The 56,781-nt window shown below is 65.2% G+C and carries 53 protein-coding genes and 5 pseudogenes (1 of these 58 cut by a window edge); 20 read left to right on the top strand and 38 right to left on the bottom strand.

What is annotated here, in order from left to right:
* Positions 1–88 precede the first annotated feature (88 nt).
* Positions 89–814 (top strand): TetR/AcrR family transcriptional regulator, encoded by a 726-nt coding sequence (locus tag ACW2Q0_RS20620; RefSeq protein WP_457192509.1) that lies wholly within the window; start codon positions 89–91, stop codon positions 812–814.
* A gap of 12 nt (positions 815–826) precedes the next feature.
* Here ACW2Q0_RS20620 and ACW2Q0_RS20615 read toward each other — a convergent pair whose 3' ends face one another.
* Positions 827–1,018: a ferredoxin gene (locus ACW2Q0_RS20615; protein WP_457192508.1), complete on the bottom strand. Its 192-nt coding sequence runs from the start codon at positions 1,016–1,018 to the stop codon at positions 827–829.
* Between the two features lie 75 nt (positions 1,019–1,093).
* Between ACW2Q0_RS20615 and ACW2Q0_RS20610 the strand changes: the two genes are divergently transcribed.
* The 3 genes from ACW2Q0_RS20610 to ACW2Q0_RS20600 are packed head-to-tail and all read left to right on the top strand — an operon-like array spanning position 1,094 to position 4,096.
* On the top strand, positions 1,094–1,753 hold the full coding sequence (locus tag ACW2Q0_RS20610) for a TetR/AcrR family transcriptional regulator (protein WP_457192507.1): 660 nt from the start codon (positions 1,094–1,096) through the stop codon (positions 1,751–1,753).
* Positions 1,754–1,794: 41 nt separating this feature from the next.
* Positions 1,795–2,946, top strand: coding sequence for an acetyl-CoA C-acetyltransferase (locus tag ACW2Q0_RS20605; RefSeq protein ID WP_457192506.1), 1,152 nt, complete (start codon positions 1,795–1,797; stop codon positions 2,944–2,946).
* 1 nt (position 2,947) lies between these two features.
* On the top strand, positions 2,948–4,096 hold the full coding sequence (locus ACW2Q0_RS20600) for an acyl-CoA dehydrogenase family protein (RefSeq protein WP_457192505.1): 1,149 nt from the start codon (positions 2,948–2,950) through the stop codon (positions 4,094–4,096).
* Positions 4,097–4,547: 451 nt separating this feature from the next.
* Here ACW2Q0_RS20600 and ACW2Q0_RS20595 read toward each other — a convergent pair.
* The 4 genes and pseudogenes from ACW2Q0_RS20595 to ACW2Q0_RS20580 all read right to left on the bottom strand — a co-directional run bounded on the left by ACW2Q0_RS20595 (position 4,548) and on the right by ACW2Q0_RS20580 (position 9,225).
* Positions 4,548–5,937, bottom strand: a pseudogene (locus ACW2Q0_RS20595) (aldehyde dehydrogenase family protein).
* The gene (locus ACW2Q0_RS20590) at positions 5,934–7,199 is read right to left on the bottom strand and encodes a cytochrome P450 (protein ID WP_457192504.1); all 1,266 of its coding nucleotides are present in this window, start codon (positions 7,197–7,199) and stop codon (positions 5,934–5,936) included. Before ACW2Q0_RS20590 ends, ACW2Q0_RS20595 begins: the two are co-directional and overlap by 4 nt.
* Before the next feature lie 31 nt (positions 7,200–7,230).
* Positions 7,231–8,780, bottom strand: a pseudogene (locus ACW2Q0_RS20585) (acyl-CoA synthetase).
* A 40-nt stretch (positions 8,781–8,820) separates the two neighbouring features.
* Positions 8,821–9,225 (bottom strand): SCP2 sterol-binding domain-containing protein, encoded by a 405-nt coding sequence (locus ACW2Q0_RS20580; protein ID WP_457192503.1) that lies wholly within the window; start codon positions 9,223–9,225, stop codon positions 8,821–8,823.
* Positions 9,226–9,473: 248 nt separating this feature from the next.
* Here ACW2Q0_RS20580 and ACW2Q0_RS20575 point away from each other — a divergent pair, with 248 nt between their 5' ends.
* A complete protein-coding gene (locus ACW2Q0_RS20575) occupies positions 9,474–10,034 on the top strand; it encodes a TetR/AcrR family transcriptional regulator (protein WP_457192502.1) in 561 nt (186 codons plus the stop codon).
* Here the strand turns inward: ACW2Q0_RS20575 and ACW2Q0_RS20570 are convergent.
* A complete protein-coding gene (locus tag ACW2Q0_RS20570) occupies positions 10,002–10,979 on the bottom strand; it encodes a MaoC family dehydratase (RefSeq protein WP_457192501.1) in 978 nt (325 codons plus the stop codon). The two genes, ACW2Q0_RS20575 and ACW2Q0_RS20570, sit on opposite strands and share 33 nt — an antisense overlap.
* Positions 10,976–11,857: an HpcH/HpaI aldolase/citrate lyase family protein gene (locus ACW2Q0_RS20565; protein ID WP_457192500.1), complete on the bottom strand. Its 882-nt coding sequence runs from the start codon at positions 11,855–11,857 to the stop codon at positions 10,976–10,978. The genes ACW2Q0_RS20570 and ACW2Q0_RS20565 overlap by 4 nt, the downstream gene beginning before the upstream one ends.
* A 77-nt stretch (positions 11,858–11,934) precedes the next feature.
* Here ACW2Q0_RS20565 and ACW2Q0_RS20560 point away from each other — a divergent pair, with 77 nt between their 5' ends.
* The gene (locus tag ACW2Q0_RS20560) at positions 11,935–13,092 is read left to right on the top strand and encodes an acyl-CoA dehydrogenase family protein (RefSeq protein WP_457192499.1); all 1,158 of its coding nucleotides are present in this window, start codon (positions 11,935–11,937) and stop codon (positions 13,090–13,092) included.
* An 82-nt stretch (positions 13,093–13,174) separates the two neighbouring features.
* Here ACW2Q0_RS20560 and ACW2Q0_RS20555 read toward each other — a convergent pair.
* The 3 genes and pseudogenes from ACW2Q0_RS20555 to ACW2Q0_RS20545 all read right to left on the bottom strand — a co-directional run bounded on the left by ACW2Q0_RS20555 (position 13,175) and on the right by ACW2Q0_RS20545 (position 15,987).
* Positions 13,175–13,443: pseudogene (locus ACW2Q0_RS20555) on the bottom strand (WS/DGAT domain-containing protein).
* Positions 13,444–13,672: 229 nt separating this feature from the next.
* Positions 13,673–14,557 (bottom strand): SDR family oxidoreductase, encoded by an 885-nt coding sequence (locus ACW2Q0_RS20550; protein WP_457192498.1) that lies wholly within the window; start codon positions 14,555–14,557, stop codon positions 13,673–13,675.
* A 191-nt stretch (positions 14,558–14,748) separates the two neighbouring features.
* Complete coding sequence (locus ACW2Q0_RS20545) at positions 14,749–15,987, bottom strand: NAD(P)/FAD-dependent oxidoreductase (protein ID WP_457192497.1); 1,239 nt, start codon at positions 15,985–15,987, stop codon at positions 14,749–14,751.
* A gap of 164 nt (positions 15,988–16,151) precedes the next feature.
* On the opposite strand from ACW2Q0_RS20545, the pseudogene ACW2Q0_RS20540 reads away from it, so the two are divergent.
* The 3 genes and pseudogenes from ACW2Q0_RS20540 to ACW2Q0_RS20530 form a co-directional block, all read left to right on the top strand.
* Positions 16,152–16,666 (top strand): annotated as a pseudogene (locus tag ACW2Q0_RS20540) (serine/threonine-protein kinase); the annotation flags it as partial.
* A 57-nt stretch (positions 16,667–16,723) separates the two neighbouring features.
* Positions 16,724–17,596, top strand: a complete 873-nt coding sequence (locus ACW2Q0_RS20535) for an aminoglycoside phosphotransferase family protein (protein WP_457192496.1) — start codon at positions 16,724–16,726, stop codon at positions 17,594–17,596.
* A gap of 34 nt (positions 17,597–17,630) precedes the next feature.
* Positions 17,631–18,329: a hypothetical protein gene (locus tag ACW2Q0_RS20530; RefSeq protein WP_457192495.1), complete on the top strand. Its 699-nt coding sequence runs from the start codon at positions 17,631–17,633 to the stop codon at positions 18,327–18,329.
* Positions 18,330–18,493: 164 nt separating this feature from the next.
* Here ACW2Q0_RS20530 and ACW2Q0_RS20525 read toward each other — a convergent pair whose 3' ends face one another.
* Positions 18,494–18,748: a hypothetical protein gene (locus ACW2Q0_RS20525; protein WP_457192494.1), complete on the bottom strand. Its 255-nt coding sequence runs from the start codon at positions 18,746–18,748 to the stop codon at positions 18,494–18,496.
* A gap of 83 nt (positions 18,749–18,831) precedes the next feature.
* On the opposite strand from ACW2Q0_RS20525, the gene ACW2Q0_RS20520 reads away from it, so the two are divergent.
* The 4 genes from ACW2Q0_RS20520 (at position 18,832) to ACW2Q0_RS20505 (ending at position 22,250) form a co-directional block, all read left to right on the top strand.
* The gene (locus ACW2Q0_RS20520) at positions 18,832–19,488 is read left to right on the top strand and encodes a TetR/AcrR family transcriptional regulator (protein WP_457192493.1); all 657 of its coding nucleotides are present in this window, start codon (positions 18,832–18,834) and stop codon (positions 19,486–19,488) included.
* A gap of 71 nt (positions 19,489–19,559) precedes the next feature.
* Complete coding sequence (locus ACW2Q0_RS20515) at positions 19,560–20,024, top strand: hypothetical protein (RefSeq protein ID WP_457192492.1); 465 nt, start codon at positions 19,560–19,562, stop codon at positions 20,022–20,024.
* A gap of 91 nt (positions 20,025–20,115) precedes the next feature.
* Positions 20,116–20,847, top strand: coding sequence for a hypothetical protein (locus tag ACW2Q0_RS20510; protein WP_457192491.1), 732 nt, complete (start codon positions 20,116–20,118; stop codon positions 20,845–20,847).
* Positions 20,844–22,250 (top strand): phosphotransferase, encoded by a 1,407-nt coding sequence (locus tag ACW2Q0_RS20505; protein ID WP_457192490.1) that lies wholly within the window; start codon positions 20,844–20,846, stop codon positions 22,248–22,250. The genes ACW2Q0_RS20510 and ACW2Q0_RS20505 overlap by 4 nt, the downstream gene beginning before the upstream one ends.
* 261 nt (positions 22,251–22,511) lie before the next feature.
* On the opposite strand, the gene ACW2Q0_RS20500 is transcribed toward ACW2Q0_RS20505, so the two are convergent.
* The 20 genes from ACW2Q0_RS20500 to ACW2Q0_RS20405 form a co-directional block, all read right to left on the bottom strand.
* Positions 22,512–23,252, bottom strand: coding sequence for a maleylpyruvate isomerase N-terminal domain-containing protein (locus ACW2Q0_RS20500; protein ID WP_457192489.1), 741 nt, complete (start codon positions 23,250–23,252; stop codon positions 22,512–22,514).
* Positions 23,246–23,611, bottom strand: a complete 366-nt coding sequence (locus ACW2Q0_RS20495) for a hypothetical protein (protein ID WP_457192488.1) — start codon at positions 23,609–23,611, stop codon at positions 23,246–23,248. Before ACW2Q0_RS20495 ends, ACW2Q0_RS20500 begins: the two co-directional genes overlap by 7 nt.
* A gap of 186 nt (positions 23,612–23,797) precedes the next feature.
* Positions 23,798–25,102 (bottom strand): phytoene desaturase family protein, encoded by a 1,305-nt coding sequence (locus ACW2Q0_RS20490; protein ID WP_457192487.1) that lies wholly within the window; start codon positions 25,100–25,102, stop codon positions 23,798–23,800.
* 14 nt (positions 25,103–25,116) lie between these two features.
* The gene (locus ACW2Q0_RS20485) at positions 25,117–25,980 is read right to left on the bottom strand and encodes an SDR family oxidoreductase (protein ID WP_457192486.1); all 864 of its coding nucleotides are present in this window, start codon (positions 25,978–25,980) and stop codon (positions 25,117–25,119) included.
* Positions 25,981–26,014: 34 nt separating this feature from the next.
* Positions 26,015–27,175: an acyl-CoA dehydrogenase family protein gene (locus tag ACW2Q0_RS20480; protein WP_457192485.1), complete on the bottom strand. Its 1,161-nt coding sequence runs from the start codon at positions 27,173–27,175 to the stop codon at positions 26,015–26,017.
* Between the two features lie 9 nt (positions 27,176–27,184).
* The gene (locus ACW2Q0_RS20475; protein WP_457192484.1) at positions 27,185–27,964 is read right to left on the bottom strand and encodes an enoyl-CoA hydratase/isomerase family protein; all 780 of its coding nucleotides are present in this window, start codon (positions 27,962–27,964) and stop codon (positions 27,185–27,187) included.
* An 87-nt stretch (positions 27,965–28,051) separates the two neighbouring features.
* Positions 28,052–29,245: an acetyl-CoA acetyltransferase gene (locus ACW2Q0_RS20470; protein WP_457192482.1), complete on the bottom strand. Its 1,194-nt coding sequence runs from the start codon at positions 29,243–29,245 to the stop codon at positions 28,052–28,054.
* Entirely contained in the window at positions 29,242–30,627 is a 1,386-nt protein-coding gene (locus tag ACW2Q0_RS20465) for an OB-fold domain-containing protein (protein ID WP_457192480.1), read from the bottom strand. The genes ACW2Q0_RS20470 and ACW2Q0_RS20465 overlap by 4 nt, the downstream gene beginning before the upstream one ends.
* Positions 30,627–31,823 carry an acetyl-CoA C-acetyltransferase gene (locus ACW2Q0_RS20460; RefSeq protein WP_457192478.1) on the bottom strand — a complete coding sequence of 399 codons (1,197 nt, stop codon included), beginning with the start codon at positions 31,821–31,823 and terminating at the stop codon, positions 30,627–30,629. The genes ACW2Q0_RS20465 and ACW2Q0_RS20460 overlap by 1 nt, the downstream gene beginning before the upstream one ends.
* A 69-nt stretch (positions 31,824–31,892) precedes the next feature.
* Positions 31,893–33,149 carry an acetyl-CoA hydrolase/transferase family protein gene (locus ACW2Q0_RS20455; RefSeq protein ID WP_457192476.1) on the bottom strand — a complete coding sequence of 419 codons (1,257 nt, stop codon included), beginning with the start codon at positions 33,147–33,149 and terminating at the stop codon, positions 31,893–31,895.
* Position 33,150: 1 nt separating this feature from the next.
* Positions 33,151–33,393 carry a hypothetical protein gene (locus ACW2Q0_RS20450; protein WP_457192474.1) on the bottom strand — a complete coding sequence of 81 codons (243 nt, stop codon included), beginning with the start codon at positions 33,391–33,393 and terminating at the stop codon, positions 33,151–33,153.
* Between the two features lie 11 nt (positions 33,394–33,404).
* A complete protein-coding gene (locus ACW2Q0_RS20445) occupies positions 33,405–33,890 on the bottom strand; it encodes an aromatic-ring-hydroxylating dioxygenase subunit beta (protein WP_457192472.1) in 486 nt (161 codons plus the stop codon).
* Entirely contained in the window at positions 33,890–35,122 is a 1,233-nt protein-coding gene (locus ACW2Q0_RS20440; RefSeq protein ID WP_457192531.1) for an aromatic ring-hydroxylating oxygenase subunit alpha, read from the bottom strand. The genes ACW2Q0_RS20445 and ACW2Q0_RS20440 overlap by 1 nt, the downstream gene beginning before the upstream one ends.
* A 104-nt stretch (positions 35,123–35,226) precedes the next feature.
* Positions 35,227–36,933, bottom strand: a complete 1,707-nt coding sequence (locus tag ACW2Q0_RS20435) for a class I adenylate-forming enzyme family protein (protein WP_457192470.1) — start codon at positions 36,931–36,933, stop codon at positions 35,227–35,229.
* A gap of 6 nt (positions 36,934–36,939) precedes the next feature.
* Positions 36,940–38,565, bottom strand: a complete 1,626-nt coding sequence (locus ACW2Q0_RS20430) for a class I adenylate-forming enzyme family protein (RefSeq protein ID WP_457192468.1) — start codon at positions 38,563–38,565, stop codon at positions 36,940–36,942.
* A 15-nt stretch (positions 38,566–38,580) separates the two neighbouring features.
* On the bottom strand, positions 38,581–39,369 hold the full coding sequence (locus ACW2Q0_RS20425) for an enoyl-CoA hydratase/isomerase family protein (protein ID WP_457192530.1): 789 nt from the start codon (positions 39,367–39,369) through the stop codon (positions 38,581–38,583).
* Positions 39,366–40,157, bottom strand: coding sequence for an enoyl-CoA hydratase/isomerase family protein (locus ACW2Q0_RS20420; RefSeq protein WP_457192466.1), 792 nt, complete (start codon positions 40,155–40,157; stop codon positions 39,366–39,368). The genes ACW2Q0_RS20425 and ACW2Q0_RS20420 overlap by 4 nt, the downstream gene beginning before the upstream one ends.
* Positions 40,154–40,924, bottom strand: a complete 771-nt coding sequence (locus ACW2Q0_RS20415; protein WP_457192464.1) for an enoyl-CoA hydratase/isomerase family protein — start codon at positions 40,922–40,924, stop codon at positions 40,154–40,156. The genes ACW2Q0_RS20420 and ACW2Q0_RS20415 overlap by 4 nt, the downstream gene beginning before the upstream one ends.
* Complete coding sequence (fabG, locus tag ACW2Q0_RS20410) at positions 40,921–41,661, bottom strand: 3-oxoacyl-ACP reductase FabG (protein WP_457192462.1); 741 nt, start codon at positions 41,659–41,661, stop codon at positions 40,921–40,923. Before fabG ends, ACW2Q0_RS20415 begins: the two co-directional genes overlap by 4 nt.
* Entirely contained in the window at positions 41,658–42,110 is a 453-nt protein-coding gene (locus ACW2Q0_RS20405; RefSeq protein ID WP_457192460.1) for a MaoC family dehydratase, read from the bottom strand. Before ACW2Q0_RS20405 ends, fabG begins: the two co-directional genes overlap by 4 nt.
* 122 nt (positions 42,111–42,232) lie before the next feature.
* On the opposite strand from ACW2Q0_RS20405, the gene ACW2Q0_RS20400 reads away from it, so the two are divergent.
* Genes ACW2Q0_RS20400 through ACW2Q0_RS20390 form a run of 3 tightly spaced genes read left to right on the top strand, consistent with a single transcriptional unit; the run spans position 42,233 to position 43,997 of the window.
* A complete protein-coding gene (locus ACW2Q0_RS20400; RefSeq protein ID WP_457192458.1) occupies positions 42,233–42,874 on the top strand; it encodes a TetR/AcrR family transcriptional regulator in 642 nt (213 codons plus the stop codon).
* A 51-nt stretch (positions 42,875–42,925) separates the two neighbouring features.
* Positions 42,926–43,723, top strand: a complete 798-nt coding sequence (locus ACW2Q0_RS20395; protein WP_457192456.1) for an SDR family NAD(P)-dependent oxidoreductase — start codon at positions 42,926–42,928, stop codon at positions 43,721–43,723.
* A gap of 46 nt (positions 43,724–43,769) precedes the next feature.
* On the top strand, positions 43,770–43,997 hold the full coding sequence (locus tag ACW2Q0_RS20390) for a hypothetical protein (RefSeq protein WP_457192454.1): 228 nt from the start codon (positions 43,770–43,772) through the stop codon (positions 43,995–43,997).
* Positions 43,998–44,651: 654 nt separating this feature from the next.
* On the opposite strand, the gene ACW2Q0_RS20385 is transcribed toward ACW2Q0_RS20390, so the two are convergent.
* The 5 genes from ACW2Q0_RS20385 to ACW2Q0_RS20365 form a co-directional block, all read right to left on the bottom strand.
* Positions 44,652–45,449 carry a class I SAM-dependent methyltransferase gene (locus tag ACW2Q0_RS20385; RefSeq protein ID WP_457192452.1) on the bottom strand — a complete coding sequence of 266 codons (798 nt, stop codon included), beginning with the start codon at positions 45,447–45,449 and terminating at the stop codon, positions 44,652–44,654.
* A gap of 271 nt (positions 45,450–45,720) precedes the next feature.
* Positions 45,721–46,089 carry a hypothetical protein gene (locus tag ACW2Q0_RS20380; RefSeq protein WP_457192450.1) on the bottom strand — a complete coding sequence of 123 codons (369 nt, stop codon included), beginning with the start codon at positions 46,087–46,089 and terminating at the stop codon, positions 45,721–45,723.
* Positions 46,090–46,115: 26 nt separating this feature from the next.
* Positions 46,116–46,463: an oxidoreductase gene (locus ACW2Q0_RS20375; RefSeq protein WP_457192448.1), complete on the bottom strand. Its 348-nt coding sequence runs from the start codon at positions 46,461–46,463 to the stop codon at positions 46,116–46,118.
* A 49-nt stretch (positions 46,464–46,512) separates the two neighbouring features.
* Positions 46,513–46,884, bottom strand: a complete 372-nt coding sequence (locus tag ACW2Q0_RS20370) for a cupredoxin domain-containing protein (RefSeq protein WP_457192446.1) — start codon at positions 46,882–46,884, stop codon at positions 46,513–46,515.
* 10 nt (positions 46,885–46,894) lie between these two features.
* Positions 46,895–47,881 (bottom strand): DUF1259 domain-containing protein, encoded by a 987-nt coding sequence (locus ACW2Q0_RS20365; protein WP_457192444.1) that lies wholly within the window; start codon positions 47,879–47,881, stop codon positions 46,895–46,897.
* 108 nt (positions 47,882–47,989) lie between these two features.
* Between ACW2Q0_RS20365 and ACW2Q0_RS20360 the strand changes: the two genes are divergently transcribed.
* Positions 47,990–48,688: a response regulator transcription factor gene (locus ACW2Q0_RS20360; RefSeq protein WP_457192442.1), complete on the top strand. Its 699-nt coding sequence runs from the start codon at positions 47,990–47,992 to the stop codon at positions 48,686–48,688.
* Positions 48,685–50,043 carry a sensor histidine kinase gene (locus ACW2Q0_RS20355; RefSeq protein WP_457192440.1) on the top strand — a complete coding sequence of 453 codons (1,359 nt, stop codon included), beginning with the start codon at positions 48,685–48,687 and terminating at the stop codon, positions 50,041–50,043. The genes ACW2Q0_RS20360 and ACW2Q0_RS20355 overlap by 4 nt, the downstream gene beginning before the upstream one ends.
* Positions 50,044–50,183: 140 nt before the next feature.
* Here ACW2Q0_RS20355 and ACW2Q0_RS20350 read toward each other — a convergent pair whose 3' ends face one another.
* Entirely contained in the window at positions 50,184–50,705 is a 522-nt protein-coding gene (locus tag ACW2Q0_RS20350) for a YncE family protein (protein ID WP_457192438.1), read from the bottom strand.
* 50 nt (positions 50,706–50,755) lie between these two features.
* Between ACW2Q0_RS20350 and ACW2Q0_RS20345 the strand changes: the two genes are divergently transcribed.
* Positions 50,756–52,852, top strand: a complete 2,097-nt coding sequence (locus ACW2Q0_RS20345; RefSeq protein ID WP_457192436.1) for a sugar transferase — start codon at positions 50,756–50,758, stop codon at positions 52,850–52,852.
* Between the two features lie 205 nt (positions 52,853–53,057).
* Positions 53,058–53,427, top strand: a pseudogene (locus ACW2Q0_RS20340) (IS1634 family transposase); the annotation flags it as partial.
* Between the two features lie 95 nt (positions 53,428–53,522).
* Here the strand turns inward: ACW2Q0_RS20340 and ACW2Q0_RS20335 are convergent.
* On the bottom strand, positions 53,523–56,781 hold the 3' end of the coding sequence (locus ACW2Q0_RS20335) for an amino acid adenylation domain-containing protein (protein WP_457192434.1). The gene runs 16,004 nt beyond the window's last position; only the last 3,259 of its 19,263 coding nucleotides appear in the window; the start codon falls outside the window, past its right edge — the gene reads right to left on this strand; it ends in the stop codon at positions 53,523–53,525.

Raw genomic sequence — 56,781 nt, 5'->3', positions numbered from 1 at the left:
TAACACAGATTCGAAAATGTTTGTTAAATCGGGTAAACCGGACGCGTCAACAGAAAGCTCACCTACCTGGTTGGCTTATAGTTGAACCGTGGCTAGAAAACCTAAGGTGCAGCAGAACGCGGCAGACGATGATCACTCGTCGGAGTCCAAGTCGGCCAAGACCCGCCAACGCATCCTGGACGCCGCTGCCCACGTACTGAGCATGAAGGGCTACTCCGGGACGCGGCTGAGCGATGTCGCCGAGTATGCCGAGCTCCAGGCTCCCGCGATCTACTACTACTTCCCCTCGCGTGAGGAACTCATCGAGGAGGTCATGTGGAGCGGGATCGCCGAGATGGTGAAGCATCTGGAAGGCGTCCTCGACGACGTCTCCGGTGACGTCACGCCGATCGACCGCATCATGATCGCCATCGACGCGCACCTCCGGCATGAGCTCGAGTTGTCCGATTATGCGACGGCGGCGATTCGCAACAGCGGCCAGGTCCCCGAGCACCTCCGTGCCCGTCAACTCGCGGAAGAGGCGAACTACGGCACGTTGTGGCGCAAGCTGATCAAGGACGCCGCCGCCGAGGGGCAGATCCGAGGCGACCTGGACTTGCACGTCACGCAAATGCTCATCATGGGGTCACTGAACTGGGCTGCGGAGTGGTGGACACCCCGGCGAGGATCACTGGAGACCGTCATCCGCACGGCACAGTCACTGATTCGCACCGGGATTACGACAGCCGACGCGGCCGAAGAACCCGCGACGTCACCGCGGCGCAGGCGGGCGCCGCGGAGGACGACGGTCAAGCCCGCAGCCGAATCCGCCTGAGTCCCGCGGCGGTCAGCGCGAGATCCGAAGCGCCTCGGTCGGGCACCCTTGCACGGCCTCCTCGACAGCGGCGAGCTCGTCGTCGGTGACGTCGTCCTCGAGCTGGACGAGTTCGCCGTTGTCATCGATCTCGAAGAACGTCGGAGCGAGCGACTCGCAGATGCCCAGACCTGTGCACTTGCTCCGATCGACGACGACCTTCATCATTGCCTCCTTTGGTGCTATGTTTTGAATTGAAGATAAATTAGATTTCCCTCTCGGTCAATACGCGAGGAGCCGATGATCACCACCTCCCCGATGAACGCCACCCGCGAGCGCATCCTGGCCGCGGCCGCGCACATTCTCAGCCGACGAGGCGTCGCGGGGACCCGCCTCGCCGATATTGCCGCTCACGCCGAGTTGCGCGCACCCGCCGTCTACTACTACTTCCGATCACGCAATGAACTGATCGCCGAGGTGATGCGGGAAGGCCAGCGACGAGTCCGCGAACACGTACACCGCGCGATCACTTCGGCGCCGCCCGGGACCCCGGTCATCGAGTTGATCGACGCCGCGGTGGAGGCACATCTCCGAATCGAACTGGAGTTGTCCGACTTCGCGTCCGCGGTAACGCGCAATGCCGGCCAGCTTCCGCCCGAGATCATCGAGTCACTCCGCCTGGAAAGCACCGCCTATCACGCGATTTGGCGCTCCTTACTGGAGCAGCTCGCGGCATCCGGCCAATTGCACGCCGGACTCGATATCGGGATCGCTCGCATGCTCGTCATCGGGGCGCTCAACTGGACCGCGGAATGGTGGAATCCGAGCAACGGCTCGCTGGACAATCTGGTGGCGACCGCGCAGTCGATCGTTCGCAGCAGTGTGGCAGTCGACGGGGCCACCTCCCCGCAGCTGCGCACCCATCCCCGGGGCGCCCCGTCGACACTGCGCAAAATTTAGTCTATATTAAATTAATCAACGTCACTTCTGAGGAGAGAACCATGCCCGAGGCGTACATCATCGATGCCGTCCGGACCGCGGTAGGCAAGCGAGGCGGCGGCTTCGCTCAGTCGCACCCGGCGGACATGGCCGCGCACGTCATCAAGACGGTGGTCGGCCGCAATGAATTCGACCCCGCCGACATCGATGACGTGATCCTGGGCTGCCTGGACAACATCGGTGCGCAGGCCGGCGATATCGCGCGCACCGCCGCGCTGGCCGCCGGCCTGCCGGAATCGGTTCCCGGTGTCACCATCGACCGTCAGTGCGGCTCGGCCCAACAGGCCGTGCATTTCGCCGCGCAGGCGGTGATGAGCGGAACCAGCGATCTCATCGTGGCCGGTGGCGTGCAGAAAATGAGCCAGTTCCCCATCCTGTCCGCGTTCCAGGCGGGCGAACCGTTCGGGTCGACCGATCCGTGGACGGGCTGCGAGGGCTGGCAGGCTCGCTACGGCGCGCAGGAGATCTCGCAGTTCCGCGGCGCCGAGATGATGGCCGAACACTGGAACCTGAGCCGAGAGACCAACGAGGTCTGGGCCTTCCAGAGCCACCAGCGCGCACTGCACGCGATCGAGGCGGGCCACTTCGCCCGGGAGATCACCGAGTTCGCCGGCGTCTCGGTCGATCAGGGACCGCGTGCCGACACCTCCCTCGGGAAGATGGCTCAGCTCAAGACTCTGACAGAAGGCGGACGCCTGACTGCGGCGGTCGCCAGCCAGATCTCGGATGGCTCCGCGGCGCTGCTCATCGCTTCGGAAGCGGCGGTCGAGCGGTACGGCTTCAAGCCCCGCGCGCGCATCCACCACATGTCCGTGCGCGGTGCGGATCCGGTGATGATGCTCAGCGCGCCGATCCCCGCCACCCAGCACGCGCTCAAGCGGGCCGGGCTGCCCATCGACGACATCGACGCGGTCGAGATCAACGAGGCGTTCGCGCCGGTCGTGCTCGCCTGGCTGGCCGAGATCGGCGCGGACCCGGCCAAGGTCAACCCGAACGGCGGCGCGATCGCGCTCGGCCACCCGATCGGCGCGACGGGCGCTCGCCTGATGGTCTCGCTGCTGCACGAGCTCGAACGCACTGGCGGCCGCTACGGCCTGCAGACCATGTGCGAGGGTGGCGGCCAGGCCAACGTCACCATCATCGAAAGGCTCTGACATGCGCCGGGGCCTGTACGAGCCCGATCACGAGGCGTACCGCGAGACGGTTCGCGCTTTCCTCGAACGAGAGGTCGTGCCCCACAAGGACAAGTGGGACGAGGACCACTGGATCGACCGCGAGGTCTACAGGAAAGCCGCGGCCGCCGGGCTGTACGGACTCGAGATCGCCGAAGAATACGGCGGTTCGGGCGTCCACGACTATCGGTATCGGATGGTCGTGTGTGAAGAGGTATCGCGCATCAACGCGCTCTCGTTCAACCTCACGATCAGCTTGCAGGACGACCTGGTCCTGCACTACCTGCTCGATCTCACCAGCGACGACCAGAAGCAGCTCTGGCTGCCCGGCTTCGCCGCGGGCGAGATCATCGGCGCCCTCGCCATGACCGAGCCCGGAGCCGGCAGCGACCTGCGCGGAATCCGCACGAGCGCGGTCCGCGACGGCGACCACTGGATCATCAACGGGCAGAAGACCTTCATCTCCAGCGGCATCATGGCCGATCTGGTGGTGGTCGCCGCCCGCACCGATCCCGATGCGGGTTCGCGCGGATTCAGCCTCTTCGTCGTCGAACGGGATACCCCCGGGTTCGAACGTGGACGCAAGCTCGACAAAATTGGGCTGCCTGGGCAGGACACCGCGGAACTGTTTTTTGAGAATGCGCGTGTCCCGCACGCGAACCTGCTCGGCGAGGAGGGAAACGGCCTGCAGTACCTGATGAGTCATCTCCCGCGCGAGCGCCTCGGCGTCACCGCCAAGGCGCTGGCGACCACGCGGGCGATCCTCGACCAGACCATCGAATACTGCAAGCAGCGACGGGCTTTCGGCCAGCCGATCTCCGACTTCCAGCATGTCCGGTTCGAACTGGCCGAGATGGAGACCGAGGTCGACCTCGCCGAGGCGTACACCGACAAATCGGTACTCGCCTACAACGCGGGCGAACTCGATCCGATCGATGCGGCCAAGGGCAAGTGGTATGTCAGCGAGCTCCAGAAGCGCGTCCTCGACCGCTGCCTGCAACTGCATGGCGGGTATGGCTACATGACCGAATACCCGGTCGCCAAGGCCTACATCGATACCCGGATCCAGACGATCTACGGCGGCACCACCGAGATCATGAAGGAACTCATCGGACGGGCGATCGCCCGCTGAGCCCACGACCGGCCACTGCCGGCTCCGCTGGGTGAACAACGCCGAGGGCCCCGGACCACACCAGGTCCGGGGCCCTCGGCGCACCGGTCGAGAACGCCGCTGCGCTCAACCGGCGACGCCGCGCTCGATCAGGGCGTCCACGTTCGGAATTCCCCACTCCGTCAATACATCTCGGGTGTGCTGGCCCGGCGGCGGGTTCCCGAGCTCGGTCCGCGACAGCGAGAACCGGGGTGCCGGCGCGGATTGCACCGCACCACCACGATCGATCCGCGCGCCGCGATGTGCGGATGCGCCACGGCTTCGCGCAGACTGACGACGGTGCGCACCGGACAGCTGGCCCGCACGAGCCGACGGGTACACCCTTGGACAGGAATCAGGTATTCGAGCGAGAGGCTCGTGTCCCGGGTGCACTCTCATACGGCAGTAAGGAGCTTTCCTCACACCGGCCGTGTCAGAAGACCTTCCGCATGATCTTCATCGCGAGATCGGTGTAAGGCGGATACATAAGCCGGAGGTCCGGCTTGAATGTCTTCTTCAACACCGCCTTCCGATGACTCAGTGCCTCGAAACCCCAGCGGCCGTGATACGCGCCCATACCGCTCGCACCGACACCGCCGAACGGCAGTTGCGGCACCAGATAATGCATCGCGATGTGGTTGATCACGGCGCCGCCGGACGGGATTTCATCGACCAGCCGCTGTTGCACGGCCGACGACCCGCTGAAGAAGTACGCGGCCAGCGGTTTCGACCGGCTGTTCACGAAAGTGATGGCGTCATCGAGGCTTTCGTAGGACAGCACCGGCAGGATCGGCCCGAAGATCTCCTCCAGCATCAACGGTTCGTCCGGATCCGGATCGACGACCACCGTCGGCTCGATCGACAAGGATAACCGAGTCGTCCCGCCGCCCGTGACGACCTTGCCCCGTGTCTGCTCGAGGTAACCCGAGAGACGATCGAACTGTCGCTCATTGACGATGCGCCGACCATCAGCATGCCCGTCGCGCTCGAATTCACCGATCAGCTCGACGACCTTGTCCACCAGCTTGTCCTGGATCCGGTGATCGGCGAGGACATAGTCCGGTGCGATGCAGGTCTGCCCCGAGTTCATGAACTTGAACCCAGGCCAGGCGGCGGGCAACGACCTCGAGATCGACGTCCGCGGTGACGATGACTGGGCTCTTACCGCCGAGTTCCAGCGTGACCGGAGTCAGGGTGGGAGCGGCGGCAGCCATGATCTTCTTGCCGACCTCGGTGCCACCGGTGAAGACCGCGTGGTCGAAGCCCTGGGCCAGCAACGCCTGGGTCACGTCGGCATCACCTTCGACAACCGCGACAGCGGTGCTGTCGAAGTACTTCGGCACCAGCCGGGCCAGCAGGGCGGAGGTCGCGGACGCGAGTTCGGAGGGCTTGACGACGGCGCAGTTTCCCGCGGCCAGTGCCGCGATCAACGGCCCCAACGTCAGCAGGACGGGATAATTCCACGGCCCGATGATCAGGACGACGCCCAGTGGCTCGTACTGGATCCAGGCCGAGCCCGGATACTGGATGAGCGACAAGGGCTGGCGCTGTCGTTTCATCCAGCCGCGCAGGTGCTTGATCGCGAAGACGGCTTCACCTCGGGTGGAGGCGATATCGCCGAACCACGCCTCCTGCTTGCTCCGACCGAGGTCCTCGGCGAGTGCAGCCGCGACCTCGTCCTCGCATTCGTCGAGCAGCTTGACCAGGCTCCGCAGCTGCTCGAGGCGCCACTCCACGCTCCGGGTTCGCCCCGAGGCGAACCCGCGCCGCATCCGCTCGACCACGGCCGTGATCTGTTCGGTGCTCATCAGTTCGGTGCTCATCGCAGTGTCGCCGGAAGATGCTTGACGGCGTGCACAAAGTTGCCGACCAGGTAGGAAGGCTCGCCGACCCGCAGGTCCGGTGCACGATGCAGCAGCTGGTCGAAGATCTCACGCAGCTGGATCTTGGCCACGAAGTTACCCATGCAGTAGTGCGGGCCACCGCCGCCGAAGCCGACGTGCGGGTTCGGCGACCGGGTGATGTCGAAGACGTGCGGGTCAGTGAAGACGCTCTCGTCCCGGTTGCCGGAAGAGAAGATCGTGGCGACCCACTCCCCCTTCTTGATCTCCTGCCCGCCGAGCACCGTGTCCTGGGTCGCGGTCCGGCGGAAGGTCATCACCGGCGTCACCCAGCGCACCAATTCCTCGGTGGCCGAACCGATTCGCCCATCGAAGTCCTCGAGCAACAGCGCCTTCTGCTCGGGGAAGTCCTGCAGCGTCTTGAGGCCGAGGGAAATCGTGTTTCGGGTCGTGTCGTTGCCCGCGACCGACAGCAGCACGAAGAACGAGGCGATCTCGTCATCGGTCAGCCGCTGACCGCCGACCTCGGCGTGGACGAGGTTCGTCATCAGGTCTGACGCCGGGTTCTTACGCCGCTCCTGCGCGAGTTCCATTCCCATCATCAGCAATCCGACGAGGGAATCGTTGAGCAGTTCGACCGGCGCGCGGCCGCCGGCGACATCCTCGTCTGCCCAAGCCACCATCGCGTCGGCCATGTGCGCGGCTTCATCCCGCTGCGACACCGGCAGTCCGAGCATCTCGTAGATGGTCCACATCGGCAGCCGCTTGGACACCTGGTGCACGAAGTCGAACTCGCCGTCACCGACCTCGAGCAGATCGTCGACAATAGTTCGCGCCTGGTTCTTGATTTGATCGTGGATCTTGGCCACCTGCTTCGGTGTGAACGCCGAGCTGATCAGTTTGCGTAGCGCGGGATGCCGGGGCGCGTCCATCGCCAGGAACGACGAGGCGGCCTCGAGGATGTCGGTAGGGACTTCCTCGAGCTGGATGCCCAGGCCGGAGCAGAAGACTTCGGGCTGCTTGCTGACCTCGGTGATCAGCCGATGGCTGGTCACCGCCCACACGCCCTCGTTCTCGGGCGGCATCAGCGCGCCCTCGATCGACGGGTGCCAGCTGATCGGCCGTTCGGCCCGCAGCACTCGGAAGGTCTCGTCGCGTTGCGCGGCCGTCTTCGACCAGAACGACAGCGGGGAGATGCTCAGCGGGTCATAAGCCCGTGGAGTGGATTCGATTGCCGTAGTCATATCAACACTTCCTTGCAATGCCATCGGGGCGTCACTGGTTCTGGGCCACGGACGCCGGCTTGTACAGCTTCTCCAGCTCGCGCTTGACGAGCTTCCCGGTTGCGGTGCGCGGCAGCGAGTCGACGAAGTCCACGCTCTTGGGTGCCTTGTAGCGGGCCACACGGTCCCGCGCGTAATAGATGATCTCGGTGGCCGTATCGCTCGTGGGCGCGACACCGGGTTGCAGCTGAACGACGGCTTTGACCTGCTGCCCCATCTCGGCGTCGGGAACACCGATCACGGCCACATCGAAGATCGCCGGGTGCAGGGTGAGGACGTTCTCCACTTCCTGCGGATAGATGTTCACGCCGCCGGAGATGATGACGAACGACTTCCGGTCGGTCAGGAACAGAAAACCATCCTCGTCGACGTACCCGAGATCGCCCACAGCCGTCCACGTCGGATGTTCCGGATGCTGTGCGGCAGCAGTCTTTTCGGGATCCTTGTGATAGGTGAACGGCAAGGTCTCTCGCTCGAAGTACACGGTACCGACCTCGCCGGTAGGTAGTTGCTTGCCGTCGTCATCGCAGATGTGCACCGGCCCGAGAACACTGCGGCCGACCGAACCCGGCTTCGCCTCCCAGTCGGGGGTCGTAATCACAGTCAGCCCGTTGGCCTCGGTGGAGCCGTAGTACTCCACGAGAATCGGCCCCCACCAAGCGATCATCGCGCGCTTGACGTCCGGAGGGCACGGCGCGGCGGCGTGAATGGCCAGACGCAGACTCGAGATGTCGTGTGGCCGCGGACTTCAGCCGGCAACTGCAGCAGCCGTACGAACATGGTCGGAACCACCTGGGTGACCGTCACCCGATACTGCTCGATCGCCCGGAGCATCTCTTCGGCGCCGAATTTCTCCATCATCACCACGGTGCCGCCGTAGGCGTGGACCGCACCACACCAACGCAACGGAGCCGCATGGTACACCGGGGCGGGCGATAGGTAGACATCGGCCCCGTTGACGCCGAACAGCATTCCGACCGCCATGGTCAGCGGGTCGCCAGGCTGGTCTACCGTGATCGGCAGCAGAGGCGGCTTGATGCCCTTGGGGCGGCCGGTCGTGCCGGACGAATACAGCATGTCCGATCCACGCGGCTGATCGGCCAAGCGCTCGCCCGCACCCTCGAGCTCTCGGGTGTACGAGCGGTAGCCCACGACGTCGCCGCCGAAAACCAGCCACTGCTCGACGCCGGGTGTCAGGTCCCGTATCCCTACGGCGAGTTCGGCGGCACCGGCGGACGTAACCACCACTTCGGCGTCGCAGTCGTCAATGATGTGCGCCGCTTCGGCAGGCGTCAGATGCCAGTTGATCGCGGTCACGTACAGGCCGGAACGCAGTGCCGCCCAATAGATCTCGAAACACTCGGGCGCGTTGTCGGACACGAGCGCGATGACATCGCCCTGGCGCAGTCCGAAGTCGTGCAGCACACGGGCGAAGCGTGCCGAATTCTCGTCCAACTCGCGATAGGTGATCGTCCGGCCGGAACCGGCCATGATCACCGCCGGTTTGTCCGGGGTGGACTGGGCGTGGACGCCTGGAAACATTGTGCGGTACCTCTCCGCTCGATCTTTGCGCTCTGCCTGCTCAGACCAGAAGATCCGCGCGACCGTCCTGCTTCAGGCGTTCGATGTAGACCGGGTAGAGCTTGCTGCCCAGCGGAGCCAACTTGAGCATGCTCGCGACATTCCCCGCGATCTTGATCTTGCCCTTCGCCATCGCGAGCGGCAGATTGACCTTTCCTTGCCAGTAAGCGTTGCCCGTGTCGGCGGTCATCCGCATGGTCGCCGTCGTCTTACCGAAATGCTCCTGCCCCAGCTCGATCACACCCGCGGGTGCGTCAATGACCAGGAAGGTTTCCGGATCCGAGAACTCGAACCCGAGCACGACACCGGTCGCCGCCAGCTTCGGCCCGATCTCAGGATCGGCGAATGCGGACTCGAAGATGCCGCCGATGTACTTGCGCACCTCGCCCGCGTCCTTGAAGGCCATGTCGGTTCCTCTCCCACGGGGCAGCGCCCCTGTGTTACATAATATATCTTTGATTAAATTTCAATCCGAGACTTCACTGGAAACCTTCAGAGCGAGGTTCCGGGCGAACGCCCATGGAGTGAGCCTTGTGGTGTGCATCACAGGTGATGCGAGTATCGTAAGCATAAGTCGACTTACGCACAAGACCCGGGGGAAGCTTCGAGCCAGCAGCTGTCGGCAATCCACCTGACACACCCAGACGGAGACCAATGGCCATCAAGCAGGACTACTTCGACACCGCGCTCGAACTCCTGTCGGAGCAGGGTTACAGCGCGTTGAAGCAGGCGACGTTGTGCAAGCGTCTGCGGGTGACGACAGGATCCTTCTATCACTACTTCGAGAACTGGCATGATTTCACCGCGCAGTTGCTCGAGCACTGGCAAGCGGAGCGGACGACGCAGCTGGTCGAAGCAGCGCAGCTATACCGCGATCCACTCGCCCAACTGGACGCCCTGCTGCAGTTCGCGCTCGGTCTCCCCCATCGCGCCGAGGCGGCGATCCGGGTCTGGAGCAAGGTCGACCCCGAGGTCCGTTCGATTCAGGACGCCGTCGACGCCCAGCGTTTGGAAGTGGTCGCCCATGCTGCCCGAGCGATTCTCGACGACGAAGAGGAGGCCCTCCTCCATGCCCGCTGGGGCCTCTACCTTCTGGCCGGCTATCAGGAGCTGGACTCCGGCGAGAACCCGGAGGCACTCGAATGGGTCCTGCGCCGGCTATTGCGAGAGCTCGAGGAGTTGTCAGCCAAAAAGCGCCACGTAGCGCCAATCTAGAACCGGCCGTTCATGATCGACGGCAGGGCCTGCGGCGAATACCTCCGACCGGAGGTGGACCAGGCGGCCTCCGGTATCGACCGGGACAACCTCTTCGACGGTGATCACGCTGCGTAGTGTGTCGCCTTCGTGAACTGGTCCGACGTGGTCGCACCCGTGCCAGCCGACGACCGTCGCCAGATTCGGGAATACCCGGGATGCTTGGGACGACGCGATGCCGATGGTGTGGCCGCCGTAGACCAATCGATGACCGCCCGCAGCGTCTGCGTCGTGGTGCACCCTGGCGACATTGAGGCTGATCCGGGCCAGTTGCGGTGCCGCGTCGACCACGTCACCGCCGATCACCTCCACTCGCTGGCCGGCCTCGGGAACCGGACCGGGGCCGCCACTCAGTGCCGCGACGTTCCAATCCCCCACCGCCGCAGACCAATTCAGATCTGCGCTGGCGCCGATGCCGTCCAGGTCGTCGACGCGGCCGGTATCACGATCCGCGCGCAGCGGCAGCATGGCGCAGCGCCAGAAGTCCAGGACGTCACGGCCCTGCTGATCGATAGTGCGAATGCGCAAGGCAACCAGTCCGGTCGAAACCCGATCGGGACGACGCCGGTTCTGCCGCAGCCCTTCAACTGTCGTCGTGGTGGTCAAGGTGTCGCCCAGATGGGGCATTCTCCGGAAAACCAGCCCGCGGTAGAACAGGTTGGCCTTGACGTGCTGGGTCAGGACCGTGGACTGGCCGATGGCGATGTCCCATACCAGCGCCGGGTGCGCCAAACCGGCCCGACCGGTAACTGCCGCGGACAGGCAATGGTCGAGTGGAAGCCGGAGACGATCACCGACTATCGACTGGTGGACGGCGGCAAGGCCATCGGTCAGGGTGACCGACGGCGCGCCGTCGAATACCTGACCCGGCTCGAGTTCTTCGAAGTACGGCCCTTCGGCACTCACAGTGAAACTCCGCTCTTCAGCAATGTCCGGCGTGCAGCGACCGCGATCGCTTCGTCGATCATCTGACCATCGAGTTCCACCGCGCCACGACCACTGCCGTGAGCAGCGGCCAGGGTATCCACCACTGCGCGCGCGTACCGCACCTGTTCGCTCGACGGCTCGAACGCGACGTTTATGGCCTCGATCTGTCGAGGATGAATCGCCCACTTGGCGTCGAACCCGATCCGCGCCGCGTGGCCGACCGCAGCCCCGAACGCGTCATCGACTCCCACCCCGAGATACGGACCATCCACCACATCCAAACGATTGGTCCGCGCGGCGGCAATCACCCTGTCCTGCACCGCGATCCACAGCGCGGGCTCCAGGCCCGCCGCCCTGCCCAGTGATGCCGCGAGGTCCGCATACCCGGTGATCAAGGTCGAGAGCCGCGATGTCGCCGCGGCAATCTGCTCGATCCGGCTCAGCCCGTCGGCGGTTTCGATCAGCGCCTCTACCGCGATCCGACCAGCGTCGTCCGCTCCGGCCTCGACGCCGTCGAGCAGACGATCGGCGAACTCGAGATCCCCCACCGACTCGACCTTGGGAAGCACGATGGAACTCGCAGGCACCCCCAGCCGCACCACCGCGTTGATATCCGAGTGGCACCAGGGTGTTCGGGGCGCGTTGACTCGCACCGCGATCGAAGGCAGCTCATCGGCGATCTCACTCCAGGCGATCGCACCGAGCACCGCCCGCGCGCGGTCCTTGTCCGCGGGCGGCACCGCGTCCTCGAGATCGATGACCACCTGATCCGCGCCGGCTGTCAACGCCTTGCGGATCTTGTACTCGTCGCCACCCGGCACGCAGAGGACCGACCTCCGCCGTGGACGTCCCGTCATGAAGCACCCACCTTTCATAGTTTTTAATCTATGTTAAAGTATATCGGTAGTTGTCGGAGCCCAGCGAGGAGTCAACGGTGAGCGAGCTGTCCGCCGAGGAACAGCAGGTAGTGGCGACGGTGCGCGAATGGGTCGACCGTGAGGTCCGACCCGTTGCTCGCGACCTCGAGCACGCCAACGAGTACCCGGAAAAACTGATCGAGCAGATGAAACAGCTCGGGATCTATGGCCTGGCCATCCCTGAGCCCTACGGCGAAGCACCGGTTTCGATGCCGTGCTACGTGGGTGTGACCGAGGAGCTCGCCCGCGGCTGGATGAGCCTGGCCGGAGCGATGGGCGGCCACACGGTCGTGTCCAAGCTGATCCTCACCTTCGGCACCGAGGAGCAGAAACAGCGCTACCTGCCGAAGATGGCCACCGGCGAGATCCGGGCGACCATGGCCCTCACCGAGCCCGGCGGCGGCTCCGACCTGCAGGCCATGACCACCGTCGCCAAGCGAGAAGCCGACGGCTACACCATCAACGGCGCGAAGACCTGGATCAGCAACGCCCGCAGATCGCAGTTGATCGCACTGCTGTGCAAGACCGACCCGGCCGCCGAACCCCGCCACCGCGGCATCAGCATCCTGCTCGTCGAACACGGCCCCGGCCTGACGGTTTCGCGTGATCTCCCCAAGCTCGGGTACAAGGGCGTCGAGAGTTGCGAACTGCTCTTCGACGGCTACCACGCGCCCGCGGACGCGGTGCTCGGCGGGGTCGAAGGCAAGGGCTTCTCGCAGATGATGAAGGGCTTGGAAACCGGTCGCATCCAGGTGGCCTCGCGCGCCTTGGGTGTCGCCCAGGCGGCTTTCGACGACGCCTTCGCCTACGCCCAGCAGCGTGAGAGCTTCGGTGTGCCGATCTGGCAGCACCAGGCGATCGGAACCTACCTGGCCGAGATGGCCACCAAGCTCACCGCCGCACGGCAGCTGGTCCTGCACGCCGCACGCAAGTTCGACGCGGGCGAGCGCTGCGACATGGAAGCCGGCATGGCCAAGTACTACGCCTCCGAAATCGCCATGGAGATCGCGCTCAACGCGGTACGCATCCACGGCGGCTACGGCTATTCGACCGAGTACGACGTCGAACGGTATTTCCGCGATGCTCCCCTGATGATCGTTGGCGAGGGCACGAATGAGATCCAGCGCAATGTCATTACGTCGCAACTCATTGCCCGCGGCGGGCTCTCTCGCTGAGGCCACATGAACCGGAACGGCCGGTGCCTGCGATCCTGATCGCAAGCACCGGCCGTTCTCATTGGAGTTCACCCAGGGTCGACTACGCCGAAGGCTCGTGTGGCGCAATAGATTCGGGCAGCTGATCGATGCCGAGCGCCGCTTCGATCTCTTCCATTGCCTCGCCGGTGTACACCGCCAGCCGCTGCACGTGCGGTACGGACTTGCTGCATGGGGTGAAACTGATGACGGCCTGGCCAGCGCAGCTCGACATCGTCACATGCAGCGCTTGGCCGTGAAGAGCACCGACGGACCGTAGATTTCTTCTACCCGGGCGCCGTTGAAGTACAGCGGCTCGACAGGTCCGGGCACATTCGAGATGACCAGGGTTGGCGGGCGGGCGGCCGATCCCGCCGATCAGCAGCAGCTAGAAGACATCGTTCACAGTGACATTCGCGGTCTTCGCGACACGCTTGAAGCGCGCCAGATCGTAATGCTGCACAGCGGCCCGGCCGATCAGGCAGCACCCGTATGCGGGTACGCACGAAAAGGGTGGCCCCAACGGGACCACCCCTTCACCGCGGACCGACCGCGGCCGCGCTCAGCTCCGCGATCCGTGTGCCGAGGACGATTTCGGCGCCTCCGGAGCACCGTTGATCCGTGCGTCATAGCCACTTCGCGCCGACTTGTCGAAGACGAGGAAAGTGGTATCCGCGTCGAGGAGGTGGTTCATGACGTCCCGGATCCTGCGGCCGAACACCGGCTGCAGCCGGGCGATCGGTCCGAGGACCCCCGGCAGATAGACGTCTGGCTTGCGTGCCGCGATCGCTCCGACGATACCTTCGGCAACCTCCTCGGGCTCGAGGTTGCGAACGAACTTCGTACCCCGTGTGCCCGCGATCAACTCGGTGTTCGTGAAAGAAGGCAGAACACAGGTGAACGACACACCGGACTTCGCGAATTCGACACGTGCGGTCTCGGTCATCGAGATCACCGCCGCCTTGCTGGCGCCGTAACTCAGACCTCCCGGAATCGGCGCGGTGCCCGCCATGGAGGACACATTGACGATGTGACCAGAGCCGCGCGCGATCATGCTGGGCAGCGCCGCACGCATCCCGATCATGGGCCCCGCCACGTTGATGTCCAGCACTCGCTTGGACAGCGAGGTCGACTCTTCGAGGAAGGGGCCGATAGGCATGATGCCGGCGTTGTTGATCAGGATGTCGAGCGGACCGAAGCGCGCCTCGGCCTTCGCAAGAAATGCGACGAACGACTGCTCGTCGGTAATGTCGACCCGGACAGGTTCGACGTCCGGCCCGATGTTGGCGGCGGACTTCACGGCGGCGTCACCGTCGATGTCACCGATTACCACCTTGGCGCCACGGCGATGCAGCGCCTTCGCGGTCGCCAAGCCGATGCCGCGCGCCGCGCCAGTGATGGCGACGACGCGACCTTCGATCCGACGAGTCAGTTGCGATTCGTTCATTCCCTACCTACCTCATTGGAGGTCGTGATCGACCAGCGGTGACAGTCATTATATTAGAACATAAATTAAATTCTAGTCCCGATTGATAGGAACCGATCAGGCATACCGCCACAGGTCGCGGCAGGGCAACGGCCGCAGCCCTGGGCGCACCTTTCATGCCCGCGCTCAGGCCGCGCGGCACCTGTTAAGGGTCATGAGCTGGGAACCGGGGCGGCGACACGCGCTGCGGCGAAGGCGAGGGCTTCCTCCCAGCTCGCCTTCTTCATGAGCAGGCCACGGTATTTCATGATGACGTTCTGACCGTTCAGGGTGAGTGCTCCTGCGAGCCTGTCACCTTCGCGGTACAGCGCGACCCAGCGCTCATCGGCATCTGGGTCACCCTCCACGACCTTGATCTCGTCGGCGGTCGGCACGCCAACGAACTGGATCCGGCTGTCGTACCAGTCGGACCAGAAGTACGGCACGGTCTGATAGGGCTTGGCGGATTCGGGGGCCAAAGCATTCCGCGCCGCGAGCGCACCCTGCTCGGCGGCGCTCGTCCAGTGTTCGAGCCGCATCAGACGATCGAAGAGCAGGTTGTGCCACCGCGCGACGTCGCCCGCGGCATACACCCCCTCGACACCGGTCCACAGCGTCTCGTCGCAGACCACGCCGTTGTCCAGACGCAATCCGGAACCCTCCAGCCAGCCCGTCGCCGGAATCGCACCGATGCCCACGACGACCAGATCCGCTTCGATCGCCGTGCCGTCACTGAGCCGCACGCGCTCGACGCGGCCCTCGCCTTCCAGACCTGTCACACCGATACCGCAGCGCAGCGGGGTGCCGTTCCGCTCGTGCAGGGCCGCACACGCCTCGCCCATACGTTCGCCCACCGCCCGGACCAGCGGGGTCGGCAGCGCTTCGAGAATTGTGACGTCGAGACCGCGCTTGCGCGCACCGGCGGCCACCTCCGAACCGATGAATCCCGCACCGACAACGACCGTGCGCGCACCGGCATCCAGGGCCCGCCGGATCGCGATCGCGTCATCGAGGGTCCGCAGCGCATGGACGCCGCTCAAGCCCTCCGCGCCAGGCAGCATCCGCGCGTCGGCACCGGTCGCGATCACGAGCGCATCGTAGGAGACGGCGCGGTCGCCGATCAGGACCCGCTTACCTTCGGTATCCAAACCCGTCGCCGGCGCACCGAGTACGAGCTCGACGCCGAGCTCGCCGCGCAGGACATCTTCATCGCGGAAGATAGTCGAAGCGGGCCCCTCACCATCGGGCAGTTGCTCCAAGTACGCCTTCGACAGCGGCGGACGGTCGTAGGGCAGATGCGCTTCGGCCCCGATGAGAGTGATGCTGCCCTCGAAACCCGCCTTGCGGGCGGCTTCCACCGCCCGCAGCCCGGCGAGGGACGCTCCGACTACGACGAGGTTTTCCTGGGACACTCGGTAACCTTCCCGCTTGATACCACTTTAATCGATATTAAATTAGATTATGAGTGCCCGTCAACAGGTGGACCACAGTCCGAGGCCCCTCGTCGGCGACTGCCACCCGGTTGCCCACGGACGTGTCCTTAATCCACCGACGAAGACCGCGTCAAGGACGATTCATGAGCACCGTCGACGATCCGGCGGGCACCCAGCGGCGCCCGGCACTCGGAATCGAAGCGGAACTGGACGCCGAAGGTTTCGAAGGCGCCGAGTTGATCGGTCGCGGCGGTTTCGGCACCGTGTATCGCTGCCTGGAGCGGACACTGGACCGGCAGGTTGCCGTCAAGGTGCTCCGGACCGGCCCGCGCCCGGACGATATCGACCGATTCCTGCGCGAACAGCGGACCCTCGGCAAGTTGTCCGGACATCCGAGCATCGTCACGGTCCTGCATGCCAACGTCTCCGCGACCGGTCGGCCGTTTCTCGTAATGCCGTACCACTCACGCGGATCACTGCCGAGATTCTCCGATCCCGCGGACCGCTCCCCCTCGCGGACGGACTCCGACTGGGCGTCAAGCTCGCGGGCGCATTGGAGACGGCACACCGCAACGGGATACTGCACTGTGACGTCAAGCCCGGAAACGTCGTCGTCACCGACTACGGGGAACCCCAGCTGTGCGACTTCGGCATCGCCGCCGATACTATGGGCAATCCAGGCCACGCCGCGTTGATGCCCTGACGAACTCGCGCGGTGAGCGGTCGTCAGCCCGTCGAGGTGGGCTGCTATGAGCGTGAGGTGCGTTTCTACCGGGAACTCGCGCCGACCCTGCCGGTGCGAGTGCCGCAGTGCTATCACGCCGAGATCAGTGCCGACGGCGGCAGTTTCTGCCTGGTCCTGGAGAGCCTGGTCCCCACCACCTCCTACGACCAGCTCTCCGGCTGCGACGAGGGCAGTGCGCGTATCGCTCTCGAAGCCGCTGCCACCCTGCACGCCGCCACCTGGCGCAAGCCCGAACTGCGCGAACTCGACTGGCTTTACGGCGGACTCGACGTGTGGCAGCAGTTCGGCGAAGCGGCTCCCCGTGTCCAGCAGGCGTTCCGGGAGCGGTACGGCGACCTGCTCGACGACGCCGCACACGAGGTCGCCGCGCGCTTGGCGCAGGGCTACGCGGCGCGCTGGACACAGACCCTGCGAGAACCGCGTTGCCTGTGGCACTGCGACTTCCGTCTCGACAACCTGCTCTTCCGCGGCGACGGCGGCCGAGTGCCCATCACAGTGGTCGACTGGCAAAGCGTCACCCTGGCCCCGGGGCCGATCGACGCGAGTTACTTCATCGGCGCGGGCCTGCCGATCGAGGTACGCCGCAAATCCGAGTTCTCGCTGCTGCGGGACTACCACTCGACACTGAAAGCTCTCGGCGTACAAGACTATTCGTGGGAGCGCTGTGTCGACGAGTACCGCGTGAATACCGTGTGCGGCTTCCTGGTCGCGATGGTCGCCTCGATGGGTGTCGTCCGATCCGAGCATGGCGACAGGTTGTTCACGACCATGGCCAATCGCCATGCCGCCCACGTCCTCGACAACAACGCCTTCGACCATCTCGACGCACTCGCCGACAGCTAGCCCACCCGACGCAACCCATCCGAAGGTCACACCCGTGCTCACGCCTTTCGACGAATATCCCATCCACCAGACATCCCTCCCGCTCGCACAACCGGGCAGCGGCCATCCGGATTTCTACGACCGCTACTGGTTCAACGGATTCCGGGACGGCCTGTACTTTGCCGTCGCTCTGGGCATTTACCCCAACAAAGGCATCATCGACGCCGCATTCTCCGTCGTCCGCAACGGTTTCCAGCGATCGGTCTTCGCATCGGGCCGACTGCCGCTCGACCATCGCCAACTTCGCATCGGCCCGATATCCATCGAGATCGTCGAACCGTTCCGCATCAACCGAATCGTCGTGGATGCACCGGAGTTCCAGCTGGCGGCAGAGATCGAATTCCGGGCCCGCACTGCTGCATTCGAGGAGGCCAGGCAGACCCACTACCAGGGAACTCGGCTGTGGATGGACAGCACCCGCGCTACCCAATTCGGCTCCTGGACAGGCACACTGACCGTCGCCGGAGAATACGGGCTGTTGGGGCCGGGCCATCGCCGGTGTTCGGCGTCAAGGACCGATCATGGGGTATCCGCTCCGTCTCCGGCAACGTCGGCTCCGCGCCGGCGCTCACGCCGCCCCAGGTGTTCTTCCTATGGACCCCTCTACATTTCGAGGACTGCGTACTGCACGGGCTGGTATTCGAGGACTCGCATGGACTGCCATGGGCGGAGAGTGCGGCAGCCCTGCCGGTGATCGACGAGGACTCCCCGAGCTGGGGGCCGGACTGCCGCGTCGAACACCTTCGATCGATGCGACACCGAATCGACTGGGCCCCAGGTCTTCGCCGTTCTCGGCACGCGACACTCGAATTCACCCGTACCTCAGGAGAACTCGACATCGTCGAGCTCGAACCCGTATCAACCTTCCGGATGCGTGGCGCCGGCTACTCCCATCCGGTATGGGGACATGGGACCTGGCACGACGAGCTGGCCGTCGGCGGCGAGAGCTATCGCGTCGAAGATCTCGACACCATGGACGCGAGCTGCCTGCACGTACAACAGGTCGTACATGCCCGGTGGGGCGACCGGACCGGAATCGGCGTCCTCGAGCAAGCCGTCATCGGACCACACGCGCCGAGCGGGTTCACCGGTTACACCGATGGTGCGCGACAAGACGGGCCCGGGACGCTCGACCAGGCTCCGGCTCCGCGCTCGGGGGCCGCGGAGAGTCAACGGCCTGGCCTAGACTCTCCTTGGTGACGAAGGTATCGAATCGAAATTCGAAAGATGCGTCTGCAGCCGCGGTAGTCAGCGGCAAGGGACGTCGGCGCCGCACCGACGTGCTGAACGCGTTGACCGAGTTGCTGCAGTCACATCGCCTGGCCGATATCGAGGTGCAGGACATCGCGCGCCAGACGGGTATCAGCCGTTCCAACTTCTACTTCTATTTCCCGACGAAGGGCGCGGCGGTCGCCGCGCTCATCGCGGATATCCGGCACAACCTGCGAGCGGTCGCGGTGGACTGGTACAGCCGCGACGACCTTCCCGATGACGAGCGGATTCACCGTGGCATGCACGCCACAGTCGAGTACTGGCGCGCTCACGCGCGATTGATCGCGGCGATGTTCGAGGCGGTACGGGAGGACCCCGAGGTTCGCGGAGTCTGGCAGGAGACGATCGACGAGCTCACCGCCGGTGCGAGCGAACGAATCGCCCGCGCCGACAACACGTACCAGGGCTTCCAGCCCGCAGCGCTCGCCGCCGTGCTGGTCGACATGACAGCACGGGCGATGGAACGCGACGTCATCTCCATCGTCGAGTCCGGCCGGCCCCTTCCCGAGATCGAAGCAGCCCTGGTTCACGTATGGCTGTCCAGCACCACGCATCCTCGAGAAAATTCGACGCGCGTCTAATTTTTTCTATACAAGACTAAAAACTGGCGCTACGCTTCGTGTGACCCCCAACACGAACGCGAGGTTCCCCGATGCGCGCCACACTTTGCGCGACCAAAGACATACTCCTCGGCCTCTCCCCATGGGTACCCAGCCAGGCCGGCTACGGACTCGATTCACTGACGCCTCAGGAGCTGACAGCCGCGCTGGCGAACGGCACGCCTGGGGCGAAGATCGAATCCCTGCGGGTCGAGATCGACTCGCGCGGTACAACCGACCGGGCCCGATTGCACCTGACCTGGAACGAAGCCGGCCGCCGCGCCGGGTTGCCCGCATCCGCGTTCGCGAAGGGCACCTCGACCAAGCCGGTCTCGCGGATCATCGTCTCCGGATTCGGCTGCCACACTTATGAATCGCGCTTCTTCACCCAGATTCAGCCGAGCCTGTCGGACCTGACCACAGCTCACTGCACTGTCGGACTACCCGGATTCGGGCGGGTAGACCACTCGCCGCCGCCGTCCGGAGCAGGGTTGACGCCTTCCAATAACTTAATCTAGCTTTGATTTAGGTCACATTGGTTGGGATGCAGACGAGAAGAATCCATCTGTGAGCTGCCCCAAGGCCAACCCCTCGCCCTCAGGAGGTCCCATGCTCACCGATACGAAGAAACGCGTCCTCAACGCGTGTTCGATGACCGGACTGGTGACCCTGCTCGTCAGCCTGCTCGGTTGGCTGATCGCCGGCGTGCTCCCACTGCCACTCGGGCCGTCGCACACCACCCAACGCGTAGTCGACTTCTACTCCGACGGCGGCACGCTGCGGATGACCGGCTTCGTGATCGCCCAGCTCGGAATCGCATTCACGATTCCGCTGGTCGCCGTGATCACGATCCATCTGCTCCGGGTGGAGGGCCGAATTCCCATTCTGGCGTTCGTGCAGATGGTCGCGGGCACCGTGGCGGCGATGCTGCTCATTCTTCCGATGATGCTGTTCGCGATCATCGCGTTCCGCCCCGATGCCCTCGAACCGTCGACGATCCGCTTCCTGAACGATATGGCCTGGCTGCTGTTTCTCACGCCGATCGTGCCGTTCATGATTCAGAACATCTCCATCGGTGTCTGCGTACTCACCAACCAGCAGACGGTTTTCCCCCGGTGGGTCGGCTACGCCAACTTCTGGATCGCGCTCTCATTCGTCCCGGATGTCCTGGCCTACTTCTTCTTCTCGGGCCCGCTCGCCTGGAACGGTGTCCTGATCTTCTGGCTGGCTCTGACGACATACGCCATCTTCCTGGTGATGATGTCGGTGATGACGATGCGCGCCAACCGCCAACTGGCTGCTCCCTCGGCGGCCCCCGTTCCCGATACGGCACAGGTATGACCTCGTCCCAGACTCCCCGGACCGACCATTGGTCCACACTTCCCGATCCCTGGCCGCGTGCGTTCGAATGGATCGAGCACACCGTGGCCGGCGAAGTGGTTTCCTTTCGTCGGCAGGCTCGTTGGCGACCCGCCTGGTTCATCGACGTCCGCGCGGACGGGCAGCTACACCACGTCTACTTCCGTTGTCAGCGTGAAGAGAACCTCCCCTGGGTCAGCAGGCTTTCCGTCGAACGCGAGTCCCGCATCATGCGGGCGCTGCAGGACAACGGCGTGAAAGTTCCTCAGGTGTACGGATTCTGCCCGGATCCCGAAGGCATTCTCATGGCATCGATTCCCGGCCGCGACAGATTCGGCGCCGAGGACCCGCACGAACTGCGTGACCGCGTGCTGATGGACTACATCGAGGAACTCGTCCGAGCCCATGCGATCCAACCGGCAACGTTCGAAAGTGCCGGGCTCTACCGCCCCAAGAGCGCGCGAGAGATCGGTCTGATGGGATTCGAGCTGTCGGAGAAGTGGTATCGAACGGTCAAGCCCGGACCGGATCCGATCAACGAGTACATCGTCGGCTGGATTCACCGTAACCTCCCGAGCGGACGCGATCGACTCGTGTGGACGCACTTCGACGCCGGACAGTTCCTGCATCACGAAGGCCGTATGACAGCACTGATGGATGTCGAATTCGCCTGTCTCGGCGATCCGCTCGCCGACCTCGGCGCCATGCGGATGCGCGACACCGCTCAGCCGATCGGTGACCTCACGCAGGCCTACCATCATTACGCGCAGATGACCGGCGAGCCGGTCGATCGCCACGTCGTCAATTTCCACGCAGTCCGTTTCGCCCTGCTGACGTCGTTGCTGTCGGTCGGTACCCGATCGGACCCGGTGCCGGAATTCGATCTGGCGCAATGGGAGTCCTGGTCGTTGCTGTCTCAGCGCCTGTGCTTGGAAATCATCGCCGAGGAAACGGGAATCGAACTCGAGGCCGAAGAGGCCCTGCCGGTACCGGCACCGTCTCGGCGCCGACCATGGATCCTGTCATCCGAGCGAGTTCTCACCGACGTGCTGGCCGATCTGCCCGAGCAGGATCATCTCTCGTATCGGCTCCGGATCGCGCGTGATCTGACCGCCGCAGCGCTGCGCGCGGACGAAATCGCGCTCGAGCTGGAGGAGCGAGACCGTGCCGACGAAGAGCTGCTGCTCGGCCACCGGCCATCCTCCTGGCAGGAGGCCGACCGCCTGCTGGAGTTGGCGACTCTCGAAGCGGGCGAGGACCAGGATGGCCGTCTGCTCTGCTTCCTGCACCGTCGGCTCCGACGCCAACAGATGATGCTTGATCCAGCGATGCGTGACGTCCGCGGATTCACAGTGCAACGTATCGACTGGGACCGCGTCGGCTGATTCCGCGGCTGCCGCAACCGAAAGGAAGGCTTCCATGACGACACCGCACCCGACCGACACGGGATTCGCTGCAGCGTACTCACACGCATGGACCGCGGATCCCGAAAGCCTCCCGCAGTTCTTCGCTCTGGACGGGACTTACACCGACGTCGCGTTGGACACGACGTATGAGGGGCACGAGGCCATCGGCAAGTGGGAGTTGCGACCCACCCCGACTCTCACTTACAGAGGGTGCGAGCCAGGGCCATTCGACGTCGCCACTCACACGATGTTCACACCGTCCAGAAATCGGGTGGCGTAGTCCTCGTCGCCTCGGATCCGCACTTCTCGATCACGCCAGGAGACGCGACCTGTCGCCCATTCCGGGAATTCGCCGGACCAGCCCTCGATGGTCGCGGCCGCTGGACCGTCGGAGTGGCCCGCATTGATCGAACCACCGGGGTGAATCCGCCAGATGCCGCCGCCCGGTCCGCGCAGCACGATATCGAGCGGGTATGCGAGCCAATCGGTTTCAGCCGATTCGACTTGGTTGCTCAATACCGCGAACATCCATCCGAGGACGCCTGCGATTCGAGCCGGGTCTGTCTCCGGAAGCCGGCGATCCAGGGCGGGGGCGATGTCGAACCGAAGATGGGTGTGGTGGTCGAACAACATCGCGCCGGACAGCAACATCCCGGCCGGGAAACGGCCCAACTCGCCCAGGGGCAACCGTACCCGGCGCAGCGGCGTGTAGGCCAGGGCTGTCGATGCGATCGTCAAACAGCGGCTCCACCTCTTGTACTCGGTGAACACCCGCGCTGACGACCACCCGCGCCGTTGATCGACGAACAAGTCGTTGGCCCGCTCGATGTCGTCGGTGCGCACGAAAGTCAGCAGTGCCGGAGTGAAGACTGCCCGGCAGCCGGAACCCAGATGCGCCACCACGTCCTGGACCCGCCAGCCCGCCGCCCGGCTCGGGACCCGCCACTCGGCCTCGTCGAGTTCGCCGCAGAAGCTCACCATGTCAGCGCGTTCACGGCGCAGGGCGGCTGCCAGTTCAGACGTCTTAATAGACGGAATCCTCTAGGTTCGTATTCCGCATTCAGGGCAGGCCCGGTCCTACGGGCAAGTCGCTCGAAGGAGACAAAAGCCGGATAGGCCGTAGGCGCTCGGATCACCCGCCCACGGCCTACCCGATTGTGGCGCAGCGGCTCGATGAGCGGGCGCACCACATATTCGTGCACGCGCTCGCCCAGCACGCGGCGAGACCATGCCTCCATGGTTTCGCCATTGTCGTTGGCGGCCAACGATTTCAGATCGAACGGCCCAGGACCTGACCGCAACATCAGGCCGATGACGACACGTGTCAGTCTCCACCCCATCGGCGCATCTGCTTCCCAAGGCCCGCTCGGCGCACGAACGTAGAACAGGCCGTGGGCACACGGATCACCCTGCCCACGGCCTGCTCGGTTGCGCCGCAATGGATGCGGTTGGGATCCTATCCATCGCGGCAGTCCCGAAACGCACGGTCCACTGGATCACGGCGGACCATGCGCCGAGTCCTGTGGCTACGCAGTGACCGGGAACTGGTCGCGGATCTTGTCGACGACGATCTTGGCGGTTTCCGCGCACGCGGTGGTGCCGCCGTTTCCGTACTCCTTCACCGCGTCGCCCACATTCCACAGGTTCGCGATCGGCGTGGTATTGGGCAGGTCGAAGCCGGCGACCGCGCGCTGCGGCGGCCAGCCGTCGCGGGTGACGTTGATCGACAGGATGCGCGCGTCGTCGAAGCCGGGGACCTGATCACGCAGATCATCCAGCAGCAGTTGGGTTTCGGCGGCCTCGTCGAAATCGCCGACAGCGGGCTTGGGAACGGCGGTGCCCTGGTAGAGGTGCCAGCCTTCCGGCGCCATTTCCGGGCAGACATCGGTGAAGTTGGCGATGTAGCAGAGTCGGCGGGTCTGGGCGAAGCTGGTCATGCCGGGGGCCTTCACCAGCGGGCGCTGACTGGCGAAGTTCACCGAGATCATGGCGCAGGGCCGGTTGGCCTTGTCGACCTGCGCGACGTAGTCGGCGGGCAGGTTGTCCCGACCCACCAGGTCCAGGGTTGCGAACGGACCGACATCGCTGACGGTGAAACGTGCTGTCACGTCGATGTTCTCACCACCACGCGCGATGGTCGCGCCGGTGATGCGGCCGTCGGCCAGGGTCAGCGCGGTCACCTCGCTGTCGAGCCAGACCGCACCGCCGTTGTTCTCCACCACCTCGGCGAGGGAATTCCACACGCCGATGGTGCCGTCGGGGCAGTACCCGAACTTCTTGAAGGCGCTCTTACGAGTGAAGTAGGTGAGGAACACGCGGGCGGGCAGTTCCTCGGAACCGACGGCGAACACCGATCCGCACATGTTGCGGAAGATACCATGCACCGACTCGTTCTTCGTGTACTTGGCGACCCACTCGGCGGTCGACAGCTCGTCCTCGGGCATGCCGCTGTCGTTGCGCGCCGCGCCGAGACCCTGCACCAGCTTCGCGCCCTGGCGGGTGAGCTTGGACAGCAGGAAGCCCCAGCCACCACCGGTGACGTCCGCGTCCTTGCCACCGATGCGATACAGGATGGGCGGTTCCGGCTTGCGGACGTCGAACTTCGCACCGACCTCGTCGAAGGTCTCCTCGGTGATGCCACCGAGTTCGATGACGATGGCACCGTTGTTGACCTTGAAGCCGTCGATGTCATCGGTGGAGGCACGACCGCCGACCTTGTCCAGTCGTTCGACGACCAGGGTCTTGTAGCCAAGGTGCGACAGGCGGGCGGCCGTGAGCAATCCGCCTGCACCGGCGCCGATAACCAGTGCGTCCCAATTGTTTTCGGTCATGTTCAATCCTCGATTCAGCCGAGCGGGTTCGCGCCGGGCTCCGCGCCCGACATGTCGGTGATCTGACTCCACTGCGCCGCGACCTCGTCGATGCTCGGCGGCGTGGCGAAGACAGCTCCCTTGTTCTGGAACTGCTGCACGCGGTAGACGCGGCCACCGCCGGCAACGACAACCGTTGCGGTGTCCTCACATTCGTCGCTCATCAGGTAGCCCACGACACCGGCCACATGGGCGGGCGGGAGCTTGTCGAGCATCTCCTTGGGCGCGATGTCCTCGGTCATGCGGGTGGCGGCGAGCGGAGCGATCGCGTTCGCGAGGATGTTGTTCCGGCCGCCCTCGATCGCGAGGGTGTTGATCAGGCCGACGAGACCGAGCTTCGCGGCACCGTAGTTCGCCTGGCCGAAGTTGCCGAACAGACCGCTGGTGGACGCCGCGACGACGATCCGGCCGTGGTTCTGCTCGCGGAAGTACGGCCAGGCGGCCCGGGTGACGAAGTAGCCACCCCACAGGTGCACCCGCTGCACAGATTCCCAGTTGTCGGCAGTCATCTTCGTGAACGAGCCGTCGCGCAGGATGCCCGCGTTGTGGATGACACCGTGGACGCTCCCGAAGTTGTCGACGGCGGTCTTGATCAGGCTCGCCGCGCCTTCCTCGGTGGCGATGTTGTCGTAGTTGGCCACCGCGGTGCCCCCGGCGTCTCGGATCTCCTGGACGACGGCGTCGGCCATCGAGGTTCCGGAACCGGAACCGTCACGGGCACCGCCGAGGTCGTTCACCACGACCAGGGCGCCCTCCTTGGCGAGCAGCAGCGCGTATTCGCGGCCGAGACCGCCACCGGCGCCGGTGACGACGATGACGCGATCGGTTACTCCGGGCATTAGTGTTGTCTCCCTTGACTTTCCAGAGTTGATGTCAGTACGACGCAGGCAGCTTCAGGCTGGTCTGCGCGACGAAGTTGAGAACCATCTCGCGGCTCACCGGCGCGGTCTTGAGCAGACGCGCGGAGAACCAGAGCTCGGCCAAGCCGTATTCCAGCGACAGGCCGTTGCCACCGTGGGTCTGGATGGCCTGATCGAGCGCCTTCAACGACGCGTCGGCCGCGGCGAACTTGGCGATATTGGCTGCCTCCGCAGCGGGCAGTCCGGCGTCGAACAACTCCGCGGCACGGTAGGCCGCCATGCGGGCAAGTTCGACCGCGATGTGCGCCTCCGCGAGAGGGTGCGAAATCCCTTGGTGAGCACCGATCGGCACCGACCACACCTTGCGGTTCTGGGCGTAGGACACGGCCTTGGTGATCGCGTAGCGGCCGATGCCGGTGCTGATGCCCGAAGCGAGGATGCGCTCGGGGTTCAGTCCCGCGAACACCTGCCGCAGCCCGTTACCCGCTTCGCCGATTAACGCCTCCGGACCGACCCGGACCTCATCGAGGAACACGGTGAACTGGTGGTCGGGCGAGACGACCGCGGTCGGCAGCCGCTGCAGCGTCACTCCGGGTGCGTCGGTGGGAACCACGAACATCGACAGCGGCGATCGCGAAGTGCCCACGAACTCCGGATCGCGAGTGATGAGCAGGATCGCTTCGCACTCGTCGATCGCGGAGATGAAGTACTTGCCCCCGGAGATCACCCAGTCGTCGCCGTCGCGGCGCGCGGTCGTACTGACATTGTGGCTGTTGGAACCGGCGTCGGGCTCGGTCAGGCCGAAGGCCATCTTGCGGCTGCCATCGGCGAGGCCGGGCAGCCAATCGGTCTTCATCCGCTCCGAGCCGTGCGCCGCCAGGATCGAGCCACAGATCGCGGGCGAGACGACCGCGAGCAGTAGCGGAAAGCCGTGCGCGGCGAGTTCTTCGATCACGATGAGCATCTCGGACAGACCGGCGCCACCGCCGCCGTACTCCTCGGGCAGATGGACGCCGAGCAGACCTGCCTGACCGAGGTCACGCCACAGTTCGTCGACCTTGGCCCCAGAGCGGGAGCGCTCCAGAAAGTACTCCTGCCCGTACTTGGTGGCGAGTTTGCCGACGCTTTCGCGCAGCAACGCCCGTTCGTCGGAGTCGATAATGAAGGCGGACAACGGTTTATCTCACTTTCCGGTGAAGGTCGGCTGCTGTTTGGCGAGGAAGCTCCCGATCGCATCGGCCGCGTCGGCGGTGTGGGCGACGCGGCGCAGCGCCTCTGTCTCTTCGGACAGCGCGTGATCGAGAGTGGCGGTCCAGGAGTTGTGCAGCAGCCTGCGCATCTCGCCGTAGCCACGAGTGGCGCCCGCCGCCAATCGGCGCACGGTTGCCTCGGCTTCGGACGCGAGCTTGTCGGCGGGCACGACTCGGTTGATCAGGCCCCAGTCAGCAGCGGTATGGGCGTCGATGACACGGTCTTCGAACAGCATTTCGGTGGCGCGCCGGATGCCGACAAATTTCGGTAGATACCAGGTGTTCCCAGAATCCGCGGTGATGCCGATCCGCCCGAAGCCGGTCGCGAACTTGGTTCCGGCCGCAGCGATCGTGATGTCGGCCGGGTAGAGGAAGCCCAGCGCGCCGCCTGCGCACGCACCCTGCACGGCCGTCACGATCGGCACCCGCACGCGGGCGAGCAGCCGAATGGCCTCGTGCATGGGTATCGCCATCCGACTAAGGGTGTCCGGCAGGTCTTCCGCACCGTCGGAGAACGCCGAAATGTCGCCTCCGACACTGAACACCGGTCCATTCCCGGTGATCAGCACCGCCCGCAGTCCCTCCTCGTTGGAGATCCACGTGGCCAGCTCGAGCAGCGCCTCCCCCATCGCCTTGTCGAGGGCATTGCGCGCTTCGGGCCGATCCAGCCTGATGTAGGCGATGTTGTCCACGACCTGATACGCGATCAACACCTCACCTCCTTTTCAAATTTAATGTAAATTAAGAAACCGTGCTTGGTCAAGCCCTGAACGAGCGGTGTGACCGCCGGCGCGACTACGTCAGCCCAGCTCGGACCCGACAACGGCGACGAACGACACACAGGCGCCCGGACGGCCGCCGAGATTGTGCGTGAGAGCCAATCGCGGATCGCGGATCTGACGTTCCCCGGCCTGTCCGCGGAACTGCAGCCAGCATTCGTAGAGCATGCGCAGGCCGCTCGCACCGACCGGGTGACCGAACGACTTCAGGCCGCCATCCGGATTCACCGGAAGTCGTCCGCCCAGATCGAAATCGCCTGCGACGCTGTCCTTCCACGCCTGACCGCGATCCGTGAAGCCGAGGTCCTCCATCAGAACGAGCTCTGTCGGCGTGAAGCAGTCGTGGACCTCGGCGAAGGAGATCTGGGTCCGCGGCTCGGTGATTCCGGCCTGCGCGTAGGCGTCCTCGGCACTGGCGACCACCTCCGGGAAGGTCGTGAAATCGTAGTCCGGATCAACCGCACCGCGGCCCGGCCCGGCCGTGAGCGAAAGCCCCTTCACGTAGAGAGGGGTATCGGTGTATCTCAGCGCGTCCTCGGCACGGACGATCACCGCACACGCCGCTCCGTCGGAGACCCCGGAGCAGTCGAAGACACCCAGCCGTCCCGCGACCAGCGGAGCTCCTTCGATCTTCTGCTTCGCCACCTCGGATCTGAACTGCGCCTTCGGATTCAGTGCGCCATTGTGGTGGTTTTTCCAGGCCACATGGGTCATGGCCGCCCGCATGTCGGCTGGGTTCACACCGTATTTGGCGCAGTACGCGGGGTCGAGGAGGGAGAACGCCGCCGGAGCACCGAAGGACAGTTCGGAGGCCGTTCCGTCACTAGGCGCGTCGCCGCGCAGCAGGCCCGAGAAGCCGGAATCCTTGAGCTTCTCCACACCGATCGCGACGACCTGATCGTAGGCACCCGACGCGACGGCGTAGCAGGCGTTGCGGAACGCCTCCGAGCCGCTGGCACAGTAGTTCTCGACCCGCGTCACCGGCGTGTAGTCCAGGCCCAGCGGCTTGCTGACGGTCAATCCGCTCTGGCCGGTGCCCAGCGTGCCGAGCCAGTAGGCGTCGATGCTGGAACGGTCGAGCCTCGGATTGCCGCTGAAGCATTCGGCCATCGCCTCGAGCAGCAGATCGTCCGCTGAGCTCTCCCAGCGTTCACCGAAGCGCGTGCAGCCCACGCCGACGATCGCTACTTTGTCGCGAATACCGTTGCTGCTCATAGCTGTTGCGCCTTCCAGAAGTAGTTGTGGATGCCACCCGCACTGTGCAGGCGCCGGAAGGTGGTGCGCACCCGTGAGCCCACAGCCAATCGGTCCACGTCGGCGTCGGCGACCTCGAGGGTGTACCGGCCGCCGCCGTCGAAGTCGACCACCGCGCCCACGACCGGCGGAGCCGGCGAGAAGGACTGCCGATCAACGGTGAAACTGGTGACGGTGCCACCGCTGCGCGCTAGCGAGACCGGCGACATCGCATCGATGGCGCCGCAACGCTTACAGACCCGGGCCGGCGGCAGATGAACCAGGCCGCATCCTGCGCAGACCGTACCGGTGAAGGAGAACTTCCACTCCGCGCTACGAGCCGATGGCGGAGCGGCCGCTCGATCGGGTTCGGGTCGGCGCGGCGGCTCACGGTCGAGCAGACCCCGCCAGTTCAGGTAGGTGGTGTAAGGCACCGTCTTGCCTGCCGCGAGCTGTTCGGCGACCGGAACCGGCTGCCGCGCTTCGGCTATGCGGTCGGTGACCCGCAGGACGAGAGCATCGCACCCGTCCGCGGCCGATAGGACCAGGATCGTCTCCCCCGGCTCGGCCTGATCGAGAACGGATGCCAGCGCCAGCCCTACATCGGCGGCACCCGCGTGCCCGATGGGCGAAGTCCGGGTGGAGAGTTTGCCGGCCACCGAGGTCGCGGACCGCTTGGCGAAGGTGGTGTTGGGCGAAACCAGGACGACATGGTCAGCTTCGCTGAGTGCCGCCCAGTCCAGCGCCGCAGCCGCGGCCCGCTCGAGCAGCGGCTGGTAGCGGGAGATACCGAACCGCTCCTCCCACTGCTCTCCGGTCGCCGATCGCGGGTCACGCCAGCGATCGAGGAACTCGGCGGTGACGGACGCCTGAGCAATGACTTCGGCGATCGGCTCGTCGCCGAACAGAAAGGCCGCAGCACCGTCGCCGCCGCCACGCTCGTCAGCCGATCCGGGACGTCCGACCCGCATATCCGCCAGCACCGCGAGGCCACTGCACCCTGATGCCGTGCGCAGAGCGGCGATGCCATTGCGTGCAGCCCCTGCCAGGTCAGCCGCGAAGAGCGCAGCGGGCAGTCCGAGTGCGGCGTGGATCGCTGTCGCGTTGGTCTTGTCGGCGTACGCCGGTGTGGTGGTCGCGAAATACAGTCCCGCCGACATCGACGCCGGGACCGCATCCCATTCGAGGTCCGCCAGCGCGGTCATCGCCGCGGCGACACCCATGGTGGTGCTGTCCTCGTCGTAGGCCGCCGCCACACGAACACCTTTGCCCGCGTTGGTGTTCAGCGTCGCGCCGATGTCCGCCAGCGACACGCGATGCGAGGGAAGGTAAGTGCCGTAGCGGGTAATTCCATACTGTGTCATCAGGGTGCCTCGAAGAGTGCCGCCATGCCCTGGCCACCACCGATGCACATCGATTCCAGGGCGTATCGTCCACCGCGCCTGCGCAATTCGTGCAGCATGGTGGTGAGTATCCGAACGCCGGTCGCGCCGATGGGATGGCCGAGCGAGATGCCGGAGCCGTTGACGTTGAGCCGTTCGTGGTCGTCGAAGCCCCAGCCCTTCAGCACCGCCAGGACCTGGACGGCGAAGGCTTCGTTGAGTTCGACGAGATCGATGTTGTCGAAGGTGTGGCCGGTGCGCTGGAAGAGTTTCTCGACGGCGGGCACCGGACCGATGCCCATCTCGGAGGGTTCGCAGCCCGCGGCGGACCAGCCGACGAGGTAACCGAGCGGCTCGAGGCCGAGTTCGTCGAGTTTGTCCTCGGCGACGACCAGGCAGGCCGCAGCGGCGTCGTTCTGCTGGCTCGAGTTGCCCGCGGTCACGGTGCCGTCGCGCATGAGGGTGCGCAGTTTCGCCAGAGATTCCGATGTAGACTCGGCTCGGATGCCTTCGTCGCGGACTAATTCGATCGGGTCGCCCTTACGCTGCGGCACCAGTACCGGCACCACCTCGTCGGCGAACTTGCCCGATTCCCATGCGGCGGTTGCCCTCTGATGGCTCCGTGCCGCGAATTCGTCGGCGGACTCGCGGGTGATCGAGTATCGCTGCGCGAGGTTTTCAGCAGTCTCGATCATGCCGCTGATGTGGCCGAAGCGCTCGACCGGTTGGGAGCGTTCCCGTCCGCGATCGAGTCGGTCGTAGAAGGCGACATTGCCCGACCGCGATCCCCAGCGCATGTCCTGGGTGTAGTACTCGATGTTGCTCATGCTCTCGACGCCACCGGCGAGAACCACGTCGGCGGCGCCGGTCTGCACCATCATCGCGGCGGTCACGACGGCCTGGAGCCCACCACCGCAACGGCGGTCGGTCTGGAATCCGGGCACCTCGATAGGCAGGCCGGCAGCGAGCGCGGCCCAGCGGCCGATGCAGGGTGCTTCGGAGTTCGCGTACGACTGAGCGAATGCGACGTCGTCGATGCGCGCCGGGTCGATGCCGGCGCGCTCCACGACCGCCTTGATGATGTGGGCGGCCAAGTCCTCGGCGGGGACCGGTCGCAGTGTGCCGCCGAAGGTTCCGACGGGGGTACGCAGTGGGCTGACGATCGCCGCTCTCTTCATGATTTCACCTCTGTGCTCACTTTCACTGTGCCGCTGTGGTTTCGGGCCGCGACGGCGACTACGCGGGGTTCACCACCGGCTCGCCGCCGCGCGCAGGATCTCGCGCTGGTCGGGGTGCGCAATCGCCAGCATCCGCTCGCGCCGCTCGGACAGCGGCAGGCCGCGCAGATCGGCGATGCCGAATTCGGTGACCACGATGCCCGCGTCACTACGCGCGATGCTGACCGGCCCGGACAGCCGGTCCACGATCCGGCTGCGCGAGCCTGCCGTCGACGGGAGTGCGATGATCGGCAGGCCGCCGTCCGACCGCGCGGCAGCCCGTAGGAACTCACCACCACCGCCGACCGCTCCGACATAGCGTCCGTCCGCGACCTCGGCGTTGACCTGGCCGGTCAGATCGACCTCGATGGCGGAGTTGATCGCGACGAAACGGTGTTGTGCCGCGAGTCGTTCCGGATCGTGGGTGTAGCCGATCGGCCGTAGCGATACGGCCGGGTTGGCATGTGCGTACTCGAACAGCCGACGGGTCCCGATCAGCACCGCCGCCACGGAGACCCCGCGGTCGGTCGTCTTGCGGGCGTTGGTCACCACGCCTTTGTCGATCAGTTCGACCGCGGCGTCGGAGAGAATGCCAGAGTGAATCCCGAGGTCGTTGCGCACGCCGAGAGCGCCGAGCACGGCCTCGGGCACCGACCCGATGCCGAATTGCAGGGTGGCGCCGTCGGGGACGATGCTCGCGACATGCGCGCCGATGGCCGTCATCTCCGGTGTCGGCGGCGCGGCCGGACTTTCCGCCACCGGACGGGAAGTGCGGACCACGATGTCGATATCCCGATCGGTCAGATGCCGGGCGCCGGGTGTGACGGGCACCTGATCATTGACCTCGGCAATGACGATCCGCGCACCAGCGATGGCCGCGGTGAGATAGTCGTCGGCCAGCCCGAGGCGGTAGCACCCGCGCGCGTCCGGCGGTGCACACTGCACCAGGACGACGTCGGCACACGAAACGAACTCCGGCAGCGTCGAGTAGTGACCGGGATACACCTCGAGCGCCCCGATCGCAGCCAGCGCCCGATTGCTACCGGTGCCGCAGTAGCTGACAAACCGAATGTGGTCGGCGTGTTCGGGTTTCACCGTCGCCGCGGCAGGGATGCCGATGAAACAGGTGATCCCGCCGAGGCCCGCTCGTTGCTCGAGCAGACGCTCGGTCAGCGTCACCGGTTCGGCGCAGGACTGCCCCCAGACGACGAAGTCTCCCGGCTGGATCGCGGCGCGAAAATCGAGCTCGGGTAGGCGAACCACCTGCGGCGGCCTGACAACCGTCATCTCAGTCCTCCCGCCAGCGGTCTGCCGAGGGATCGAGCAGACGCTGCATGTGGCCCTCGGTGAGCCACACGATCGTCTCCAGTTCGAGGGCGTCCAGGAACCGGACGCGGCCGGACTTCAAGTCCTCCAACCGCAAACGTGGCCCGTTCGCGGTGTCGTCGATGGCGACCAGCACCTGAGCGAATTCACTGTGGACGACACCGAGTTCATGGCTGGTGCCGGCATCCGATCCTGTCCTGTCCATCTGCTGTCTCCTCAGATCAGAAAGCCCATGCTGGGCACGGGTTCCGCACTGTTGACGAGCATGACGGTCTTGCGGACCAGCTTCAGCTCGTCCTCGGTCCGGCGCACCACGTAGGTGTAGCGGCCCGCCCAGGTGTGAAGGCCGCGCGGCTTCGACTCGTACAGTACGAAATTCGCCCCCAGGGTGATGTCGTCACCCTCGACGCCGAGGAGTTCGATGTTCGAGATCGTGCGGCGCAGATTCGACGGCGGCGACTGGGCGTAACGCTTGCCGGTACGCAGCTGTTGCAGCCGGGTGCAGATGCGGCGACGGTTGTCGTACATGATCGACACGTGCCGCTGCGGGTCGTAGCCGCCACCATCGACGGGCACCCAGTACAGCGCGTCGTCGGTCCACAGCGCCTCCCACGAGTCGTAGTCGTGCTCGTCGGCGAGGCGGGCCTCGCGGTAGATGAACTGCTCGAGTCCGCGCAGATCGATTTCGGTCAGGGCAGCCATCACGCCTCCATCAGATTCTTGTAGTGCTCCCAGAACGCCCGCATCGCGGTCTCGTCCGTGGCTCCGCCGATGCGGAAACCGTTGTCATCAGTGGTTTCCCGCACCATGCCGCGCCGCAGGTCGAGCCACTCGGGCAGAAGTTGCCCCACGCCGACCTGATTGCGCTCGTACATCTCGGTGTCGTCGGCCAGCAGCATGCCGGCCGGGCCGACCGACCCGATGGACTGCGAGAGCATCCGCTTGTTCAGCTCGTCCGCGCCGTCCAGCTGCACCGAGGTGGAGAACTGGATGCACTCGGTGGCCGAGATCGGCTGGATGTTGAAGACCTGGATCTCCGCGATGAACAGGTTGGGGAAGATAATCACGTGGGGCGCGCCCTCGATCATGATCTCCTCGGCGGCTTCGCCGTGGACCTCGCGCATCTTCGCCACGTACTCCGGCACGCGATCGGCTGTAGTGCCGAACCAGCGCATGGGCTCGGCGAACTTTCGGAATTCCGGTCGCAGATCGTTCTCGCTGTGCCCGTTACCGAGAGCGCGAGTGACGGCCGTGGAGGAGTCGCTGTAGAGCGGGCCGATGGTGGACCCGGTCACCGAGAAGATCGACCCGTGCACGAACTGCGGGTGGTAGCCGTCGGTTTCGTTCTCCGCCAGCAGCTTCCAGTTGGCGTGGGTGCGGTGCTTGAGCCAGCCGTTGTCCAGACGCACCTTGCCGGTGGGCGAAAGCCGGGCCAGCCGGTCGATCTCACCCGCGGCGGCGCCGAGATGCTCCAGCAGCGGCGGCACGTCGACGTTGAAGCTACCGAACACGAAGCCGTGGTAGCTCTCCACCCGCGGCACCACGCCGAGGCCGAGGTTCAACATGCCCTTGCCGCCGTAACCCTTGTTGTAGGGGTAGCCGAGCATGTCTCCGGTGTTGCTGTAGGTCCAGCCGTGGTACGGGCACCGGAACGAGCTGGAATTACCGCGCTGTTCGTCGCACACCAGGTTGCCGCGGTGCGCGCACCGGTTGGTGACAAGATGCACCTCACCGGCGCGATCGCGGGTCATGATGATGTCCTGCGGACCGATGTTCTTGCGCACATAGTCGTTCGGCTGCGGCACTTCGGATTCGTGGCCGACGAAAACCCAGCCGCCGTACCAGATCCGCTCGAGCTCATCGGCGAACACGGCCGGATCGGTGTAGAGCGACCCGTGCACCCGCTGCGGGTGGATGAGCCTCGAATAGTCCACTCGCGGCGCCTGATTCGCAACCGGACCGGTTTCGCAGGCCGAGTCCGGGTCGCAGATCGAATGGTCGCCCGGCTCGCGCACGGCGTCCGGAGGGGTCGTGACCGTCATTTCTGTTGCTCCAATCGTGCTTTGGCGTAATTCACCAGGCGGAATTTCTGCACCTTTCCCGTGGGAGTGGTGGGCAGTTCGTCTGCCGTGAGGAATACGACGTGTTTGGGAACTTTGAACCGGGCGAGATTCGCTTTACAGAGGTCGATGACCTGCTCGGCTGATATCTCCGCATCGGGGGCACGCACGATGCACGCGCATCCCGCATCACCCCAGCGCTCGTCGGGGACGCCGATCAGGTAGGCCTGGCTGATCTCCGGGCGAGCGGTGAGCAGTTCCTCGATCTCTTTGGGCATCACCAGTTCGCCGCCGCTCTTGTAGAGCTCCTTGCTGCGGCCGATGATCTCCAGATAGCCGTCGGGCCGTACCCGTCCGAGATCGCCGGAGAAGACCCACCCGTCCCGGAGACCCTTGGCCGTTTCCTCCGGCTTTCCCCAGAATCCGAGCATGCTCGTCGGGCCTCGGGAAACCAGCTCGCCTTCTTCACCGTCCGGCAGCGGCATGGCGGTGACCGGGTCGACGGTGCGGTAGACCACGAGCGCCCCGTCGTCGATTCCTGCCGCCCCAGCGGATTTCGGCCGACCAGCGGTGATCGCGGTGAGCTCCAAGGAGTCCTCGGGCCGGGTCAGGGTCATCGCCCCGCCGCATTCGGTCATGCCGTAGCCGGTGACGATCTCCGACGCACCCAGCTCTTCGCGGACCCGCTCCCACAGCCAGACCGGCGCGGGCGCGGCTCCGGACAGCACCGCTGACAGCGACGACAGGTCGTAGCGATGCCGATCCGGATGTTCCAGCAGCGCAACGGTCATGGTGGGGACACACAGGATGTCGTCCGCGCGATGCCGCTCGATTTCCGCGAGGTACTTCCCGGCGTCGAAGGCGGGCAACATGATCACCGCGCCGCCCACCATCGTGGCTGCGATCAAGCCCTCGACATAGCCGAACATGTGGTAACACGGCAGCGAGAACAGGATCCGGCGGCCGTCGGCGAAGGCCCGGGTGAGCGCGGACGCGTATCCGGTCCGCAGGACGGCGTCGTGGGTGATCAGCACGCCCTTGGGTGAACCGGTCGTTCCGGAGGTGTAGAGGATGTCGCCCACGTCGGCCGGGTTCACCTGGATCCCGGCCGTCACGCCCGCATGCCGAGTCCCGACCAGGGCGAGTTCATCCACGGTGAGCACTCCGGCACGTTCTCGGCCATCTGTCGACAGCTGAATCACCGTGTGCAGCTGAGGAAGCCGCGATTTGTCCCGGTCGATTGTCTCCCACCCGGGGGTGATTTCGTCGAGCATCGCCAAGTAGTCGAGCCCCGCGAAACCTGTCATGGTGATGAGAACTCGGCAGTCGGACTGTTCGAGCACGTAGGCGAGTTCTTCCGCGCGGTAGAGGAAGTTAAGCGGCACAGCGACCGCGCCGGCGAGGGCCACTGCGAACTTCACCGGCACGAAGTCCGGGTAGTTCGCCATGAGCACGCCGATGTGGTCTCCGGGACGGATCCCCAGCGCGACCAGGCCGTCGGCGAGCCGAGTCGCCAGCTCCGCGGTCTCTCGGTAGGTCAGCGTGCGTTCGTCGGTGATGACCAGCGGCCGATCGCCGAATTCGTCGGCGCACGCGAGCAGCCACTCCCCCAGCGACCGTGGCTGCCACATCGGGAACCGTTCGCCGAGCCGATTTCTCCGGATGTCGAAGTCGTTGTTATTCATAATATTTCACTCGATCTCGTCGACATCGCCGTCGAGGATCGCCTCGCGCAGCCGGAATTTCTGGACCTTGCCCGACGGGGTGACGGGAAGGGCGTCGGCGACGAACCAACGTCGCGGGGTCTTGAACGGTGCCAGCGTGGTGCTGAGCCGGTCTTTCACCGATGCCACGAGATCGTCCGGGCATTCCCCGCGCACCACCAGTACGGCGGCCACGGTCTCTCCCCACTTCTCATGCGGGAGGCCGACCACGGCCGCCTGCTGAACCGAATCATGTTCGATCAGGCGCGATTCCACCTCCGCCGGGGCGATGTTCTCGCCGCCGCTGATGATCATGTCCTTGAGTCGTCCGGTCACGGTGACGTAGCCACGGCTGTCCATCGAGCCGAGATCGCCTGTATGCACCCAGCCTTCGGCGTCCACAGCCGCCTCGGTCGCCGACGGATCGCGGTAGTACTCGATCATCTGCTGGTAGCCGCGGGCGCAGATCTCGCCGATGACGCCCAACCGAGCTACCCCGGTTCCATCCGCGCCGGCGATCTTCACCTCAACCTGTGGAATCGGGCGACCCACGGTACCGAGTTGATCGGTGAGTGAGTCGCTTCTACGGGTGAGCGTGATCACCGGGGCAAGTTCGGTCTGACCGAAGAGGTTGTGCACCGCCGCACCGAAGACTCGGGCCGCTCCCTCGATCAGCGCCTGCGGCACATTCGCCGCACCACCGACGATGCTGGCGAACTTCGGTGCGGCGGACTCGTTTCCGCGCATGGTCTCCAGCAGCGCGCCGAGAATTGTGGGCACGAAGAACAGCACGTCGGCGTCCTCGGCGGACGCCCATTCCAGAACCTTTCCAGGAACAAAGGTTTCCACCAGCAGGACCGTGCCCGCCATCGATACCGGTCCGAGGGTGCCGATCACACAGGCGGCCGTGTGGAACATCGGCAGCGGATTGACGAAGACCGACCCCTCGGGGATATCGGCAGCCGCCATGGTCATCCTCGCGACGTTCACCAGCGATCGATGCCGTAGCAGCACGCCTTTCGGATTACCGGTGGTGCCCGAGGTGTACTGCAGCATCGCGGGCAGGTCGGGATCGACGTCCGGCAGCTCACCGTCCGGGGTGCTCGCCTGCCAGCGTGCCGTTTCCGACAGGCTGATCCGCTGCCGCACGCCGGCGACCCGGGCGGCCGCCGCGGCCGCCACCGCGGCCATGTCATAGCCGCGGTGCTCGTCGGCGTTAATGAGCACGGCCGCCCCGGAGTGCTCGAGGGTGTAGACCAATTCGCCCTCGCGGAAGGCGGGATTCAGCGCCACCAGCACGCGACCGGCCAGGGCGGCCCCGAATTCGATGATGGGCCACTCGATGACGTTCGGTGACCATAGAGCCACGGATTCGCCGGGCTCGGTGAGCTCGGTCAGCGCGACCGCGACACGCCGTGCCGCGTCGTAGAGTTCACCGTAGGTGAGGCGGCACGGCTCCGATCCGCCATGCGGGGTGCCGACCAAAGCCGTTGTTCCGGAATGGTTTCGCGCTCGCTCGGCGAGGAGCGAGCCCGCAGTGTGATCCATGAGCGGCAGACTGTCGTCCGCCGCCCAATAGGATTCACTGAGATTGCGATCAGCCACGGCTGTCATAGGCATGTGCTTCCGCTATTTCCCGCGAAATACGGGAGTTCTTTTCTCATGGAACGCCGAGACACCCTCGGCGAAATCTTCGGAGTCGAACAGCTTCACCTGATTGTCGACTTCGTTGTCCAGCACCGTCATCGGATCGCGCGGCCAGCGCGCGAACATCTGCTTCAGTGCGGCGACCGCCAGCGGCGGCGCGATGGCCATGCGCTCGGCGTCCGCGAGCGCGGACTCCAATGCCGTACCCGCAGCGACGACCGCATCGGCCAAGTGGAGCTCGGCCGCCTCGGTTCCGGTCAACCGGGCGGGCAGCAGCATGAGTTCGCGGGCCTTGGTCATACCGACGCGCGCCGGGAGCGAAGCGAAAATGCCCATATCTCCGGCCAGACCTACTCCAGTGAACGCGGTGCTGAATACGGCGTCCGCCGCTGCGACTACCCGGTCACAAGCCAGAGCAAGGGACACACCCGCCCCGAACGCCGCGCCCTCGACCGCAGCGATGACGGGCTTGCCACCCTGCCAGATGGCACGAACCACGCGTTGGGCAGCCTCGGCGCGCGGACGGGCTTCCGCTTCGTCCATGCGGCGCATGGTCGAAATATCGCCTCCCGCACAGAATCCCGCGCCCGCGCCGGTCAGCACGATCACCCGCACGCTCGGGTCGGCCATGGACTCCTCGAGTCGTTCGGCCAGCGCGTACCGCAGAGGCAGATCGATGGCATTACGACGCTGCGGCCGATTCAGGGTGACGATCCGAATCGGACCGCGGTCTTCGGTCAGGACTGGTGATTCATTGGCGGACACAGTTATTCACCTCGGAACTTTGGTTCACGGCGCTCGAGGACTGCGGCAAGACCCTCGCGCGAGTCGGCAGTGCCCGACAGTTCTGAGACCGTGCGCGCCTCTTCGGGCAGCCGGTCGGCCAGCGTCGCGCCCACTCCGCCCCACAGCAGGCGTTTGGTCGCGCCGATCGCCATCGGAGCGGTCGTGGTGAATTGGCGCGCGTAGGCGAGAGATTCGGCCTCGAGGTCGGCGGCGGGCACCACCGTGGTCAGCAGGCCGATCTCGAGCGCCTCCGTGGCGTCGAGGACCGGATTGGTCAACAGAATGTGCATGGCCTTGCGCAGACCGACAAGCTGGGTGAGGGTCACCGAGACGCCCGCGTCCGGCGCCATGCCCACGCGTACCGCACCGGACATGAACTTCGCCGTGTCGGCGGCGATCACGAAGTCCGCAGCGCACACTAATCCGAAACCGCCGCCACCGGCTGCGAACCCGTGGACCGCAGCGATCACGGGGACGTTCAACTGGGTGAGGGCCGATACCGCGATCTGCAACCATGCTGTGGCTTCGCGCAAATAGTCGGGCAGTTGCTCGCCCTTGGATGCGAAGACCTTCACATTCCCGCCGGCACAGAAGTTCTTGCCCGCGCCCGAGAGCAGCACCGCCCGGACTCGCGGATCACCGTGCACGGCCAGGATCGCGGAATGCAATGCCTTCAGGAACGGCACGTCCATACCGTTGGAGGTGTCCGGGCTGTTCAACAGCATGCGGGCGATGCCGTCGTCGACGACGTCGACACGAACCAGATCAGTCATCGGTTGCTCCCTGTGGTGAACGAATCGATCCCGTCCGCCGCGGAACGGCTGGTCAGGTGGTCCAGGACCGTCTCGAACTCCAGGCTCAGCCCCTCGGCCAGTGGCAGGCCCAGCCCCTGGTTGACGAGCCGTTTGCTCTTGGCCAGGGCGGCGGAGTTCCTCGCGGCCAGTTGTTCGGCGAAACCCCGCACGCCGGAGTCGAAGTCGGCGTCGGAGAATTTCCGGTAGGCCAATCCCCAAGCCAGCGCGTCGTCGGCGGTGAGCCGGTCCCCGGTGAGGATGTGCGCCAGTGCACGCTGCCGTCCGACCAGGCGCGGCAGCCGCTGCGTGCTGCCGCCACCCGGCACCTGCCCGTACCGCGAGTGGATGTCGGCAAGCACGGCGTTTTCGTGCACGAGCACGATGTCGGCCGCCTGCGCCAGCTCGAAACCACCGGCGGTGGCATAGCCTTCGACCGCGCAGATCAGCGGGATCGGCAGCTCGGCGATGGCGTCGCAGGCGGCTCGGAAGTTGGCGAACAACGGCGCCATGGCATCCCAGCCTTCTGCACGCAGGCGTTCCAGTTCGTGGAAATCGCCTCCGGCGCAAAAGTTTCCACCGCTACCGCGAATCACGACCACCTTCGCTCGCGCTGCGGTTTCGATGAGCGCCAGGTGCAACCGTGCACCCAGCTCGACCGTGATGGCGTTCATCCGCTCGGGCCGATTCAAGGTGATGGTGCCGACGTCGCCGATCACCTCGGTCAGTACGCACTCCGACGGCGTCACATCAACCTCCCTCCCCCGACCTCGAGCACCGCACCGGTCATATAGCTGGACAGGTCGGAGGCGAGGAACAGTGCGGCACCGGCCACTTCCCGCGGCTCACCCGCGCGCTTCATCGGAATGGCCGCCTCGCGTTCGGCGAAGACTTCCGGCGGCATGGCCTCGGTCATGGCGGTGCGGATGAGGCCGGGCTGGATGGCATTGACACGAACGTTCTTGTGCGCCAGTTCCTTCGCGCCTGCCTTGGTCATGCCGACAATGCCCGCCTTGGCGGCGCTGTAGTTGGTCTGGCCCGGGTTCCCGGACTTGCCCGATAGCGAGGACATATTGATGATCGAGCCGCGCCCCGCGTCGCGCATGACCGCGGAGGCAGCCCGCAATCCGAGCCACGTCCCGCGCAGATGCACGGCGATCACGGTGTCGAAGTCGGCCACGGTCATCTTGCGCAGCGACGCGTCCCGGGTGACGCCGGCGTTGTTGACGAATACATCGAGCCCACCGGCCCAGCTCACCGTCTCGTCCACCAGTGTCTGGACCGAATCCTCGTCGGTCACGTTGCAGCCGAGGCCGATCGCGCGTTCGCCCAGCGATTCGGCGGCGGCCCGGGCACCATTTTCATTCAGATCGGCCAGCACGACCGAGGCGCCGTGCGCGTAGAACAGCTCCGCGATGGCCAGTCCGATACCCCCCGCGGCACCGGTAACCACAGCGGTCTTTCCATCGAGAAGGGCGCCGGTCATGCGATGAACCGCGCGATCGACTCGGCGACACAGGCCGGCTTGGCCGAGCCCTCCACCTCGATGGTGGTGATCATCTTCGCCTGGATACCGCCCGGCACCTCGTCGACGGAGTCGATAGTGGTGGTGGCCCGCACTCGCGAGTTCACCGGCACCGGCGAAATGAAGCGCACCTTGTTGAAGCCGTAATTGACTGCCATGGAGAGCTTTTCGATCGTGTAGAGCTGGTGGTTGAGCACCGGCAACAGCGACAGGGTCAGCAGCCCGTGCGCGATGGTGCCCTTGAACGGCCCCTCGGCAGCCCGCTCCGGATCGACATGGATCCACTGGTGGTCACCGGTCGCATCAGCGAAGGTGTCGATCCGCTTCTGGTCGACCTCGAGCCATTCGGTGGTTCCCAGGGGTGTCCCAGCAGCGGCCGCGAACTCCTCGATGGTGGCGAAAACTCGCACGTCAGCACTCCTCACTAGACTTTGAATTTAATATAGATTTGAATGTTCGATAGGTCAATCCTGTACCACCCCGACCCCGGCCGTGACCGAACCGGCCGCGAGCGAAGATCGGAGGCACCGACATGGCACGACCGGTCACCGACGAGAGCGCGGAATCGAAGTCCACTCGAACGCGCAAGCGCATACTCGACGCGGCGGCATACATTCTCAGCCGAAAGGGCTACACGGGCACGCGGCTCTCCGAGGTCGCCGAACGCGCTGAGCTGCAAGCGCCCGCGATCTACTACTACTTCCCCTCGCGCGACGACCTCGTCGAAGAGGTCATGTGGTCGGGCATTGCCGACATGCGCGAGCACGTTTCGGCGATCCTGGACGCGCTGCCGTCACCGACGCCAGCCATCGAGCGGATCATGGTCGCCGTCGAGGCCCACCTGCGCCACGAACTCGAGATCTCCGACTACACCACCGCCTCCATCCGGAATGCCGCACAGGTGCCGGACACCATCCGCGCTCGACAGCAGACCGAGGAGACCGCTTACGGCAGGGTCTGGAAGAAGCTGTTCCAAGAGGCCGCCGACGCCGGCGAATTGCCCGGTCATCTGGATCTGCGCACCGCACGCATGCTGATTCTCGGAGCTCTGAACTGGGCCGCGGAGTGGTGGACGCCCGAGGCGGGCCCGCTGGATGCGGTGGTCCACACCGCGCAGATCATCGTCCGCTGCGGACTCGGGACTGGAAGCGCGAGCTCCGCCCTAGATGTTTAATTGAATGTAAATTAGACTCTGACTCGGTCATAGACGAAGGAGTTGGACCGCATGGATCTGCAGCTGCGCAACGCCCGTGTTCTCGTCACAGGCGGCGGCTCCAATATCGGGCGTGGCATCGTGCACGGCTTCGCCCGCGAGGGTGCACGCATCGTCATCAGTGACATCGACGCCGAACAAGCGGAGAAGGTGCGTGGCGAAGCACTCGAATTAGGCGCTGCCGCGGTCGGAGTCGCGGCCGGGGACCTCACCGCCGAGGGTGTCGCGCACGATGCAGTGGATCGGGCCGTCCAGGGTTGGAACGGGCTCGATGTGCTCGTGAACAATGCCGGGTGGAGCGTGCCCGGGTTCATCGCCGAGGACACCGATCGTGCCAAATGGCAGCGCACCGTGGAGGTCAACCTCTACACAGCGATCGCAGCCACCCAGGCCGCCATTCCGGCGATGCGGGGAGCAGGCCGCGGCTCGATCGTATTCATCTCCAGTGATGCCGCGTTCGGACAGATCCGGCAAGGCGTCTACGGGGCCACGAAGGCGGCGCTCATCGCTTTGGCACGCACCACCGCCCGGGAGCACGGCCGCCACGGCATCCGCTCGAATGTCGTCTGCCCTGGACTGGTCATCCCCGAAGGGCCCGACGCGGTCGGGAAAGACAGCCTCTGGGCCGCGGGTGGGGATTCGGTGTTCAACGAGAAGCAGATCGAGTTCCTCCGCAAGGACATTCCGCTGCGCCGCCTCACTAAGGCCGAGGACATCGCCAATGCCGTGGTGTGGGTGTCTTCCGATGCCGCCGCCCGCCAGGTCACCGGCCAGGTGTTCTCGGTCAGCGGCGGCTACACCATGCCCTGACTCCGGCCACACCCCACGCTATCACACCATCACGAGCGGAACTTACATGGATACAACAGCTTTCGACCTCTCCCCCGCCCAAGCCGACATCCAGGCCCGCGCCTGCGCCTTTGGCGAGAAATGGGCGCCGCTGGCCACACACATCGACCGCGAAGACTGCGCGCCGATCGCCGATGTGGTGCGCGACACCGTCGACATCGGACTAGTACGACAGTTTGTATTTTGCATCGATTTTGCCTTGGTTGCACAGCTCGTCGAGCACCGCGCGATGTAGACGCCGCCACAGACCGGCTTGGTCCACAACCGACCGCCCGGACCTGCTTGTTCGGCGTCACCGTCGGCGCGCAAAAGCGGCCTCCACATCGATGCACAGCTTGATGACCCCGGAGGTAAGGCACAGTCATCCCGCAGCGGCAACTGCTGTCGACAGCAACCCCTCACATCGACACATCCGGCAAGTCGCTGGAAATTCCCGAACCGTGCCACACGCTCAGCGTTTCCGCAGGTCGATCTGTGTGGTTAGCGCATGTGTCCCCCTCCGGACACAACCAATGCATTACGTCACCCTATCTAACTGCGGTTATGCAGGAGGTTGGGTGACTTTTCAAGCGGAATCATCGCAAAACCGCCAGGTGGTGGCCTGTGGGGGTTCAATACGGGCTCAGCTGAGAGAACCCTGAGAAACCAGCATTTCGGCCAGGCGGATCGTCGACGGTCATATCACGAATGTCTTTCCAGCTGGAAACGAACGCCTCAACAAGCGCCTGGCGACCACCGAGACCGCGCTCATTCGGCTGCAGGCAGCAGCCGATGGGCGTTGTTTTCGTGATCGTCGGCGGAACCTGGTGCGGCGCAAGGTGCCCGCCGGTGACTCCTATTCCTGCTGGGCGAACCGAGCAGCGGTCTCCGGCTGGAGGCGGGAGCGCGCTCAGCGGCGTCGGCTGCGGATCGCGAGGGTGCGCAGTGGGAGGTCGAATTCGCCGGTACGGGTTTCAGGGCGGTTGTGCAGGTAGTCGGCGAGGCGTGTGAGTGTTTCCGCGCGTTGTTCTGGGGAGGCCACGAGGGTGTGTGAGTGGGTTGCGAGGGTGGCGGTGAGGGATTCGGCGGTGCGGCGGTGAGTGTGCGGGAATTCAGTGCGTTCGAATGGGTGGAACAAAGGCTGGGTGGGGATGGTGTGCTGGGTGCGGCGTTGGTAGGTGAGGGCGCACCCGGACAGCCGGTCGAGTTCGGCGACCCAGGCGATGGCGATGTCGTGGATGTTCCAGAATGCGGCGAACACCCCGCCGGGTCGCAGTACCCGGGCGATCTCCGGGAAGGCGCGTTGCTGGTCGAACCAGTGGAAGGCTTGGCCGACCAGCACGGCGTGGACCGAGTTGTTGGATAGTGGGATGGCTTCGGCGGTTCCGGACAGGGCGGGTACTTCAGGGTGCTGTCGGCGGAATTCAGCCCGCATCGCCTCGTCCGGTTCGACCGCGGTTACTCGCGCGTCGGCGGTGAGTAGGTTGCCGGTGAGTTTTCCGGTGCCGGCGCCGAGATCGAGAACTTCGGGTTCGGGCACGTCGTGCACGGGTTGTAGCGCCCACCGGATGGCGGCCGCTGGATAGTCGGGCCGGTGCTCGTTGTAGGCGGCTGCGTCCGTGCCGAACGAATTCGCCTGGCGTGCCCGCAGTTCGGCGTCGCTGGCCTGTTCACGCACCGTGCTCGTTTTGACACGTGTCGGTGTCATCGTGTGCTCCGGTGCCGGCACCCGCAGAGGCGCTGACAGGTGCGCACGGTGTCTTCCTGGAAAGATGTAGATCCTCCGTGGGGTAAGGATCGAGTTGTCATGAGGGCCTCCTAGAGGATGTGCCGCTCGGACGGATGATTCACAGGTACACCGCACAGATGAAACGACGATGAAGGTCATCGGATCGCACCGCGATTCCGGCTACAAGGCGTTCGGGAGAGCACCCGGCACCAGTCTTGGCGGGGTCCTCGGTCGTGTGTACCGATGATGCTCAGATGGTGATGGCATTGACGGCCAGACTTACCAGCACCGCTAGGGCGCGGGTCTGGTGGAAACGGCGCCGATCAGCGGGTGGGCGGGCTGCGGCGTAGAGCGACAGGAACACATAGGTGAGTACGGGGGCGAGCCAGTCGTTGGCGGAGAATCCGGGCAGTCCGTCGTCGTTGAGTTGGGGCATGTTGGCGCTGGTACGCCATAACCACACTGACACGCCAGCCGCGACTCCGAGGCCGAGCCCGTCGACCCAGGCGGTGCGGCCGAGTCGCCACACCGCCAGCGGGATGGTGAGTACGGCGGTGATCGCGGCGGTCAGCAGGATGTGGGGGTGGCTGAATACCGGCCCGGCAGCCGATGTAGTCATGGGTTTCCTCGTTTCGAGCGGGCCGGTCAGTTTTGGTGGCGGTGGGTCACGGCGGGCTGGCCGACGGGTATGACGTTGTAGACGGGGGCGGTGAGCTCGCGGCCCAGTACCCATTCGATGGCCGGGCCGCCGACGCGGCGGCGAATCCATTCGCCGTTGCCGGCGAGCGCGAGCACGGTGGTGTCGGTCGCGATGGTCGCGGGTTCGAGGAACAGTTCGACATCGCCGTGGTGCAGCCAGACGAACAGCCGTATCTGCCGCAGGTCGTCTACGGTGGCAGCGTGGGCCGAGCGGGTGCGAGATCCGGTGCGGTCGACGGTGATTCGCCGTTGATCGGCCGCGCCGCGCCGCCGGGCGGCCGGGTGGCCGAACATACCGGTGATCCGTCGCCACAGATCGCTCAGCAGTCGCCGGGGTGGGGTGTCAGGGGGCAACGATGAGGGTGCCTCTCAGGTTGGGGTGTTTGCTGCAGTGGAACGGGTAGGAGCCGGGTTGCTGTGGCGCGGTGAAGATGTCGGATTCGTCTTGTCGGAGCAACCGCGTGTGGAACGTTGCGTCGTCGGCTGTCACGTCGTGCATCGACGAATGCTGGTTGAGTACACGTACGGTGGCGCCGGGCGGCACGGCGGCGGGAACGATGTAGTCCGGGTCGGCCGAGGTCCGGATTTCGGCCGAGCCTGTCGCGGTGGTCGCAGACGGGCCGGTCGCCCCGCAGCCGGCCAGTACGACCATGCCGAGTATCGCGAGCAGGGATGCGAGCGCGAGCCGGTGGCGTGGTCGGCCGGTGGGGAGCATCGGCAGCAGCTCATTTCGCGGGGGTGAGGTGGGTGGCGTCCAGGGCCGGGCGCAGTGCCTTGGCGAGGGTGACGGCGTCGTCGACGGCCCAGTAGTGCAGGTAGAACAGGCGCGGGTCGTCGGTGAGGGAGTGGTTGTGCACCTCGACCACGGCAATGTTGCCGGTGCGCAGCGCCTCGATCACCTTGTTTACCTCCGACGCGGTCAGGACGAAGTCGCCGTTGATGGCGGCCTTGCCGGCGCCGACGGGCTGGAAGTTGATCCCGGTCGTGTCACCGAACGTGGGCGGGACGACGTGGGCGTCGTCGACGATCGTGTCGGCGCGAGCGATGGTGAACTTGTACAGGCCACCATCAGCGGTGCCTTTGCGGCCGAGAGCGGCGTCCACGCCGGCGGTGTCGATGTCGACCGGTGGCTGCTGGGCCGGCGGCGCGGCGGCCGGGGCGATGGCGGTGGCGTCCAGCGCCGCCTTCAAGCCTTTGGCGAGCTGGGCCGGGTCGCCCATGGCGTGGATGTGGGTCCACCAGACGGGCGGGGACTGTTCGAGCAGGTGCTTGTGCAGTGCGCTCTGCTCGATGCCGTTGGCGTGCAACGCGTCGGTGACCTTGGGCAGTTCGTCCTCGGTGACGACGAGGTCACCCATGAGCATGGTGCCGTCGTCGTATTTGCCGAATGCCGCGTATCCACCCAGTGACAGGCCCGGCTTGATCGACACACCGGCTGTGGTGACCTGCAGGTCCGAGCGCACCAGTGGGACGCGGTAGACGGTGTTGTTATCGCCGAACTTCCCGGTGCGGGCGAGGGCGTCGGTGACCGGTTTCCAATCCGCATCGGTGGTGGCGACGGGCTGATGGCGTGCGCCGGCGGACATGGGCATGGTCGTGCTCGAACCACCCGAATTGCTGCTGGTGTTCGAGCATGCCGCTAGCGCCGTCACCAGCAGCGCCGCAACTACGAGCGCCGCGCCGCGGCGGGAGCGGCGAGCAGAATCGGACATAGTTTTTCCTGTCGTCGTGGAGTACATGTAGGTCTGGGACGAGACCACACGCACAGGTGTATCGACACTTCATGAAGCCGAGATGAAGACGGGAAGGGATGACCGATCATGCGCGTGCTGGTCGTTGAGGACGAACCGAAGATGGCCGGGCTGCTGCGCCGCAGCCTGGCCGAGGAAGGCTACGCGGTCGATCTCGCTGCCGACGGGCCCGACGGGTACGGCGCCGCCGCCAGCCGCGCCTACGACGCGATCGTGCTGGATGTGATGCTGCCCGGCTATTCCGGGTTCGAGGTCTGCCAGCGGCTGCGGCGCGACGGAATCTGGGTGCCGGTGTTGATGCTGACCGCCCGCGCTGCGATCCGCGATCGGGTCAGCGGCCTGGACGAGGGCGCCGATGACTACCTGACCAAGCCGTTTCATCTCGACGAGTTGCTCGCGCGGATCCGTGCCCTGCTCCGGCGCGGGCCCACGCCACGTCCTATCGTGCTGAGGGTCGGGGATCTGCGGCTGGACACCGCGAGCCGTCAATGCTGGCGCGGTGACACCGAAATCGTGCTCACCGCAAAGGAATACGCGCTGCTGGAGATGTTCGCCCGCCAGCCCGGCGCGGTACTCACCCGGGATGTGCTCACCGAGCACTGTTGGGACTTCGCCTACGAATCGCGCTCCAACGTGGTCGATGTCCACATCCGCGGCCTGCGCGACAAAATAGATCGCCCGTTCGATGTGACCTCCCTCGAGACCGTGCGCGGCGCCGGCTATCGGCTGCGCGCCGACGGCGGCCGGATCGAAAGCCCGACACCATGATCCGCCGCTGGCCGATCCGTATCCGGCTCACCGTCGCGTTCACGATCATGATGGCGGTCGTCCTCGCGGCGTCGGGCTACACCACCGTCACCCATATGCGCTCGTTCCTGGACACCTCGGTCACCGAATCGCTGGAATACCAACTCGACGAACTACGGCCCCTGGCGGCTGCGGCCGACCCGACGCTGCCCGGCCCGAGCCAGGACACCACGATCCAGATCCTGTCCAGCAGTGGACAGGTCGTGGCCACCACCCAAGAGATGCCCGGTCCGTCGGTGCTGTCGACATCGGAGCTCGACACCGCCCGCCGCGGCACCCTGATCAGCGATCACCCCACGGCGGCGGGGCTTGCGGGCCCGGTCCGGATAGCCGCCGCCAGCGCCCCCGGCGACCGTATCGTGGTGGTGGCCGAGAGCCTGGCCGACCGCGACGCCGCGGTCACCGACCTGTCGCGCGAACTCGCAGTCGGTTTCCCGCTCGTGCTCCTCGCCGCCGCGATCGGCGCTTACCTGCTGGCCATCGCGGCGCTTCGGCCGGTGGAACGCATGCGCGCCCGCGCCGCCGGCATCACCCACACCGACCCCACCGCACGGCTACCGATTCCGCCCGCGAACGACGAAATCTCGCGACTGGGAACAACATTCAACGATCTCCTCACCCGCCTACACGAAGCCCTCGACCGGGAACGACAGTTCGTCGCCGACGCCGGCCACGAACTACGCACACCGCTCGGGCTGCTCACCACCGAACTCGAACTCGCACTGCGCCGTCCCCGCACCAATGCCGAACTCACCGACTCGCTGCGCTCGGCACTTGATGAGGTCGAGCGGCTCTCACGGCTCGCGCGAGCGATGCTCGCCGCCACGGCCGGCACCCCGCGCGATCCCGATGCCCCACTGCCGGCCCTGACACTGCGACCGCTGCTCGATGTGGTGGTCGCCCGCCATGGCCTCACCGCCGGGGACATCACCGTCGAATGCCCACCCGACCTCGAAATCCGCGCCGACGCGGGCGATCTCGACCGAATCCTGACCAACCTGCTCGACAACGCCCTCGAACACGGCGCACCTCCTGTCCATATCCGCGCTGACCGGCCCGACGTGAGCACGGTCGAAGTGCGGGTGCGTGACCACGGGCCCGGCATGGCGTCGCGGTTCCTGCCGCAGGCGTTCGAACGATTCACCCGCGCCGACACCGCCCGCACCCGCGGCGGCAGCGGACTCGGCTTGGCCATCGTCGCGACCCTCGCCTTGCGCAACCACGCCACCGTCACCGCCGCCAACCACCCCGACGGCGGTATCGAAGTCACCCTCACCTTGCCCGCACAACTCACGGGTGCAGGAACAACGACCTAGCCAGCTGGGCTCACAGCTCACCGGGCCGTCAGCTGCGCGAGGCGGTCAGGCCGGACCGTGGGAACGGGCAGCATCGGCCCAGGCTCGGACGCTCACCGAATTGTCCAGCGGCGCAACGTATTCCGTGCAGCCTGATCGGGTCACGTGGTGGGTTCGAATTCCCAGAGCACCGGCCCACCGGCGGAGTCCTTGGGGATGGGGAAGTAGCTGTGGTGGGTGGACGGGTCCAGGGCCAGGGTGTGCGCGCCGTCGGCCAGATGCTTGGACCCGGCCCCCACAGGGTGCCCGTCACGGTTGTCGAACACATTGACCCAGCCGCTTTCGGCCGCCACGTACAGCCGGTGTGCGGCCGCGTCGTAGACCATCACGTCAGGCCTCTGACCGACACTGCTGTGGTCGGTGACCCGGTGGCCGGCAAGGTCGACGGTCACCATGGTGGCGTTGTCCTCGCAGCCGACGAACATCAGCTGGTCGGTGGCATCGAGTGCCTGACCGTGCGGCCCGGCGCACCCCGGGGTCGGGATCCGGTCGCCCACCGTGAAGCTCGTCGGGTCGACGAGGGCGACATCGCCGCGCCCCTGCACCGCCACCACCATCCGGTCGAGGGCCGGGTCGTAGACAACGTTGCCGACCTCACCGCCCAGCGGCACGGCCGCGCGCACGGTCCCGGTGTCGGCGTCGGCAACGGTTTCGGTGCCCGCGCGCTCGTTGGTTGGCTGCCGAGTTCATCAAAGACTATTCGAAGGGGCGAGACCTCGCGCAGGTAGTTAGCGACGATTGGTGGCGCGAGACCATTCTGTTCTATATAGCAGGATCTGACGCGACACCGGTTGTTGCGGCATGCCTCGCATACGCAAAGAGCGCACCAGCAGATAAATCTACGGCCAGTGTGCTCACGCTTGCCGTTCAGTGCGCCGACGATGCGCGAGAACTGTCTGTTGAACTCCAGGATGCAGTCAACGCTATGCAAAGTCCACCCGACATCATGACCAATCACGACGCTCGACGGATCGCGGCACGAACGAGATTGCTTCTTCGCGCGAACCGAGAGAAGCGAATCCTGCCAGGCGTATACGCATCCGACCCTATAACCAAATGGGAGTATCTATATTTCCTGGAATCGACCGACCACCCGACGGATCGGGTTCCGGATCACTGGAGAGGCAAATCCGATTTCAGATCCGGCGGAGACGAACCCATCACTGGACTCCGCCATGAAGATGCGGCGGACTTCTGTAACTGGCTCGGCACCGAACTGGAGACCCAAGACCTCTACCGCCTGCCCACAGTTCATGAACTGTCCGAAGGAGTATGGCCTGGCGGATCTGATCCCAGTCCATCGTGGACATATGACCGCCTCGGCAACACGAACGATGACCTAGCATCGACAATACTCGGAAACAACGTACTGCACGAATATATTCCATTTCCAGATATAACAGACCCGCAACTTCGGCATGCGTTCAGAAATTCCATTGATTCTGATTCGATGGATCTGCTCGCCATGATTAACCATCAAGTCGATGGACACGTGCTATTCGACTTCCGCAATGGCCTCGGCGAACGATACCCGGTCAAGTTGCCCAGTAATGCCAGCGCAGAAGCGGCGGAAGCGCTCTATTCACGCGCAGGTGATTCCATTCATTGTGATGGTGGCCAAATCGAACACAAGTGCGTGTATCTGAAAACACTTCTACATCAAACTATGCAAATTGCCATGGGTCAGGAACCTCTCGGCGCTTCGACGCTTCCGCCGACGTGGTCAATCGATGAAGGTCTCCCCAAGGTCGGCAGTAGACTATCGAACGATATTTCGAGGCTAGCGGCACTCACCTTCTCCCGAAGTCACCCCGGAGGTGGCGAATCGACATCTGCCATTCAAACGAGGATTAAACGACTTCGGTATGCGCTGATTCTGTTCGCGGCCTTCGTGAGGACAACCCTCGCCGCCATGGACGCAAGCGCCGACAAACCACCAAAATTTCCGAGACGTCACCTGTCGCTCCGCGCAACGAAGGACCGGAGACTAATCTGCATCGCTTCACTGCACATTCTGCTGAAGACTGCTCGGGAAATCTACTGCAGTTGCGTGACGCTGGAACTACGTGTCAGCGAAAAAATCCAGGCAACTGAGACGCTCAGATACGTTCGGGTGCCCGGCACGGACAAAGCCGGCACCGAAGTGCAATCGACTATTCACCCGCCGTCCCGCTTCCAAAGAATTGCCAAACGTTTCTTCGACCTAACCTTCGCATGCGCGGCGTTTTTTGCCATTTTACCCGTCCTTCTGATCATAGCTGTCGCAATAAAGGTGAGTAGTCGAGGACCCGCATTCCACTTGTCCGAGCGCGTGGGATTGAATGGAATTCCGTTCGATCTGATCAGGTTCAGAACAATGTACATGGATGCCGATGCCATCGTGAACCGTGCGCTCAATGAATTTGATTCTCCGATATTTTTCAAAATGAGAGATGACCCGCGAGTAACTCCCATCGGACGGCTTCTTCGTCGATACAGCTTTGATGAACTCCCCCAATTCTTCAATGTGATCAAAGGAGACATGAGCGTCGTGGGACCGCGGCCCTGTCTCGCACATGAGGTCGCGGCATTCGACGGCAAACAACTCCGTCAGCTCATAGTCAAGCCTGGGATTACCGGGCTATGGCAGGTCAGCGGACGTTCCGATCTATCAGAGGCCAGCTCGATGCGGCTGGACCTGTCCTATGTCGAGAACTTCTCCATGGGGCAAGACCTCCGCTTGATCGCCAGAACTGTTCGCGCGGTGACCCAAGGGGAAGGCAAATACTGACACGCACCAGCACCACCTACCTGCCTTCCGGTCCCCCGAGTGAATTGCCTGTAAGTGTTTGTTTTGTGGTGGCCGGCCTAGGCTGGCTCGCACCTGACTTCGGACAGATGTTGATCTCGGGGGCGCTCGCGGCCCGGTGATCAGAGGGTTCGCTGTGGCGTCGGCCTGAATTCGCACACTAACTCGATCTTCGTACGCTGGCCGGGTGGCCGACGTGCGGACGGTGAAGACCGCGTCGGGGACGACCGCGGTGCAGATCGTGTGGTCCACGCGGAGCCCGCGATATCGAGCATGTCGGTTCGGCGCACGACGACGCGGAGCTGGAAGGGTTGCGGGCCGCGCCGAACCAGCGCCTGGCTCGCGGCCAGGGCGAACTCGACCTCGGTGTCGGCGGTCCGGCCGGTGAGGGCGGAACTGCCGAGTTGCCTTCGGGGACTTTGGAAATCGCGAGTTCACGGGCCGCGCATTTGTGGGACGCGCTCGATCACGCCTACCGGGTTCTGGGTTTCGCGCGCGTCACCGACGACGAGGTGCTCCGCGATCTGGTGTTGGCGCGGATCATCGAACCGACCAGCTTCACCACCTACCACCGTCCAGGTCACCGCGCCAGTTCTCGACCTTCCATATCACGAGGCAGCCGGAATGGACGGATCTCGGACATCGAATGAGTTCACTTCTGCCCATCCTCACGTGTGTTGAACAACTGCTCGAGCCTGTCTGCCACGACACCGAGCGGCCCGGGCTCGCCGAATCCCTGGTGACTGCAGTCGATATCGATCTGCACGATCTCGCCGGTGACGAAATCGCGCCACATCTCACCCAGCGAATGTTCGCCCTCGGACCATGGCGTCCCGTCTTCGCCGCGTGCCGCTCGGAACACGACCGCATCGCCGTGGAACAACGGCGTACGCCATTGTTCCAGTATTTCCAGATTGTTCATGAACACGCGCATTCCGCGATCGAGAATTTCGGCGATATCGGGCGCATCGAGATCGTCGCCATACGTCGCCGACGCCCACGCCCGGATTACCTGCGCCGCATTTTCCGGCCCGAACGCATCCGGTTCGATGAGTTCGTTCGGGGACGCATCGAGAATGGCGAGTACCTCCACCTCACGTCCCCGAGCCGATAGCGCGCCGGCGACCGCGTGGGCCGCGATACCTCCGAACGACCAGCCCAGCAGCAGGTACGGCCCCTGCTCCTGCGTCGAGAGAATGGTGTTCGTGTAATCCTCGACCATCTCTTCGAAGGAGTTCGGCATCGGCTCGCCGTTGAATCCTCTGGACTGGAGAACGTGGATCGGCCGGTCCGGCAGGTGATCCGCGATCGATCGATACGCCCAGCCCACGCCACCGGCCGGATGGATGCACCACAGTGGCCGCCTGGTCCCGGAGTTTCGCAGCGGCAGCACCGGTGCGAAGTGATCGACGGCCCCGCCGTCGTGCAGATGTGCCGCCAGTCCGGCGACCGTCGGATGCTCGAAGACCAGCCGGATCCCGATCGCCACATCCAATTCCAGCCGGATCCGGCTCACCAGTCGCGTCGCCAGCAGCGAATGACCACCCAATTCGAAGAAGTCGTCATCGATGCCGACCCGCTCCACGCCGAGCACACCGGTGTATATCCCGATCAGGGCCTGCTCCACGGGAGTTCGCGCCGGCCGGTACGGCCTGGCCGAGACGAATTCGGGTACCGGCAGCGCGCGCCGGTCCAGTTTTCCGTTGGCGGTCAACGGAAAACGATCCAGTGCCACGATCGCGGCCGGAACCATGTAGTCCGGCAACCGCTCCCCCAGGAACCGCCGCAGATCGCCGGTTTCCACCGAATCACCATCGGCGGCAACCACATACCCGGCCAGCCGATTCGAATCACCCGATGCCAGGGCGAGCACGGCAGCCCGCGCGACCGCTGGATGCTCCAGCAGCGCCGCCTCGATTTCCCCGGGCTCGACGCGGTAGCCGCGGACCTTGACCTGTTCGTCCGAACGACCGACGTACTCGAGCACTCCGGCGCCGGTCCAGCGCACCAGGTCGCCGGAGCGGTACAACCGTGCGCCGGCGGCGGAATCGAAGGGATCGGCCACATACCGGGCCGCGGTCAACCCCGGCCGGCCCAGATACCCGCGGGACACCTGCGCACCACCGATGTACAGCTCGCCCACCACACCCACGGGCGCCGGATTCAGCGCACCATCGAGCACATAGGTCCGTACATTGCCCACCGGGCGGCCGATCGGCACCGAGGCACCGGAGGCGGCATCGGCGCCCGAGATCGTGTGGACGCTGGTGCATACCGTCCCCTCCGTGGGGCCGTACGCATTCATGATCGTCAGCCCGGGGAACCGATCACCGCACGTGGCCACCGAATAGTGGTCGAGTCGCTCGCCCGCGACCACGACATCGCGGACGTCGGCGAATATCGCGTCCGCGCGCAGGTCGTCGACGAGCGTGCGGAACAGCGAGGTGGTCAGCACCAGGGAATCCGGCCCCGCGGCCGCACCGATGCGGCGCGAATCCATCGCATCGAGGACATCACGGGAGAGCAGGACCAGTGTTCGCCCGCTCGCCAGTGCCGGCCATATCTCGTACACCGAGGCATCGAACGTCGTCGACGCGTGCACCAGGACCCGGTCTCGGGGACCCGATACCCACCCGTGCCGAATCAGGTTCGCGAGATTGCGGTGGGTGACCTGCACGCCCTTCGGCGTACCCGTCGATCCGGAGGTGTAGATGACATAGGCGAGGTTGTCCGGGCGCAGCGCGCCGCGCTGCTGTGCCTCGGTGATGTCTGTCGAATCATCAACGGCGGCAGGGTCATCGGCCAAGTCGTCGACCAGCACTCGCTCGATCGGCAGCGCGGGCAACGCGCTCGCGCTCGCACGGTCGGTCACCAGAACCGCCGGCGCGGCATCGGTCAGAACCCCAGCGATGCGCTGCGCCGGGTTCGCCGGGTCGATCGGCAGATACGCGCCTGCGGCCTTCAGCACACCCAGCAGCGCCGCGACCTGCTCGGGCGATCGCGACAGCGCAACGCCCACAATCGAATCGGGCCCGACACCGCGGTCGGCAAGGGCTCTGGCGAGCCGATTGCCGTGGCGGTCGAGCCGCGCGTAAGACCACTCCCGTCCGTCGTCGGAGACGATGGCCACCGCGTCCGGACGCGCCTGCGCCTGCTGCTCGAACAGCTCCACCAGCATGGTGTCCGCCGGTTCGGCCGAGGTCTGCTCGACCAGTTCCAGTACCTGCCGGCGCTCCTGGGCATCGAGCACGTCCAGCGTCTCGATCGACTCATACGGGGCAGCGGTGACCTGCTCGAGGACGCGCACGAACCGTGCGCTCATCGACGCCACCGTATCCCGATCGAACAGGTCGGCGGAGTATTCGGCCACGCCGTCGAAGCCGCCCGCGATCGTCGCATGCGGGGACACGCTGAATACCAGATCCATTCGGGCGGTGGCAGTTTCGACCAGGTACAGGCGGGCCTGCGCACCGGCGAAGTCGATTTCCGGGAGTTCGGTGTTCTGATACGCGAACGTCACCTGGAACAGCGGATGATGCGCCGCGGATCGTGCCGGGTTGAGCAGTTCGACGAGCCGTTCGAACGGCACGTGCTGATTGTCATAGGCGGCCAACGCTTTACGGCGAACCCGGTCCACCGTCTCGGCGAACGACGGCCGACCGGAAAGGTCGGCGCGCAGCACCCAGGTGTTGACGAAGAAGCCCACCGATTCGTCCAGCGCCGCGTCGGTCCGCCCAGCGATAGGTGAGCCGATGGCGATATCGTCGCCGCCGCCCAGCTTGTGCAGCAACACCGCGAAGCCCGCCTGCAGCACCATCGCCGTGGTCGCTTCGCACCGGCGCGCCAGCTCCTCGATCTGCGCTGCGACCTGCGGGCCGACCGCGAACCGCACGGTGCCGCCGCGATGACTG

The sequence above is a fragment of the Nocardia citri genome (genome assembly GCF_054065835.1).
This window is presented reverse-complemented; position numbering and strand designations above follow the sequence as displayed.

Bases quoted from the DNA above. Each gene is read 5' to 3' on its own strand.
- ACW2Q0_RS20400 (WP_457192458.1), top strand. From the start codon at position 42,233: ATGGCACGACCGGTCACCGACGAGAGCGCGGAATCGAAGTCCACTCGA.
- ACW2Q0_RS20575 (WP_457192502.1), top strand. From the start codon at position 9,474: ATGGCCATCAAGCAGGACTACTTCGACACCGCGCTCGAACTCCTGTCG.
- ACW2Q0_RS20615 (WP_457192508.1), bottom strand. From the start codon at position 1,018: ATGAAGGTCGTCGTCGATCGGAGCAAGTGCACAGGTCTGGGCATCTGC.
- ACW2Q0_RS20605 (WP_457192506.1), top strand. From the start codon at position 1,795: ATGCCCGAGGCGTACATCATCGATGCCGTCCGGACCGCGGTAGGCAAG.
- ACW2Q0_RS20470 (WP_457192482.1), bottom strand. From the start codon at position 29,245: ATGAGCAGCAACGGTATTCGCGACAAAGTAGCGATCGTCGGCGTGGGC.
- ACW2Q0_RS20460 (WP_457192478.1), bottom strand. From the start codon at position 31,823: ATGAAGAGAGCGGCGATCGTCAGCCCACTGCGTACCCCCGTCGGAACC.
- ACW2Q0_RS20510 (WP_457192491.1), top strand. From the start codon at position 20,116: ATGCTCACCGATACGAAGAAACGCGTCCTCAACGCGTGTTCGATGACC.
- ACW2Q0_RS20500 (WP_457192489.1), bottom strand. From the start codon at position 23,252: ATGGTGAGCTTCTGCGGCGAACTCGACGAGGCCGAGTGGCGGGTCCCG.
- ACW2Q0_RS20490 (WP_457192487.1), bottom strand. From the start codon at position 25,102: ATGACCGAAAACAATTGGGACGCACTGGTTATCGGCGCCGGTGCAGGC.
- ACW2Q0_RS20550 (WP_457192498.1), bottom strand. From the start codon at position 14,557: ATGAACGAATCGCAACTGACTCGTCGGATCGAAGGTCGCGTCGTCGCC.
- ACW2Q0_RS20485 (WP_457192486.1), bottom strand. From the start codon at position 25,980: ATGCCCGGAGTAACCGATCGCGTCATCGTCGTCACCGGCGCCGGTGGC.
- fabG (WP_457192462.1), bottom strand. From the start codon at position 41,661: ATGACCGGCGCCCTTCTCGATGGAAAGACCGCTGTGGTTACCGGTGCC.
- ACW2Q0_RS20435 (WP_457192470.1), bottom strand. From the start codon at position 36,933: ATGAATAACAACGACTTCGACATCCGGAGAAATCGGCTCGGCGAACGG.
- ACW2Q0_RS20385 (WP_457192452.1), bottom strand. From the start codon at position 45,449: ATGACACCGACACGTGTCAAAACGAGCACGGTGCGTGAACAGGCCAGC.
- ACW2Q0_RS20430 (WP_457192468.1), bottom strand. From the start codon at position 38,565: ATGACAGCCGTGGCTGATCGCAATCTCAGTGAATCCTATTGGGCGGCG.
- ACW2Q0_RS20390 (WP_457192454.1), top strand. From the start codon at position 43,770: ATGGATACAACAGCTTTCGACCTCTCCCCCGCCCAAGCCGACATCCAG.
- ACW2Q0_RS20450 (WP_457192474.1), bottom strand. From the start codon at position 33,393: ATGGACAGGACAGGATCGGATGCCGGCACCAGCCATGAACTCGGTGTC.
- ACW2Q0_RS20375 (WP_457192448.1), bottom strand. From the start codon at position 46,463: ATGTTCGGCCACCCGGCCGCCCGGCGGCGCGGCGCGGCCGATCAACGG.
- ACW2Q0_RS20565 (WP_457192500.1), bottom strand. From the start codon at position 11,857: ATGACGGGACGTCCACGGCGGAGGTCGGTCCTCTGCGTGCCGGGTGGC.
- ACW2Q0_RS20360 (WP_457192442.1), top strand. From the start codon at position 47,990: ATGCGCGTGCTGGTCGTTGAGGACGAACCGAAGATGGCCGGGCTGCTG.
- ACW2Q0_RS20365 (WP_457192444.1), bottom strand. From the start codon at position 47,881: ATGTCCGATTCTGCTCGCCGCTCCCGCCGCGGCGCGGCGCTCGTAGTT.
- ACW2Q0_RS20505 (WP_457192490.1), top strand. From the start codon at position 20,844: ATGACCTCGTCCCAGACTCCCCGGACCGACCATTGGTCCACACTTCCC.
- ACW2Q0_RS20495 (WP_457192488.1), bottom strand. From the start codon at position 23,611: ATGGGGTGGAGACTGACACGTGTCGTCATCGGCCTGATGTTGCGGTCA.
- ACW2Q0_RS20355 (WP_457192440.1), top strand. From the start codon at position 48,685: ATGATCCGCCGCTGGCCGATCCGTATCCGGCTCACCGTCGCGTTCACG.
- ACW2Q0_RS20600 (WP_457192505.1), top strand. From the start codon at position 2,948: ATGCGCCGGGGCCTGTACGAGCCCGATCACGAGGCGTACCGCGAGACG.
- ACW2Q0_RS20420 (WP_457192466.1), bottom strand. From the start codon at position 40,157: ATGACTGATCTGGTTCGTGTCGACGTCGTCGACGACGGCATCGCCCGC.
- ACW2Q0_RS20580 (WP_457192503.1), bottom strand. From the start codon at position 9,225: ATGGCCTTCAAGGACGCGGGCGAGGTGCGCAAGTACATCGGCGGCATC.
- ACW2Q0_RS20455 (WP_457192476.1), bottom strand. From the start codon at position 33,149: ATGACGGTTGTCAGGCCGCCGCAGGTGGTTCGCCTACCCGAGCTCGAT.
- ACW2Q0_RS20445 (WP_457192472.1), bottom strand. From the start codon at position 33,890: ATGGCTGCCCTGACCGAAATCGATCTGCGCGGACTCGAGCAGTTCATC.
- ACW2Q0_RS20395 (WP_457192456.1), top strand. From the start codon at position 42,926: ATGGATCTGCAGCTGCGCAACGCCCGTGTTCTCGTCACAGGCGGCGGC.
- ACW2Q0_RS20515 (WP_457192492.1), top strand. From the start codon at position 19,560: ATGCGCGCCACACTTTGCGCGACCAAAGACATACTCCTCGGCCTCTCC.
- ACW2Q0_RS20610 (WP_457192507.1), top strand. From the start codon at position 1,094: ATGATCACCACCTCCCCGATGAACGCCACCCGCGAGCGCATCCTGGCC.
- ACW2Q0_RS20380 (WP_457192450.1), bottom strand. From the start codon at position 46,089: ATGACTACATCGGCTGCCGGGCCGGTATTCAGCCACCCCCACATCCTG.
- ACW2Q0_RS20370 (WP_457192446.1), bottom strand. From the start codon at position 46,884: ATGCTCCCCACCGGCCGACCACGCCACCGGCTCGCGCTCGCATCCCTG.
- ACW2Q0_RS20590 (WP_457192504.1), bottom strand. From the start codon at position 7,199: ATGACTACGGCAATCGAATCCACTCCACGGGCTTATGACCCGCTGAGC.
- ACW2Q0_RS20465 (WP_457192480.1), bottom strand. From the start codon at position 30,627: ATGACACAGTATGGAATTACCCGCTACGGCACTTACCTTCCCTCGCAT.